Origin of the sequence: Micromonospora chokoriensis, from assembly GCF_000718555.1 — a bacterium.
GTDB classification, from domain to species: domain Bacteria; phylum Actinomycetota; class Actinomycetes; order Mycobacteriales; family Micromonosporaceae; genus Micromonospora; species Micromonospora chokoriensis_B.
In genome coordinates this window covers 54,430-111,252 of record NZ_JOAN01000022.1, presented here as the reverse complement: position 1 = coordinate 111,252, position 56,823 = coordinate 54,430, and the positions used below count along the sequence as shown (strand labels likewise).

49 protein-coding genes and 1 pseudogene (2 of these 50 cut by a window edge) are annotated in these 56,823 nt (G+C 68.6%); 28 read left to right on the top strand and 22 right to left on the bottom strand.

Translation table 11 applies throughout. The annotated features are described in order from the left end of the window. Positions 1–666 carry the end of a sulfatase-like hydrolase/transferase gene (locus IF46_RS0126020; RefSeq protein WP_030491009.1) on the top strand. 1,338 nt of this gene lie to the left of the window's left edge, so only the last 666 of its 2,004 coding nucleotides appear in the window; its start codon lies off the left edge, out of view; the stop codon is at positions 664–666. 162 nt (positions 667–828) lie between these two features. Next, positions 829–2,112 (top strand): citrate synthase, encoded by a 1,284-nt coding sequence (locus IF46_RS0126015; RefSeq protein WP_030491008.1) that lies wholly within the window; start codon positions 829–831, stop codon positions 2,110–2,112. A 483-nt stretch (positions 2,113–2,595) separates the two neighbouring features. Here the strand turns inward: IF46_RS0126015 and IF46_RS0126010 are convergent, their stop codons facing one another. Both IF46_RS0126010 and IF46_RS0126005 read right to left on the bottom strand, forming a co-directional pair. Next, entirely contained in the window at positions 2,596–3,240 is a 645-nt protein-coding gene (locus IF46_RS0126010) for a maleylpyruvate isomerase N-terminal domain-containing protein (RefSeq protein ID WP_030491007.1), read from the bottom strand. 234 nt (positions 3,241–3,474) lie between these two features. Then, positions 3,475–4,854, bottom strand: coding sequence for a glycosyltransferase family 4 protein (locus IF46_RS0126005; RefSeq protein WP_030491006.1), 1,380 nt, complete (start codon positions 4,852–4,854; stop codon positions 3,475–3,477). A gap of 292 nt (positions 4,855–5,146) precedes the next feature. On the opposite strand from IF46_RS0126005, the gene glgX reads away from it, so the two are divergent. The 3 genes from glgX to treZ are packed head-to-tail and all read left to right on the top strand — an operon-like array spanning position 5,147 to position 11,284. Beyond that, entirely contained in the window at positions 5,147–7,264 is a 2,118-nt protein-coding gene (gene glgX / locus IF46_RS0126000; protein ID WP_030491005.1) for a glycogen debranching protein GlgX, read from the top strand. A 1-nt stretch (position 7,265) separates the two neighbouring features. Then, positions 7,266–9,563: a malto-oligosyltrehalose synthase gene (gene treY, locus IF46_RS0125995; protein ID WP_030491004.1), complete on the top strand. Its 2,298-nt coding sequence runs from the start codon at positions 7,266–7,268 to the stop codon at positions 9,561–9,563. Continuing rightward, positions 9,560–11,284 carry a malto-oligosyltrehalose trehalohydrolase gene (gene treZ / locus IF46_RS0125990; RefSeq protein WP_030491003.1) on the top strand — a complete coding sequence of 575 codons (1,725 nt, stop codon included), beginning with the start codon at positions 9,560–9,562 and terminating at the stop codon, positions 11,282–11,284. Before treY ends, treZ begins: the two co-directional genes overlap by 4 nt. A gap of 47 nt (positions 11,285–11,331) precedes the next feature. Here treZ and IF46_RS34545 read toward each other — a convergent pair whose 3' ends face one another. The 5 genes from IF46_RS34545 to IF46_RS35785 all read right to left on the bottom strand — a co-directional run bounded on the left by IF46_RS34545 (position 11,332) and on the right by IF46_RS35785 (position 17,130). Next, on the bottom strand, positions 11,332–12,489 hold the full coding sequence (locus IF46_RS34545) for a hypothetical protein (RefSeq protein ID WP_157563490.1): 1,158 nt from the start codon (positions 12,487–12,489) through the stop codon (positions 11,332–11,334). Beyond that, the gene (locus IF46_RS0125985; RefSeq protein WP_030491002.1) at positions 12,490–12,993 is read right to left on the bottom strand and encodes a DUF4365 domain-containing protein; all 504 of its coding nucleotides are present in this window, start codon (positions 12,991–12,993) and stop codon (positions 12,490–12,492) included. 280 nt (positions 12,994–13,273) lie between these two features. Beyond that, complete coding sequence (locus IF46_RS35790; protein ID WP_420063593.1) at positions 13,274–13,696, bottom strand: pentapeptide repeat-containing protein; 423 nt, start codon at positions 13,694–13,696, stop codon at positions 13,274–13,276. Positions 13,697–14,824: 1,128 nt separating this feature from the next. Further along, the gene (locus IF46_RS34540; protein ID WP_157563487.1) at positions 14,825–16,516 is read right to left on the bottom strand and encodes a hypothetical protein; all 1,692 of its coding nucleotides are present in this window, start codon (positions 16,514–16,516) and stop codon (positions 14,825–14,827) included. Further along, positions 16,513–17,130 carry a HEPN domain-containing protein gene (locus IF46_RS35785; protein ID WP_084598057.1) on the bottom strand — a complete coding sequence of 206 codons (618 nt, stop codon included), beginning with the start codon at positions 17,128–17,130 and terminating at the stop codon, positions 16,513–16,515. Before IF46_RS35785 ends, IF46_RS34540 begins: the two co-directional genes overlap by 4 nt. Here IF46_RS35785 and IF46_RS35665 point away from each other — a divergent pair. After that, positions 17,114–17,446 (top strand): annotated as a pseudogene (locus tag IF46_RS35665) (helix-turn-helix domain-containing protein); the annotation flags it as partial. The gene IF46_RS35785 and the pseudogene IF46_RS35665 overlap by 17 nt on opposite strands. A gap of 630 nt (positions 17,447–18,076) precedes the next feature. On the opposite strand, the gene IF46_RS35310 reads toward IF46_RS35665, so the two are convergent. Continuing rightward, entirely contained in the window at positions 18,077–18,358 is a 282-nt protein-coding gene (locus IF46_RS35310; RefSeq protein WP_232234169.1) for a hypothetical protein, read from the bottom strand. Between the two features lie 141 nt (positions 18,359–18,499). On the opposite strand from IF46_RS35310, the gene IF46_RS34905 reads away from it, so the two are divergent. Next, positions 18,500–18,661, top strand: coding sequence for a hypothetical protein (locus IF46_RS34905; protein ID WP_198041538.1), 162 nt, complete (start codon positions 18,500–18,502; stop codon positions 18,659–18,661). Further along, positions 18,648–19,889, top strand: a complete 1,242-nt coding sequence (locus tag IF46_RS0125970; RefSeq protein ID WP_030491000.1) for a helix-turn-helix domain-containing protein — start codon at positions 18,648–18,650, stop codon at positions 19,887–19,889. Before IF46_RS34905 ends, IF46_RS0125970 begins: the two co-directional genes overlap by 14 nt. Positions 19,890–19,950: 61 nt before the next feature. Here IF46_RS0125970 and IF46_RS0125965 read toward each other — a convergent pair whose 3' ends face one another. After that, positions 19,951–20,283: a CU044_2847 family protein gene (locus IF46_RS0125965; protein ID WP_030490999.1), complete on the bottom strand. Its 333-nt coding sequence runs from the start codon at positions 20,281–20,283 to the stop codon at positions 19,951–19,953. Positions 20,284–20,962: 679 nt separating this feature from the next. On the opposite strand from IF46_RS0125965, the gene IF46_RS33435 reads away from it, so the two are divergent. The 4 genes from IF46_RS33435 to IF46_RS0125945 all read left to right on the top strand — a co-directional run bounded on the left by IF46_RS33435 (position 20,963) and on the right by IF46_RS0125945 (position 28,648). Continuing rightward, positions 20,963–26,242 carry an eIF2A-related protein gene (locus tag IF46_RS33435; protein WP_420063591.1) on the top strand — a complete coding sequence of 1,760 codons (5,280 nt, stop codon included), beginning with the start codon at positions 20,963–20,965 and terminating at the stop codon, positions 26,240–26,242. After that, positions 26,239–26,931 carry a phosphotransferase-like protein gene (locus IF46_RS0125955; protein ID WP_030490997.1) on the top strand — a complete coding sequence of 231 codons (693 nt, stop codon included), beginning with the start codon at positions 26,239–26,241 and terminating at the stop codon, positions 26,929–26,931. Before IF46_RS33435 ends, IF46_RS0125955 begins: the two co-directional genes overlap by 4 nt. A 6-nt stretch (positions 26,932–26,937) precedes the next feature. Next, the gene (locus tag IF46_RS0125950) at positions 26,938–28,062 is read left to right on the top strand and encodes a hypothetical protein (protein WP_157563486.1); all 1,125 of its coding nucleotides are present in this window, start codon (positions 26,938–26,940) and stop codon (positions 28,060–28,062) included. Between the two features lie 241 nt (positions 28,063–28,303). Further along, complete coding sequence (locus IF46_RS0125945) at positions 28,304–28,648, top strand: GlsB/YeaQ/YmgE family stress response membrane protein (protein WP_198041537.1); 345 nt, start codon at positions 28,304–28,306, stop codon at positions 28,646–28,648. Positions 28,649–28,878: 230 nt separating this feature from the next. On the opposite strand, the gene IF46_RS0125940 is transcribed toward IF46_RS0125945, so the two are convergent. From IF46_RS0125940 to IF46_RS0125930, 3 genes are read right to left on the bottom strand one after another with little or no spacing between them, the layout of a single operon-like run. After that, the gene (locus IF46_RS0125940; RefSeq protein ID WP_030490994.1) at positions 28,879–29,301 is read right to left on the bottom strand and encodes an SHOCT-like domain-containing protein; all 423 of its coding nucleotides are present in this window, start codon (positions 29,299–29,301) and stop codon (positions 28,879–28,881) included. An 11-nt stretch (positions 29,302–29,312) separates the two neighbouring features. Then, entirely contained in the window at positions 29,313–29,570 is a 258-nt protein-coding gene (locus IF46_RS0125935; protein ID WP_036393301.1) for a hypothetical protein, read from the bottom strand. 4 nt (positions 29,571–29,574) lie between these two features. Then, a complete protein-coding gene (locus tag IF46_RS0125930; protein ID WP_198041536.1) occupies positions 29,575–29,946 on the bottom strand; it encodes a DUF2089 domain-containing protein in 372 nt (123 codons plus the stop codon). A gap of 468 nt (positions 29,947–30,414) precedes the next feature. Here IF46_RS0125930 and IF46_RS33430 point away from each other — a divergent pair, with 468 nt between their 5' ends. Both IF46_RS33430 and IF46_RS0125920 read left to right on the top strand, forming a co-directional pair. Continuing rightward, positions 30,415–31,071, top strand: a complete 657-nt coding sequence (locus IF46_RS33430) for a hypothetical protein (protein WP_157563484.1) — start codon at positions 30,415–30,417, stop codon at positions 31,069–31,071. Beyond that, entirely contained in the window at positions 31,064–32,773 is a 1,710-nt protein-coding gene (locus IF46_RS0125920) for a hypothetical protein (protein ID WP_030490991.1), read from the top strand. The genes IF46_RS33430 and IF46_RS0125920 overlap by 8 nt, the downstream gene beginning before the upstream one ends. 620 nt (positions 32,774–33,393) lie before the next feature. On the opposite strand, the gene IF46_RS0125910 is transcribed toward IF46_RS0125920, so the two are convergent. Further along, a complete protein-coding gene (locus IF46_RS0125910) occupies positions 33,394–34,326 on the bottom strand; it encodes an NmrA/HSCARG family protein (RefSeq protein ID WP_030490990.1) in 933 nt (310 codons plus the stop codon). Between the two features lie 101 nt (positions 34,327–34,427). Between IF46_RS0125910 and IF46_RS0125905 the strand changes: the two genes are divergently transcribed. After that, positions 34,428–35,012: a TetR/AcrR family transcriptional regulator gene (locus IF46_RS0125905; RefSeq protein WP_030490989.1), complete on the top strand. Its 585-nt coding sequence runs from the start codon at positions 34,428–34,430 to the stop codon at positions 35,010–35,012. Positions 35,013–35,018: 6 nt separating this feature from the next. On the opposite strand, the gene rph is transcribed toward IF46_RS0125905, so the two are convergent. Then, positions 35,019–37,634 (bottom strand): rifamycin-inactivating phosphotransferase, encoded by a 2,616-nt coding sequence (gene rph, locus IF46_RS0125900; RefSeq protein ID WP_030490988.1) that lies wholly within the window; start codon positions 37,632–37,634, stop codon positions 35,019–35,021. 151 nt (positions 37,635–37,785) lie between these two features. Beyond that, positions 37,786–38,064, bottom strand: a complete 279-nt coding sequence (locus IF46_RS35305) for a TetR/AcrR family transcriptional regulator (protein WP_269640042.1) — start codon at positions 38,062–38,064, stop codon at positions 37,786–37,788. Between the two features lie 43 nt (positions 38,065–38,107). Between IF46_RS35305 and IF46_RS0125890 the strand changes: the two genes are divergently transcribed. After that, entirely contained in the window at positions 38,108–38,551 is a 444-nt protein-coding gene (locus IF46_RS0125890; RefSeq protein WP_030490986.1) for a DUF5990 family protein, read from the top strand. A 3-nt stretch (positions 38,552–38,554) separates the two neighbouring features. On the opposite strand, the gene IF46_RS0125885 is transcribed toward IF46_RS0125890, so the two are convergent. Both IF46_RS0125885 and IF46_RS0125880 read right to left on the bottom strand, forming a co-directional pair. Then, positions 38,555–39,646 (bottom strand): winged helix DNA-binding domain-containing protein, encoded by a 1,092-nt coding sequence (locus tag IF46_RS0125885; protein WP_030490985.1) that lies wholly within the window; start codon positions 39,644–39,646, stop codon positions 38,555–38,557. A 53-nt stretch (positions 39,647–39,699) separates the two neighbouring features. Then, positions 39,700–40,419: a carbonic anhydrase gene (locus tag IF46_RS0125880; protein WP_030490984.1), complete on the bottom strand. Its 720-nt coding sequence runs from the start codon at positions 40,417–40,419 to the stop codon at positions 39,700–39,702. A gap of 124 nt (positions 40,420–40,543) precedes the next feature. Between IF46_RS0125880 and IF46_RS0125875 the strand changes: the two genes are divergently transcribed. The 3 genes from IF46_RS0125875 to IF46_RS0125865 all read left to right on the top strand — a co-directional run bounded on the left by IF46_RS0125875 (position 40,544) and on the right by IF46_RS0125865 (position 42,814). After that, a complete protein-coding gene (locus tag IF46_RS0125875) occupies positions 40,544–41,212 on the top strand; it encodes a HEAT repeat domain-containing protein (RefSeq protein WP_030490983.1) in 669 nt (222 codons plus the stop codon). Positions 41,213–41,218: 6 nt separating this feature from the next. Further along, entirely contained in the window at positions 41,219–42,226 is a 1,008-nt protein-coding gene (locus IF46_RS0125870) for a MerR family transcriptional regulator (protein WP_030490982.1), read from the top strand. An 81-nt stretch (positions 42,227–42,307) separates the two neighbouring features. Beyond that, positions 42,308–42,814 carry a hypothetical protein gene (locus IF46_RS0125865; protein WP_030490981.1) on the top strand — a complete coding sequence of 169 codons (507 nt, stop codon included), beginning with the start codon at positions 42,308–42,310 and terminating at the stop codon, positions 42,812–42,814. A 10-nt stretch (positions 42,815–42,824) separates the two neighbouring features. On the opposite strand, the gene IF46_RS32835 is transcribed toward IF46_RS0125865, so the two are convergent. Then, the gene (locus IF46_RS32835; RefSeq protein ID WP_030490980.1) at positions 42,825–43,841 is read right to left on the bottom strand and encodes a carboxypeptidase-like regulatory domain-containing protein; all 1,017 of its coding nucleotides are present in this window, start codon (positions 43,839–43,841) and stop codon (positions 42,825–42,827) included. Positions 43,842–43,933: 92 nt separating this feature from the next. Next, on the bottom strand, positions 43,934–45,391 hold the full coding sequence (gene rox / locus IF46_RS0125855) for a rifampin monooxygenase (protein ID WP_030490979.1): 1,458 nt from the start codon (positions 45,389–45,391) through the stop codon (positions 43,934–43,936). Positions 45,392–45,694: 303 nt separating this feature from the next. Between rox and IF46_RS0125850 the strand changes: the two genes are divergently transcribed. From IF46_RS0125850 to IF46_RS0125835, 4 genes are all read left to right on the top strand, one after another. Beyond that, positions 45,695–46,645 (top strand): SRPBCC family protein, encoded by a 951-nt coding sequence (locus IF46_RS0125850; RefSeq protein ID WP_084598049.1) that lies wholly within the window; start codon positions 45,695–45,697, stop codon positions 46,643–46,645. A gap of 28 nt (positions 46,646–46,673) precedes the next feature. Then, entirely contained in the window at positions 46,674–47,846 is a 1,173-nt protein-coding gene (locus IF46_RS0125845; RefSeq protein ID WP_030490977.1) for a zinc-dependent alcohol dehydrogenase, read from the top strand. A 170-nt stretch (positions 47,847–48,016) separates the two neighbouring features. Further along, the gene (locus IF46_RS0125840; protein ID WP_051724178.1) at positions 48,017–48,475 is read left to right on the top strand and encodes a GNAT family N-acetyltransferase; all 459 of its coding nucleotides are present in this window, start codon (positions 48,017–48,019) and stop codon (positions 48,473–48,475) included. A gap of 42 nt (positions 48,476–48,517) precedes the next feature. Then, on the top strand, positions 48,518–49,093 hold the full coding sequence (locus IF46_RS0125835; RefSeq protein ID WP_051724177.1) for a GNAT family N-acetyltransferase: 576 nt from the start codon (positions 48,518–48,520) through the stop codon (positions 49,091–49,093). On the opposite strand, the gene IF46_RS0125830 is transcribed toward IF46_RS0125835, so the two are convergent. Continuing rightward, a complete protein-coding gene (locus IF46_RS0125830; protein WP_232234164.1) occupies positions 49,090–50,109 on the bottom strand; it encodes a S66 peptidase family protein in 1,020 nt (339 codons plus the stop codon). The genes IF46_RS0125835 and IF46_RS0125830 overlap by 4 nt on opposite strands. A 310-nt stretch (positions 50,110–50,419) precedes the next feature. Between IF46_RS0125830 and IF46_RS0125825 the strand changes: the two genes are divergently transcribed. Further along, positions 50,420–50,806 carry a DUF2267 domain-containing protein gene (locus IF46_RS0125825; RefSeq protein WP_051724176.1) on the top strand — a complete coding sequence of 129 codons (387 nt, stop codon included), beginning with the start codon at positions 50,420–50,422 and terminating at the stop codon, positions 50,804–50,806. Positions 50,807–50,821: 15 nt separating this feature from the next. Here IF46_RS0125825 and IF46_RS0125820 read toward each other — a convergent pair whose 3' ends face one another. After that, the gene (locus tag IF46_RS0125820) at positions 50,822–52,300 is read right to left on the bottom strand and encodes a glutamate--cysteine ligase (protein WP_030490972.1); all 1,479 of its coding nucleotides are present in this window, start codon (positions 52,298–52,300) and stop codon (positions 50,822–50,824) included. Between the two features lie 153 nt (positions 52,301–52,453). On the opposite strand from IF46_RS0125820, the gene IF46_RS0125815 reads away from it, so the two are divergent. After that, on the top strand, positions 52,454–52,792 hold the full coding sequence (locus IF46_RS0125815) for a DUF3817 domain-containing protein (protein ID WP_030490971.1): 339 nt from the start codon (positions 52,454–52,456) through the stop codon (positions 52,790–52,792). Positions 52,793–52,839: 47 nt separating this feature from the next. Here the strand turns inward: IF46_RS0125815 and IF46_RS0125810 are convergent, their stop codons facing one another. Next, positions 52,840–53,388: a hypothetical protein gene (locus tag IF46_RS0125810; protein ID WP_030490970.1), complete on the bottom strand. Its 549-nt coding sequence runs from the start codon at positions 53,386–53,388 to the stop codon at positions 52,840–52,842. Positions 53,389–53,530: 142 nt separating this feature from the next. Here IF46_RS0125810 and IF46_RS0125805 point away from each other — a divergent pair, with 142 nt between their 5' ends. The 3 genes in view from IF46_RS0125805 to IF46_RS0125795 are tightly spaced (at most 49 nt apart) and all read left to right on the top strand, a layout consistent with a single transcriptional unit that may run on beyond the window. Then, positions 53,531–54,655, top strand: coding sequence for a Vms1/Ankzf1 family peptidyl-tRNA hydrolase (locus tag IF46_RS0125805; RefSeq protein ID WP_030490969.1), 1,125 nt, complete (start codon positions 53,531–53,533; stop codon positions 54,653–54,655). Next, positions 54,648–56,402 (top strand): thiamine pyrophosphate-binding protein, encoded by a 1,755-nt coding sequence (locus IF46_RS0125800; RefSeq protein ID WP_030490968.1) that lies wholly within the window; start codon positions 54,648–54,650, stop codon positions 56,400–56,402. The genes IF46_RS0125805 and IF46_RS0125800 overlap by 8 nt, the downstream gene beginning before the upstream one ends. Positions 56,403–56,451: 49 nt before the next feature. Beyond that, positions 56,452–56,823: the 5' end (the start) of an iron-containing redox enzyme family protein gene (locus IF46_RS0125795; RefSeq protein WP_030490967.1), read on the top strand. It continues 726 nt past the right edge of the window; the window shows 372 of its 1,098 coding nt (coding positions 1–372); it begins with the start codon at positions 56,452–56,454; the stop codon falls past the right edge of the window.

Here is a 56,823-nt window from a genome sequence, read left to right as displayed (position 1 = left end):
ACCGCGGACCACGGGGTCAGTTTCCGGGCGGGCGCCCAGGGCCGGGGCATGGACGCCATCAAGGCCGCCGCCGGTGAGGTCGCGTGGGTGCCGACGTTCGTCAAGGAGCCCCGGCAACAGACCGGCCGGGTGGACGACCGCAACTGGGAACACGTCGACCTGCTGCCGACTGTGGCCGACGAGGCCGGCGTCCGGCTGCCCTGGAAGGTCGACGGGCGCTCCGCCCGGCAGGCCCCCCGCACCGACGCGACGAAACACTTCTACGACCGCCCCGGCGAACCGGTCACCTTCCCCGGTGGCGTGCCCACCCCGCCACCCCTGCCGACCCCGCACCCCCTGGTCGGCACGCAGGTGCAGAGCGGCCCGGCCGCAGGCAGCGCCCGGGTGGCCGACCTGGCCGCGTTCACCGCCACCGACCCGGACACCGGCACCCTCCCGGCGCTCGTCTGGGGAGACGTCCCGGACCGGATCCCGGACGGCACCCTCCTCGCCGTCGCCATCAACGGCCGCGTCGGGGCCGTCGTCCCGGTGGTGCCGGCCGACCCCGGCGGACGCCGGTTCGCCGCGCTGCTGACCGACGACAAGCTCTTCCGTGCCGGCACCAACACACTCGACGTCTTTCAAGTTTCGGCGGACGGTACGCTGCGGCGTCTCGCTCTGTCCTGACCCAATCTCGTGCACCGGGACGAGGGTTTCCCGGCGGCGCGGTCGGGAATCGGGTGACGCATACCTCACCGCCGAACCACGGCGGGCGTTGTCCCCCGAGCCGCAATTACGGTAGAAGCGAAGGCAATTCAACGTAGATCTGCCGGCGAAGCGAGGAACCACATGACGGAAGTCAAGCTCGATCACCCCGGTGGGCAGCTGTCGATGCCGGTGCATCCTGCGGTCGAGGGCCCCGCCGGTATCGGGGTGAGCAAGCTGCTGAAAGAAACCGGGATGACAACGTACGACCCCGGTTTCGTCAACACCGCCGCTGCCTCATCCGCGATCACCTACATCGACGGCGACGCGGGGATCCTGCGTTACCGGGGGTACCCGATCGAGCAGTTGGCCGCGAAGTCCTCCTTCCTGGAGGTCTCCTACCTGCTCATCTACGGTGAGCTGCCGACCGAGCAGCAGCTGACCGAGTTCACCGAGTGGATTCGGCGGCACTCGCTGCTGCACGAGGAGATGCGGCGCTTCTTCGACGGCTTCCCCCGGGACGCCCACCCGATGGCGGTGCTCTCGTCCGCGGTGAGCGCCCTGTCCACCTTCTACCAGGACAGCCTGGACCCGTTCGACTCCGAGCACGTGGAGATCTCGACGGTCCGGCTGATGGCGAAGGTCCCCACCATCGCCTCGTACGCGTACAAGAAGTCCATCGGTCAGCCGCTGCTGTACCCGGACAACTCCCTCGGGTACGTGGACAACCTCCTGCGGATGACGTTCGGCGTGCCGGCGGAGCCGTACGAGGTCGACCCGGTGATGTCGAAGGTGCTGGACATGCTCTTCGTCCTGCACGCCGACCACGAGCAGAACTGCTCCACGTCGACCGTGCGCCTGGTCGGCTCCAGCAACGCCAACCTGTTCGCCTCGGTCTCGGCCGGCGTGAACGCGCTGTTCGGCCCGCTGCACGGTGGCGCCAACCAGGCGGTGCTGGAGATGCTCCAGCAGATCCACGCCGGTGACGGCGACGTCCGGTCCTTCGTCCGCAAGGTCAAGGCCAAGGAGGACGGCGTCAAGCTGATGGGCTTCGGCCACCGGGTCTACAAGAACTACGACCCGCGGGCGGCGATCGTCAAGAAGGCCGCGCAGGACGTGCTGGGCCGGATGGCCAAGCCGGACCCGCTGCTGGACATCGCCATGGAGCTGGAGGAGATCGCGCTCGCCGACGACTTCTTCGTCTCCCGTCGGCTCTACCCGAACGTGGACTTCTACACCGGCCTGATCTACAAGGCCATGGGCTTCCCGACGAAGATGTTCACGGTCCTCTTCGCGCTCGGCCGGCTCCCCGGCTGGATCGCCCAGTGGCGCGAGATGATCAACGACCCGGAGACCAAGATCGGCCGTCCGCGGCAGGTCTACGTCGGTGCCGCCGAGCGGGACTACGTCCCCTTCAACGAGCGCTGACCTCTCGTACTGAAACGGCAGGCCGCCAACCCCTCGGGGTCGGCGGCCTGCCGCCCTTCCGCGCCCACCCCGGTACGTGGCCGCCCCGCGCGGGCGTACCGGCGTGACCGCCGCGCGCTTGCGCTGGCGTGACCGCCCTACCTTCCGGCGTGATCGCCGCAGCGCTTGCGCTGGCGTGACCGCCCTACCTTCCGGCGTGATCGCCCCACCTTCCGGCGTGACCGTCCCGCGCCGTCCCGCACCAGCCCCGCCCAGCGCTGCCGGGCCTCCGGGCTTGATCGACTCGGGTTCCTTGAAGGCGTGGTGTCCGTCGCGCTGGGATGCCCCGACTTCCTGAAAGCCGAGTCGATCACGACCCGGGATGGCCCGGTTTTCAGGAAGCCGAGTCGATCAAGCCCGGAGGCGGCACGGCGAGCGCCGGGGTTTGACGGTGGGTGGGCGTTGATGGGGGTCGTGGTGCTCTGGGTGGCGGCGGCCGGGCGCTCAGAAGGCGGAGATGTTCCGGGCTCGCTCGCTGCGGCTCAGTGCGCTGATCAGCGCGGACTGACCACGGCGGCGTACGGCCAGCCGCACCAACAGGTCGCGGACCGGGTCGAAGACGTCCGCAGGGAACTGCGGTGTGGGTACGCCGATGCTCACCGCGAGGTCGTCGGAGTGGACCACGATCTCCAGTTGGCGGGTGAGCAGGAACTCGGCGCGCGGAAGGGCCCAGCCCTGCCACGGGATCGGGACGACGTCGCGGGCTTCTCCTCGGGAGAGCAGGTGACCCACCTCCTGCAGCGCGAGGACGGATCGGGCGCGCAGGCGCGCCAGGCCCTGTGCGGCCTCGGCTTCGTCGGAACCCGCTGCCACCGACTCCTCGTCCGGAGGGCCCTCGGTGACCCAGGCGGCCCGCTCGTAGTGGCCGTCGGCCGACTCCAGCAGAGGTAGGTCGGTCGGCATCGGCAGCAGTTGCGCCGCGCGTACCGTCTGACGGCCCAGATGGCAGGCCAGGGCTCCCACGGACAGGTGCGGCAGCGCGCTCGGCCGTGACCACTGCTCGGACACCTCGGGGCGGCGGATCAGGTCCAGAGCGATCGAGGCGGCGATCGGGAACGTGGCGTCCAGGGCGTCGACAGGGCGAGACATTCCCACATCCTGGCAGGCCCGACCGACAGGCACCGAGCTGCGCGGCCCGCTCGTCACGGCCCGCTCGTCACGGCCCGCTCGTCACGGCCCGCTCGTCACGGCCCGCTCGTCACGGCCCGCTCGTCACGGCCTGATCGACTCGGCTTTCAGGAAGTCGGGGCATCCCCGGCACCGGGACACCCCGAGTTCAAGAAAACCGAGCCGATCACGGCGCGACCGAGGCGGGCCGAACGGTCAGCGCAGGCCGGCGGCGGCGAGCAGGTTGCCCTCGGGGAGCGCCGGGACGACCCGACCCTGCGACATGCGCTGAGCGGTGAACTCGGCGTCGTGGTGGATGGCGGCGGCGTAGCTGGCGGCGGTGCGCTGGGCGATCGCGGACCAGCCGTACTGGTCGTGGACCATCCGACGAGCGCGACGGGCCATGGTGCGGGAGTGGTCGGCGTCGGACAGCAGCGCGTGCACGGCGTCGGTCAGGCCGTCCGGGTCGTGCGGGCGGAAGGTCATCCCGGTGACGCCCGGCTCGACGATCTCGGCGAGGCCACCGGTGGCGGCGACGGCCAGGGGCGCCCCGGCGGCGGCGCCTTCCAGGGCGACCATGCCGAACGGCTCGTAGATGCTCGGCACGGCGAAGCAGTCGGACGCGGCCATCAGCGCCGGCAGGTCGGTGCCGCCCAGGAAGCCCGGCATGCTGACCATGCCGCCCAGGCCGCGGCGGTGCACCTCGGCCTCCAACTCGGCGCGGTACGGGCCGTCGCCGGCGATCACGGCACGCAGGCCGGGGTGGCGCTCACGCAGTCGGGGCAGCGCGGCGATCAGGTGCTGCACGCCCTTCTCGTAGACCAGTCGGCCAGCGAAGGTGATCAGCTTGCCGTCGCCGGCGAAGCGAGCGCGGGCGGCGGCCACGGCACGGGCGGGCACCCGCCAGCGGTGCGGCTCCACGCCGTTGGCGACCACGTCGACCCGCCCGACCGGTACGCCGAAGAGCGCGTTCACCTCGTCGCGCATGTACCCGGAGCAGACGATCACCCGGCCGGACTCGCTGCTGAGCCACTGCTCGACGCCGTGGATGGTGCGGTTCATCTCCTCCGGCAGCCAGCCCTGGTGCCGGCCCGCCTCGGTGGCGTGAATCGTGCTGACCAGCGGGATGTCCAGGTGGTCGCGCAACGTCATCGCGGTGTGCGCGACGAGCCAGTCGTGGGCGTGGATGACGTCGTAGCTGCCGGCCTGGGTGGCGCGCAGGGCGGTGCGGGTGAGGGTGTGGTTGAAGGCCATCGTCCAGGCCAGCAGCGAGTCGGTGGCGAGCGGGAACGTCACCGGGTCTTCGGGGGCCCGCAGGACGACGGTGACCTCGTGGCCGGCGGCGGCGAGGGCGACGGAGAGGGCGTGCACGTGTCGGCCGAGACCGCCGACGAGCACCGGCGGGTACTCCCAGGACAGCATGAGGATGCGGCGGGTCTGCGGGCGCACTCCGGGGCCGGGCTGCGCCGGCCCGACCACGCCGGGCTGCGCGGTGGGACCGGACTGGGTCGGGAGCTGGGGCCGGGAGGTCAGGGTGGGCCGGTGGGTCCGGTCCAGGGTGGCAGCGAGCTGCTCATCGACCCGCAGGGTCGTCACATCTATCTCCGTCCATGCATGGTGGTACGCGCCGGCGTCAGTGGCGGCGGAGCGAGAGGTGTAAGGGGTGGCCGAGGGCCTGGCGGGCACGCGCGAACGCTTGTCCCGCATCAAGGAAAGTCCATCGAACCCCAGATCGCATCTCGAAAAGGGTCATCGTGACGGAGGACACCTGAACGGTCGTAGCGCGCATCAGACAGGTCGTTTCCGGCCACCGCCTGGAAGGATGGATTGGCGTGCCCGGGGGCAGGGCAATACCCGCGTGCACATGACCGTGGTTCGAAGGAGCGACATGCAGGTCTGGCCGGGCGAGCGGTACCCCCTGGGCGCCACCTACGACGGGATGGGCACCAACTTCGCCATCTTCTCCGAGGTGGCCGAACGGATCGAGCTGTGCCTCTTCGACGAGTGGGACACCGGCGCGGAGCGCCGCGTCGAGCTGCGCGAGGTCGACGCGTACGTGTGGCACGCGTACCTGCCGGGCATCGAGCCGGGGCAGCGCTACGGCTACCGGGTGCACGGCCCGTACGACCCCGCGAACGGGCTGCGCTGCAACCCGCACAAGCTGCTGATCGACCCGTACGCCAAGGCCATCGACGGTGACGTGACGTGGGATCCGGCGGTCTACGACTACGACATGACGCAGCCGGAGCGGATGTCGGAGACCGACTCGGCGCCGTTCATGCCCAAGTCGGTGGTGGTCAACCCGTACTTCGACTGGGGCAACGACCGGCCACCGCGCACCCCTTACCACCACTCGGTGATCTACGAGGCGCACGTACGCGGACTGACCATGCGCCACCCGGACATCCCGGAGGAGCTGCGCGGCACGTACGCGGGCATCGCCTCCCCGCCGATGATCGACTATCTGACCCGGCTCGGGGTGACCGCGATCGAGCTGATGCCGGTGCACCAGTTCATCCACGACAACCGGCTCGTCGATCTGGGTCTGAAGAACTACTGGGGTTACAACACCATCGGTTTCTTCGCCCCGCACCACGGCTACTCGGCGCTGGGCCGGACCGGCCAGCAGGTGCAGGAGTTCCGGGGCATGGTCAAGGCGCTGCACGCGGCCGGCATCGAAGTCATCCTCGACGTGGTCTACAACCACACCGCCGAGGGCAACCACCTCGGGCCGACGCTGAGCTTCAAGGGCGTGGACGCCCCGAGCTACTACCGGCTCAGCGAGGAAGATCGCCGCTACTTCGTCGACTACACCGGCACCGGCAACAGCCTCAACGTGCGCAGCCCGCACTCGCTGCAACTGATCATGGATTCGCTGCGCTACTGGGTGACCGAGATGCACGTCGACGGCTTCCGCTTCGACCTGGCCGCCACCCTGGCCCGCGAGTTCTACGAGGTGGACCGGCTCTCCACCTTCTTCGAGGTGGTGCAGCAGGACCCGGTGGTCAGTCAGGTCAAGCTGATTGCCGAACCGTGGGACGTCGGCCCCGGCGGCTACCAGGTGGGCAATTTCCCTCCGCTGTGGACGGAGTGGAACGGCAAATACCGCGACACCGTGCGGGACTTCTGGCGCGGTGAGCCGGCCACCCTCGCCGAGTTCGCATCCCGGATCTCCGGCTCGGCCGACCTCTACCAGGACGACGGCCGGCGACCGTTCCACAGCATCAACTTCGTCACCGTGCACGACGGGTTCACCCTCAACGACCTGGTGTCGTACAACGACAAGCACAACGAGGCCAACGGCGAGGAGAACCGGGACGGCGAGAGCCACAACCGCTCCTGGAACTGCGGCGTCGAGGGCGACACCGACGACGAGGCGGTGCTCGCCCTGCGGGCCAAGCAGCGGCGCAACTTCCTGGCCACCCTGATGCTGTCGCAGGGCGTGCCGATGATCGGCCACGGCGACGAGCTGGGCCGCACCCAGCACGGCAACAACAACGTCTACTGCCAGGACAGCGAGCTGGCCTGGGTCGACTGGGACAACGTCGACGAGCAGCTGTTGGAGTTCGTCCAGACGCTCACCGCGTTCCGCAAACGGCACCAGGTGTTCCGCCGCCGCCGGTTCTTCACCGGCCTACCGGTGGGCGGACGCGGCATCGACGAGCCGCTGCCCGACCTGGCCTGGCACACCCCGGACGGGCGGGAGATGACCGGCGACGACTGGGGCAACGACTTCGGCCGCTCGGTGGCGCTCTTCGTCAACGGCGAGGGCATCCCCGAGCGCGGCCAGTACGGCCAGCGCCACCACGACGCCTCGTTCCTGCTCTGCTTCAACGCCCACGACGCGCCGCTGGACTTCACCATCCCCGGCAGCGAGTACGGCCAGAAGTGGGAACGGGTGATCAGCACGGCCGAACCCGAGCCGGGCGACGCCACGGTGATCAGCGCGGGCGGCACCATCCGGGTGCCGGACCGTTCCCTGGTGGTGCTGGAGAGGACGATCTGACATGGCCGTGCAGTCCACGTACCGAATCCAGGTCCGCCCCGGCTTCGACCTGGACGCCACCGCCGCGATCGTCGACTACCTCGCCCACCTCGGCGTCAGCCACCTCTACAGCGCCCCGCTGCTGACCGCCACCCCCGGCTCCCAGCACGGCTACGACGTGGTCGACCACCGGGCCGTCAACCCGGAGCTGGGCGGGGAGGCCGCCCGGCAGCGGCTGCTGCGCGCGCTGCGCGACCAGCAGCTCGGCCTCGTCGTCGACATCGTGCCCAACCACGCCGGGGTCGCCGTCCCGGCCGCGAACCCGCCCTGGTGGGACGTGCTGCGCCGAGGCCGCGACTCCACGTACGCCGACTGGTTCGACATCGACTGGGACCGGGGCCGGCTGCTGCTGCCGGTGCTTGCCGACGACCCGGCCGCCCTGGACGACCTCAAGGTCGTCGACGGCGAGCTGCGCTACCACGAGCACCGCTTCCCGATCGCCGACGGCACCGGCGACGGCAGCGCCGCCGAGGTGCACGACCGGCAGCACTACGAGCTGATCTCCTGGCGTCGCGGTGACGCCGAGCTGACGTACCGCCGATTCTTCGCCATCGCGGGCCTGGCCGGTCTGCGCGTGGAGGACCCGGCGGTCTTCGCCGCCACCCACGACCTCGTCCTGCGCTGGGCCGCCGCCGGGGAGGTCGACGGCATTCGCGTCGACCACCCGGACGGCCTACGCGACCCGGCCGGCTACCTGACCCGGTTGCGGGCCGCCGCGCCAGACGCCTGGCTCGTGGTGGAGAAGATCCTGGAGTACGGCGAGGAGCTGCCGGACTGGCCGGTCGACGGCACCACCGGCTACGACGCCCTGGCCGCCGTCAACGGTCTCTTCGTCGACACCGACGCCGAGGGCGACTTCACCGCGCTGGACACCCGACTGACCGGGCAGCACACCTCCTGGGAGGACCTGACCCACGCCACCAAGCTCGCCGCCGCCACCGGGCTGCTCGCCGCCGAGCTGACCCGACTCGCCGCCCTGGCCCCCGAGGTGCCCACCGAGCAGGCCCGCGCGGCGCTCGCCGAGCTGGCCGCCGCGTTCGCCGTCTACCGCGGCTACCCGCCGCACGGCGCCCGGCACCTCGCCGCCGCCCGCTCCGAGGCCGGCCGCCGCCGCCCCGACCTGGTCCTCGCCCTGGACGCGGTCACCCGCCGGCTGCGCGACCCCGCCGACGAGCTGGGCATGCGTTTCCCGCAGCTCACCGGCGCGGTGATGGCCAAGGGCGTGGAGGACACCGCCTTCTACCGCTGGACCCGCTTCGTGGCGCTCAACGAGGTCGGCGGCAGCCCCGCCCACTTCGGGGTGCCGCCCGCGGAGTTCCACCGCTTCGCCGCCGCCCACCAGGTCCGCTGGCCCGCCAGCATGACCACCGTCTCCACCCACGACACCAAACGCAGCGAGGACGTCCGTGCCCGCCTCGCCGTGCTCAGCGAACTGCCGGGCCGCTGGGCCGAGCAGGTCAAGACCTGGATGGAGTACGCCCCACTGCCTGACCCGGCGTTCGCCCACCTGCTCTGGCAGACCGCCGTCGGCGCGTGGCCGATCGAGCGCGAGCGGCTGCACGCCTACGTCGAGAAGGCGGCCCGGGAGGCCGCGGCCTCGACCAGTTGGGCCAACCCCGACCCGGCCTTCGAACAGGCCCTGCACGCCGTGGTCGACCGGATGTACGACGACCCGAGCCTGCACGACGAGCTGACCGAACTCGCCGCCGCCATCACCCCGGCCGGCTGGTGCAACTCGCTCGGGCAGAAGCTCGTGCAGCTCACCATGCCCGGCGTGCCGGACACCTACCAGGGCACCGAGCTGTGGGACAACTCCCTCGTCGACCCGGACAATCGCCGCCCGGTCGACTTCGACGTACGCCGAGAGCTGCTGGCCCGCATCGACGGCGGCTGGCGTCCCCCGATCGACACCGACGGAGCGGCGAAGCTGCTCGTCGTGTCGCGGACCCTGCGGTTGCGGCGGGCGCACCCGGAGCTGTTCACTACCTACCGGCCGGTGCCCGCGCACGGGCCGGTGGGCCGGCACGTGGTGGCCTTCGACCGGGGCGGCGCGATCACCGTGGCGACCCGCCTGCCGCTCGGCCTGGCCCGCGCCGGTGGGTGGTGTGACACAGCCTTGTCACTTCCCGTTCACGAGGTGAAGGACCTGTTCACCGGTCGGGTCTACAGTGGCGGAGAGGTCCCGCTGGACAATCTTCTGGCCGACTATCCCGTCGCTCTGCTGGCTCCTCCCACCACCTCCGTGGAGGCTGCTTCATGACCGAATTCTCCGTCTGGGCACCCGACGCCACCCGCGTACGGCTACGCCTGACCGGCGACACCGACCACGAGATGCGCGTCGCCGCCGACGGCTGGTGGCGGGTCGACGTGCCCGACGCCGGCCTCGACTACTCCTTTCTGCTGAACGACGACGAAACCCCACTGCCCGACCCCCGCTCACCGTGGCAACCTGCGGGGGTGCACGGGCCGAGCCGCCGCTACGACCACGCCGACTTCGCGTGGTCCGACAGCGCGTGGACCGGCCGGCAACTGCCCGGCAGCATCCTCTACGAGCTGCACATCGGCACCTTTACCCCGGAAGGCACCTTCGACGCGGCCATCGACCGCCTCGACCACCTGGTCTCGCTGGGCATCGACCTGATCGAGCTGCTCCCGGTCAACGCCTTCAACGGCGAACACAACTGGGGGTACGACGGCGTCTGCTGGTACGCCCCACACGAGCCCTACGGCGGCCCCGACGGCCTGAAACGGTTCGTCGACGCCGCCCACGCTCGCGGGTTGGGGGTGATCCTCGACGTCGTCTACAACCATTTCGGGCCCTCCGGGGCCTACGCGCCGCAGTTCGGGCCCTACCTCGCCGAGCAGAGCAACAGTTGGGGCCGCTCGATCAACCTGGACGGCCCGCACTCCGACGAGGTACGCCGCTACATCATCGACAGCGTCCTCATGTGGCTACGCGACTACCACGTCGACGGGCTGCGGTTGGACGCTGTGCACGCCCTGCCCGACTCGCGGGCGGTGCCGCTGCTCGAAGAGCTGGCTATCGAGGTCGAGTCGCTGTCGACGCACCTGGGGCGGCCGTTGTCGCTGATCGCCGAATCGGACCTCAACGACCCGCGGCTCATCACGCCTCGGGAGGCGGGTGGGTTCGGGCTGCACGCGCAGTGGAACGACGACGCGCACCACGCGCTGCACACGTTGCTGACGGGGGAGCGGCAGGGGTACTACGGGGACTTCGGGTCCCTGGAGACGCTGTCTGATGTGCTGACCGGCGGGTTCTTCCACGCGGGGACCTGGTCTAGCTTCCGCAACCGGCACCATGGGCGGCCTGTTGATCCTCGTGTGCCGGGGCACCGGTTCGTGGCGTACCTGCAGAACCATGATCAGATCGGGAACCGGGCTACCGGGGATCGGATCTCGGCTTCTCTGTCGCCGTCGCTGCTGCGGGTTGGGGCGACGTTGCTGCTGACCGCGCCGTTTACTCCGATGCTGTTCATGGGGGAGGAGTGGGCTGCCTCTACGCCGTGGCAGTTCTTCACCTCGCATCCGGAGCCTGAGCTGGCTACCGCCGTCGCTTTGGGGAGGCGGCGGGAGTTTGCGTCACACGGGTGGGCTGAGGGGGACGTTCCTGACCCGCAGGATCCGGAGACGTTCGTGCGGTCGCGGTTGGACTGGGCTGAGCTGGACAAGCCTGAGCATGCTTCGATGCTGTCGTTTTATCAGCGGTTGATCGCGCTGCGTCGGTCGTCGCCGGACCTGTCTGATCCTCGGTTGAACGCTGTCTCTGTGCAGCACGGGGACCAGTTCCTGCTGATGCGACGGGGGGACACGCTTGTGGTGGCGAACCTGGCTGGGCGGGGGCAGGGGGTGTCGCTGCCTGGGGTGGCTCGACGGGTGCTGTTGGCTACGGGGGAGGGCGTCACCGTGATGCGGGACCGGATCCAGTTGCCAGCGGAGACTGCGGCGATCGTGGCGCTCTGAGCCAACAGAACCGGCAGGGTATCGGTCAATGTCGTGGTTGGCGAGGTTTATATGTTGGGTAGCCGTTGTTCAAGTTCGAACAAGTGCACGTTCATGACTGGTTGCTTTCCCTCTTCTATGTGAAGGTCGCCGCGCACCATGACAGAGCACCTTTTGTGGCTCTCGACGGCCTTCTGATAGTCCTCTCTTTCCAAGGTCATTCGAATTACTCGGCGTTTCCCGCCGACTATCGCATGGACTCGCACTGATCCACCGACGTCCTCCGCCTTGCTAGATAGGACTTCAACCCAGCCGTATATTACCTGCTCTCTATCCTCAATGTCTTTGCGAAGGCCGCGTGCGATACGTCGTAATCGAGGAACGGACTCGGAAGGAAACACAACACTTCTCCGAACTCCTAGCGGTAGCGATACGGCGGGAGCCCATTTGAACCCTACCTCGAAATTTTGAACCGTGGGATCGCGGAGCGAACGAAGTACGCCATCGCACAGTTCGTATGAGATGCCCTCTCTGACCCCGTCATAAACGTCACGGTTGGTTGGCTCCGTTCCGCTTCCTACGCCTAATTCGTGCAGGGCTGTTAGCCCTTTCGCGAGCGTAACGACCATGCGGCGGTCGTAGGACAATTCTTCGACCTCTTCGACAAGGCGTGGTCGATCATCGTCCCATGAGGCGTCAGGAACGCGGGCCTTTGTAATTACTGGGACAACGTACGATCCAGGACGGGTGTGTCCCACCAGGACGTTCCGTGCCTGTTCCCTGGCTCTCTTGGGTACCGAATGGCCGAAGTAGCCTCGGCGTTTCAGGGTGGCAGCGGCGGCAGCAATGACCATTTTCTTGGCCGAATAGAAGAGCTTGTGTCCTGCGTCCAGGGGAAAGACTGAGTTGTCTAATTTGTGCCCAGCGGAAACATCCGTCACGTCCACAAATTGCCGGCTCATCTCGTCGCGAATATCTTCGCCGGGGCGTTGCTCATAAGATTGGAGGTCCTGTAGCAAGATGTTGCGTCTGATCTCGAAATCCGCGGCAGAAACGATCCTAGGAACGAGCAGTTCGGAGTCGCTGCTATCTGCACGGTTTGACGTCCAGATCTCTGCGACTCGGCTCGACGCTGACACGTTCCATCCCGAACGCGCCAGGTAGCTTGATATCTCGTCTGGCCCAATGAACAGCGAGACTGCTGTCACTGCATCAGTAGTACCCATTTACGCGACCATCCCATCGCGGACACCCAGAGCGTGGCGGCGGGAATGCTCGAACATGCGCTCCAGCGCGTCACGATTTAGGCGATGAGCGAAGGGGAGATGGATAACGGTCGTGGTTGACGTGTTGACCGAGGGCTTGTCTTGAATGCACGCATAAAAAGCGGCGCATCTCAAGAGTAGGTATTCATCGCCGTGAAGGTGAATCCAATCCTTGATATCCCTCGGAACAATCATGACGAACAGATACCCGGGTGCGGAACGATCTGTCCCGCGTAGCTTGTCGTACGTCTTTACGTCCAGGTCGAACGCGTATGAGTCACCCAGTCTTCGCAGCTCTTGTGTGCACTTGAGCTGGATGTCGACCATCCGACCGCGTCTACGTAATGTCGTATCTACACCATCCTTGTCCACTGCCCACTCGCCCAACGTGCAGCCCTCGCGCGCTGCGACCGCGTGAAGGAAGGCACGGCTGATTTGCTCCTTTTGCCACGTCTCGGCGTCCAACTGTGACCTCCCTGCGGTTGCTACTGAATGGAATGTAGCGTTTACGTTCAGCGATTGGGAAGGTGTGAAGCTTGGCAATTCGGCTCGTCGGTGATGGTCGTTTAGTCATGTATCTTGACTACGTGGACCTTGACCCTGTGTAATCTTGCTGGGCAGCTCGCACTGGCGAGCAAAGAGCTTCCGCCATTGGGGTCAGATTCGTTGGTGGAGAGAACTTAGGGTCCACTCAATCTGCGGGAACCTGGCACTTAGACGGCAGCACGAGTTCTGGCGTGTGGAGCTAAGACGCAGTCCCGCTGGACGCCGGTGCAGTCGCTTCGGGCCGCAAAGTCTGCGGCGGGCAAGCCCATGGTTCTCGTTCATGGGCCTCTCGCCAAGCCTCGCAATCTATGACTCGTGCAAGGACCCATGGGTCGTCTCGAAGAGCCTCGGGCAATTTCGTTGTGCTGTCTATGAACGCAACAGAAAGTTGCTCGGCGGTGAGACCTTGCGCGCCACGTAAGTCCGAGCCATCGAAATGCACACGTTCGAGTTGTGCACCGTCCAAAAGCGCATGGCGCAGGTTTGCGCCTGATATCGCAGACGACCGCAAGTCCGATTCTCCAAGCCAAGCCCACCGCAAATCTGCCCCGTTTGCAATTGTCCGCTGAAGGCTTGCTCCGCGAAGATCAGCTCTTCGGAGGTCAGCGCCCGTCAAGAACATTCCGGTAAGGCGGGGAGTTTGGCGGAAGTCATAAGCTCGTATGCAGAGGTTCGGCAGGCTTACTCCACGTAGGTCTGGGCGATTTGGTTCGTCCCGTTTAGGGCGCCGAGCGATGACGGCCATGGCGGCATCGAGGTCGTATGACGGCTCATCACCGAACTCCGGGTGCTCAAATGGATCCCGCGAAGGGGCGACGATCCCGGAAAGCCCCGGGGGCGTGTCTCGTCTGGGAGTGCGGGCTCGAATGAAGGCGCAAAGGATGGCGAGTACAGTCGCGTGCTCCTGCTCGGACTCCGACATTACATGTTCAAGAGTGAATAAACCGCCGAGTCGCTCCTCAAGTTTGTCGGATGACAGTAGGGCAACACCGTTCTTGAAGCGTTCGGTTACTTGTCCTCGCCGCGACAAGTAGAACGTCCGAATGGTAAACCCTAATCCGATAACGGCGGCCAATCCGCCAAGAGCGGTGAGTACGGTCTGGCGCACGGCATTCAGTGCGGCTACTTCATCTTTTGTGTCTAGGCTTCGAACTGGTGTTCCGGCAATCCAAGATGACAGTGGCCCAAGTATCACGGCCGTCAGCAACAGGGCGCAGGCTAGGCAGAGCAAGACGAGAAGGATTAGTCTCAACTCCGACCGCCGCTGAAACAGCCGAGCTAAGCTGCCGATGGCTCGCCTGACCAAAGGTAGGGGCATGCCTCACAGCTCACAGCATCGGCTACAGATGACGCTACTGCTTGGAGGCGCTTGCCTCCGTTGTGTCCGGCATTTGACAGGGCGACGTGTAGATCTGCCCGCATAGTCCCCAACCTGGACTGCATTAGCGGGTTACTAGTTCAGACCGACGCTTGTCCTCGGCCCTCCCAACTCTCCGCTGAATCTCTTGGGGCGGATCGTCGTAGTAGTGGAAAGACCCGACAGGCATGCAGTGCAGCTTGGCGACCTGTGGGCTCTCGCCCGTCAATGAACAGCAGGTAGGCGATGTCGGCAGAGGGCTTGACCGGGACGGCCCCTCGGGTAACTCGCATCTTCCAGAGGGGCAGTAGGCAACCGAGGAGTCGATGACTAATCGCGACTTGGACGTGACCGTAGCGTTCGGACATCGGGTGTCAGGCAGGCTGACGGCGTTCAGTAGCTAGGCTCGTCAGCCAGGTCGGACAGGCGGTGGAGCGGAAAAGTCGGTGCGCCTCGAAGGATCGCAATGACTCTCAACGGAGTGTTCCCTGTACGATCAGATCCAGGAACATTCGCGCCACGTGTCTTGCGCGACACAATTCGGCCACCCACAAAATCTAGCACTCTGATGCCCTGCTTAAGCCTCGATCCAGAGAATTGGCTGAGGTCGAGCATGAAGGCTTCCGAACGATGTCCGGCCGCATGAGGATCGGAAACTCCGCCGTCGACCAGATGAATGAGCCGCTGATCTAGAAGGTCAGTCAGGATGTTGTAGCGATGCGGCCAGTCTTCTTTCTCTCGGTATCCCACCAAGAAGTACGTGTAGCTGGAGTCCTCCAAGCAGAAATTTCGCACTCGTTTCAGGGCTTCAACGGTTCGAGTGGCAGAAGCGACATTAGCCGCCATGTCTTCTTCCAGTTCCTGCACCTTGACCTGCGCAGCGTCGCCCGCAGCTTGATTCACGTCCTGAACACCCACGAGCTTGGCATTAGGTCTGCGTTGGGCTTTGCTGATGGAACTGCCGGCCAAAATAAGATAGTCACGTGGAACCGCCCCCGAAGCAAGGACAAGGCGGTCCAAGGCGGCTCCGTGGAAGAGTCTCGTTAGAGTTGGCACGCCAACACGGCGGGCATACTGAAAGAGGATATTTTCCAGGAAAGACTTAGCCCGAGCGGGATCCTGCAACGTCACGTCCAAGTCAAGGAGTTCTGCATCATGACCTGTCTGCAGCCCAAGCGGTGGTGACGACTGGAACCACCGGGTCAAGTGTCTAATGGAGGCGATCTTCAACCAAGCGTCGCAGTCGCGAACGCAGCCGTGCAACATGTCGAGAAGGCTGGGTTGAACGATGCGAGGCAGGTAGTAGAAGTCATCGATGAAAATAAAGATCCTGAGGCCGCTGGCTTCCAGAAATCGCTTGAGTAGTCGCTGAACCTCCGGAACAAGTCGATCAGCTTCTTCTCGTGCTAGTGGGGCCTGCCGCGCGAGCAGGCTACGTGTTTGTTCGTATAGTTCTGCGCCTAGGACGGCAATTGCGGATGCGGAACGAATTTGCTGCTGCTTAGCTAGAACGGTTGAAACAATTTCGTCAACTACGTAGACGAAAACACGCTCGATTTGCTGGCTGCGTAAAGTTTGCATGTTAATCCAGCACGATATCGCACTCTCGGGTTTCAGGGTGCTCCGGGCCTCTACCAATAGGGCCGACTTGCCCGCTCCTCGACGTCCGAAGATTAGGTGATGGCGCGGTGCCGTAACGGCTGGAAGGTTGAGGTGTGCGTCGCGTACATAGGAAAGGCTGGGCTGGGCTTCGGAGACCCGAGATCTTGCACTAATGAGCCGCATTAGATCGAGAGCGCGGTCATCTTGCACCCCTAGTACCAGCGGTGATGAGTTGTCTTCGACCAACTTGCGGGGAGCTTTGCGTACAATGACGAACGCTCGGCTCGACGGCGAGGAGATCTCATCGTCAAGATCATTTCCGATTTGAGCCGCGACTGGCAGATCGGATTCCTCGACCAGGACGATGTAGTTGGTCTCGTCTGGGTATGCCTTGACTGAAACATCGATCACCCGAACGTTGCCGCGTGAGCTAAATTCCTGCCGAATGAAGGCTGGGATTTCAGATACAGGAACGGCGTTCATAGGTGATTGCAACCCTTCGCTGCCAGATATTGCCGCACTAAGGCGAGTAAAGTCGGTGCTTCGACGGCTAACCCCTGGGCGACGCCGCGCCAATATTGTACGTCAGTAGGGTACGGGTCATAGTCGGCGGCGTTTCGATGAGCGCGAGCATCCTTTAGGGTGTTCGTCCACTGAGCAGCATCGGGGAAGTCCTTAGGTATCTGACCCGGCAGTGCCTGATGGGACTCGTGGTCGTCGCCGCCGTACCTGTAGAAGACTACTGCTCGCGTTGCGTGATACATGCCGTAGTAGTTTCGGCTTATGGCGTCGCGATACTGAGCGGGCCGGGCGCGTAGAAGCCTGCGGCCTGAACTTACGAACTGCTCCGCGAGTCGCAGCCTGTCTGCGCAGGCCCGGTGCCGAAGATCTTCCAGTCCTCCCGCTGACGTGCCTGCAAGGTAGACCCCTTCCAGAAAGAGGTCAACCGTCTTCTTTGTCCCTTTGCTGACGCGTAGCAACGCTGCCTCGGGGACAGCCGCGAGTTGCTGCTTCTTCTGGCGGCGAGGAGGAGGCACCGCTGGATCATAGTTGAGGTCAAAGCGAGTCGACCGACGCCGGATGCCGGCCACCAACATTGTGACTTTCGGCACCCGGACCGCGTCCCGTCCGGAGAGTACCGTCGATGGCTGCAGGATTGCTGGCTGCGGTAGGGATCGTCAGCGGTCAACTCGATGTAGGAGTGCTGCCATGCCCCCACGTGCAACCACCATCGTCGACCCCTGTTTCGCCGCTGAGCTGCGGCGATTTCGGGCGGCGCGGGGTTGGTCGCTGCGGCAACTCGCCGCCGCTGTCAACCATGGCAAGAGCCTCATTCACCAGCTAGAGGCCGGACAGACTAGACCGACTGCAGAAGTGGCCGTCCGGCTCGATGACGCTCTTGAGGCAGAGGGTGCATTAGCAGCACTAGTCATCGAAGCGCCCGATGGCGGTGATCGGTTAGCCTACGCGGCAGCGCACCCTCGCCGAGTCGATCCTGCGGCCGCAGACGCCCTCGCCGGCCTTCTCGCTGGCTATCGCCGGCTCGAGGATGCCATCGGGTCGGGCCCCATCATGGGGCCAGTTCGTGCCCACCTTGATACTGTGACCGTTCTCTTGCGGGAAGCTCCGCACGACGTAAGGCCCGACATTGTCGAAGTGGCTGGGCAGTGGGCGCAGTTCGCAGGCTGGTTGTCTATCGCGCGGGGTGACGACCGTGCCGCCGCACGATGGAACGCGAGGGCGTTGCAGTGGGCTATCGAGGCGGCCAATACGAACCTCGTTGCCACTGTACGGTCCTTTCAGGGGCACCAGGCCGAGTTGCGGCACGATCTTCCAACTATGATTGAGCTGTCGCGGGAGTCGCGAAGTAACCAGGCGGTGAACTCGGGTCTGCGCGCCTACTGCGCAGGCCAGGAGGCCAGGGGCCTCGCTATGGCCCGCGGAGCCACTGCCGATGTGCTCGCGTGTCTTTCGGAGGCGTCAGACCTGTCGGCTCAGGCGGCAGAGGAACCTGTGTCCCCGTGGGGCTACTGGTACACAGCCTCATTCTTCGCCGTCCAGCGTGGGATCGTCTGGCGGTACCTCGGTGCGGCGGACGGTCGTGCGAACGATCGAGCGCTCGAGCTGCTCACAGCCGGAGTCGCCGGCGTGAGCGAGGAAGCCAGCGGTGCTGAGTGGCAGGGCCGCAACTTGGTGCATCTTGCCGTCGCTCAGGCGCAGGGCGGGGACGCGGCGACGGCCCGCGAAACCCTGGCGGCGGCAGACACCATTGCGCTTGCCACGGCATCCCGAGAACTCGCCCGCCAGGTGACCGATGCTGTCCACCACCTCCGACTGTCCGCTATGCCGTAACGGACGCGTTTCGCCTGGTCCACCACCGATCGTCGCATTGAGGATGACGGTGGGTGACGCCGCTGGTGGGAGTTCCGAAACCGACGTCGCACCCACGGCCCGGTGGAGGTGGGCATGCAGGGCGACGAGTCAGCAAACAGAGGTGAGCAGTCCGAGGCGGCCGAGCGGGAGGCTGCCAAGCAGCGCCTCATCGCCCAGGCCGAGGCGGAGCGCGTACCCGTGGAGGACACGACCCGCGCGGTCCCGGACCGGCGGTGGCGGCGTGACCAACGATGACATCCCGATCGGCCGACGTGTCGCCCGCTGGCGGGTGCGGCGGTCGATGACGCAGCAGATGCTTGCCGACCGGCTGCGCAGGTCGAAGAGCTGGGTGGACAAGGTGGAGCGCGGCGTGCGCGCCCTGGACCGGTACTCAGTCATCCAGGAGCTGGCTCACGTTCTGCGGGTCGATCCGGAGGTGCTGCTCGGACAGCAGCGGCCGACGCCTGCCGGCCCGCCGGACGGGGTGGACGACATCCGGGCCGCCCTCGCCCGCTACGACACCCCGCAGGCCCCGGAGCAGACGGAAGAGCTGAGGAGACAGGTCGGGCACGCCTGGCTGACCTACCAGCACGCGCACTACGGGCAGTTGGTGCGGATCCTGCCGGGTCTGCTCGACACCGCCCAGGCCGCGCGGTCACCGGAGCTGTTGGTGCAGACGTACCGGATCACCTCGTCGCTGCTGGTCAAGCTCGGGGAGGCCGACCTCGGATGGCTGGCCGCCGACCGGGCGATGTCCGCCGCCGGCGATGACCCGATCCTGGCGGCAACGGCAGCCATCTCGGTAGCCCAAGCGCTCCGCGCCTCCCACCGCGACCACCTGGCCCTAACCGCAACCCTGACTGCGGCCAACCGCATCACCCCCACCCCAGCCCGCCCCTGTGATCATGAGATTGACGGGCCGGTTGGAGATCAAACCGATCGTCAACCTCATGATCGACGAAGCGGGAGCGGGAGCGGGAGCCGGAGCGCGGGGGAGTGGGCTGTGGGCGGGACGTTGCTGGTGCAGGCCGCCCTGGCTGCCGCCGGCTGCGGCGAGCACCGCCGCGCCGACGAGCTGACCGACCGGGCCGCCGGCATCGCCGCCCGCCTGAGGGGGTACGACGATCAGCACCGCACCAGCTTCGGACCGATCGCTGTCGAGTTGGCATGGGTGCTGGTGGCGACGCAACGGGGTGATGCCGTCGATGCGCTGCAAAGACACTCGACTGTCGTGCGGCGGAAGGCATGGCAGCGGTTGCCGGCCGAGTATCGGGGTGCCTACCTGGTGGACGCCGCGCGGGCGTACCTGCAGGTGGGTGACGTGCGCGGGGCGGCACGGGCGCTTGTCGACGCGGACAGTGTCGCGCCGGCTGAGGTTCGGTGCCGGCCGTTAGCGCGTACCGTGATCGCCGATGTTGCCCGCGCGCAGCCGGCGCCGGCCGGCGTGGCGCGGCTGGCGACGCTCGTCGGCCTGACCCGATGAGGCCCGTGCCGGTGCTGAGCGCGTGCCGGCAGATGCCCGGTCAGCTTGAGTAGTCGGTGCATTACGCCGGTCTTCTCCACGCCATGGTCATCACGAAATTGGCCTCGGCGGTGCCCTTGGTAAAGATGATGCCGGTTTCGCCACCAATGGTCAGGCCGAGTTCCATGGAGACCTCGTCGGGAGCATGCTCGGCATTCCGGACGGTGGCCAGCATCGTGCTGATCGCCGGCAATACCCGGCCGAGCGACGCCGCGAGTGAGAACGCCGCAGTATCGGGACCGTCGGTTCTCTCGGAAGCCAGCTCGACGCCTTCGAGGTTGTGGACGTCGACCTCGACCTCGATCACGTCGTCGGTCCCGTTGCCAATCGGAACCCTGAGCAGCTTCTTACCCATGTTTCTCCTCGGCGAGTAGCTCGTCGGATCGGACGGATTCGGGGTCTGTCAGCACGACGATTGTGGGTGCGGGTCGCCCTCGGTGGCAGTCTGTCGCCTTGTTGACTCAACTATGTGTCGCCAACATGCCTCGGTGACAATGTGGTCCCTGTTGATCTAAATGGTTTGATGACAGGCGGGCTCTGTGGCAGGCGGGGTGCACCGGAGGCGCAGGCCGGAGCGAGGCATAGCGCAGATCGTCGATGCCGACGGCCGTCAGGCCGGGTTGGCTTTCGCGGTGGCCGAAGGCCGCATGGTCACCTGTGCGCACGTGATCAATTCGGTGCTCGGGCGACCGCTTCGCGACGCGTCGAAGCCGGACGGGCCACCACTGATTCTGCTCTTCCCCTTCGGCCAGACGAGTGACGCCTCGGTGCCGCGACGTGCTGCCACTGTGGAGAGTTGGCAGCCGACCAGTGGTGCGTTCGACGGCGCTGACCTGGCCATTCTGCGAGTCATGGGTGACCTGCCGCCGGGCGTGGAGATCCTGACCCTGGCCGACCAGCCTCCGGTGGGGGCGGTGCAGATGTGGGGTCCGGTGGCCGGTCGTGCCAACCCTGGGCACGTGACAGGCACCGCGCGCGGCGAGGTCCAACCCGGTCGGATCCAGGTCGACCAGAGCACGCAGGGCGCCTTCCGGGTGAAGGCCGGGTTCAGCGGCGGCCCCGTCTGGTTGGCGGACACCGGCGAGATCGTCGGCATCCTGCAGGCATCCGCCACCGATGGCGGTAGTGACGCCTACATCCTGGATGTTTCGCTGATCAGGGGCAGTGTTCGGTCTCCACCTGCCGCTGCGACGGCACAGCTGTCCGTCCTGCAACTTCCCGACCTGCGCTTCATCGCCGACGACGGGCGCCATCACCAACATCTGGTCAACACAAATCTGCGCCACGAGACGGCGGTCGCGCGGCTCCTCGCCGACCTGCACGGGGGATGGCGGTCGGAGGTCCCGTCACCGGATCTGATCGTCGCTACGGGTGACCTCGCGGATCGTGCCATGCCCGCCGAGTACGAGGCGGTGTACACGTTCCTCGTCGAGTTGGCCGCAGGGCTCGGCCTTGGCCCGGACCGACTGGTCCTCGTCCCTGGTGATCACGACGTGAACCGGCTGAAGAGTCAGGCGTACTTCTTGGACCGGGAATCGGAGGGGTTGCCGGCGTTGGCGCCCTACTGGCCCAAGTGGGAACCCTACGCCGCCGTCTACCGGAGCATCCGCCAGACGGGATTCACGCGGGAAGAGCCGTGGAGCCTCTTCGAGTACCCCGAACTGCGTACCGTCGTCGCCGGAATGAATTCGACGATGGCCGACAGCCATCAGAGCGGCGACCGCGTCGGCTGGCTCGGCGACGAGCAGCTCCGCACGTTCAAAGCGCACCTGGAGAGGGCGGGTAGGGCGGGCTGGACCCGAGTCGGCGTCCTGCACCACGACCCAATGCCGGGCCCGGACGCAGAGGGGACGGGCCTGCGCGACGCCGACCGTTTCGCCGATCTGATCGCCGGCGACGTTGACCTGGTTCTGCACGGTCACCACCGCGACCATCGGGTTCGTCTGCTCGGTGCCGAGACAGTGCCGGTGGTGGGCACCGCGGCGGTTGCCGCCGACCGGGCGGGACGCGGAGCCGACGGGTACCAGTTGGTGCGGGTGGAGAGCGACCGGATCAGGGTGTGGGCCCGCCGCCAGGACCCCGAAAGCGGTCGCTGGGAAGCGGACTACAGCGTCAGCAGCACCGGACGGCAGTGGCAGCGGGACATCCCGCGTACCACGGCGCGGACGAGCGCTTCCCGTCCTCCGCGTTCAACTCAAGGCACACGCGAGCCGGGCCCCTCCGGAAAACCCATCCTGAGCCTTCTCGGGACGGACACCTTCCTGGACCGGGTGGCGGAAGTCTGCCGACTGCGCGAACCCGCCGCGACGGTGACACCCATGAACGGCTATCTGCGGGTGTCGGTCAATCGGGCCTCCACCCCGGACGCGCCGCCCATCATCGAGCAATACCCGGTCCTTGCGCTGGACGCCACCCCGACGCAGGCTGACGTCGAAGCCTTCGTGCAGGGCGTCGCAAGTCGGTACCGCGCGGTGGTGAGCGCGGGAAACGCCAAATTCGTGTACGGGGGCGACGCGGCCCCCGACAGCCTACGAACCTGGGCGGCGCGGCGCGGCGTCGAACTGCTCAGCTTCGCCGAGCACCAGATGGGGTTCGACCCGCGTCCGTACGCCCAGCGGCAGACGACGTCCCTCACGACCGACCCGACCTATCCGCCCGGTCTGTACGTCCCGCAGCGTTACGCGGAGATCGACTCCTTGGGCGGGACCGGGACCGACCAAGACGATGCTCTCGCACGTATCAGAGGGTGGCTCGCCGAACCGGCCGGGCACCTCGTGCTGGTCCTTGCGCCATCAGGGCACGGCAAGACGTTCCTGCTTCGGGAACTGGCGCGTCGCATGCACACCGAGGGCGACCCGGCAGTGCCGGTGATCGTGCACCTGCGCGACATGGAGAAGGCGCACGACCTGGACGAACTCGCCGCCGCGCAACTCATCCGTGGCGGCGAGCGCCGCGTTGATCTGGAGATCTTCCGTTACCTGCTCCGGGAAGGCCGCATCGCTCTGCTCTTCGACGGCTTCGACGAGCTTGCGGTCCGGATGACGTACGAACGCGCCGCAGATCATCTTGCGACAATCGTGCAGTCGGCCGCCGGTCGAGCGAAGGTCGTACTCACCAGCCGCGGGGAACACTTCCTGACCGACACCCAGGTCCTGTCCGCGCTCGGGGAGCAACTGACCGGCATCACCGGGCGACGGCTCGTGAAGATCCGCTCATTCGACGACGTCCAGATCAGGAGGTTTCTGTACAACCGGCTCAACGACGACAAGGCGGCGCAGCAGCGACTCGACCTGCTTCGCGACGTGCGTGACCTGCTGGGCCTGTCCCGCAATCCGCGGATGCTCGACTTCATCGCCAGGATCGACAACGAACGCCTCGTGGCAGCCCGAGACGCCACCGGCGGCATCACCGCGGCCCGGCTCTACCAGGAGTTGCTCACCCAGTGGCTGGAGTTCGAGCAACGCCGCCTCGACCGACCGGGCGGCGCTCCGCCGCTGACGGTGGATCAACTCTGGCATGGCGTGACTGTCCTCGCGTCCGCCTTATGGAACTCGGCCGAATCCGGACTGGGAGTGGACGAACTCGGCGACGCGGCCGACGCCATCAACGCCCTTACCGGGCCAGGCTCCGGGCCACGTAGGGACCGCGAGCACGCGGTGCACCTCCTGGGATCGGGCACGCTGCTGGTCCGCACCGGTGAACGCAGGTTCTCGTTCGTGCACCGCTCCGTCCTGGAGTGGTTGGTCGCCCGGCAGATGGCCGTGCAACTCGGCGACGGCGAGGCTCCGGACCATCTCAACCGACCGATGTCCGAACTCATGGTGGAGTTCCTCGCCGGGCTCGCCGACGTGGAGGTGGCCCGCCGGTGGGCACGGTCAGCCCTTGACGACGTTACCGCCTCCGCCACCGTCAAGGAGAACGCGATGCTGCTGCTCAAGCGTCTGGGCACCGAATCCGCGTTACGCCTGGCGGGCAACGATCTCCGAGGTCATGACCTGTCAGGTCGAGACCTACGCGACGCGGACTTCCGCTCCGCCGATCTCACCGACGCCCGCCTCAACGAGGCCGACCTGACCGGCGCCACATTCGTCGACGCCCTGCTCATGCGAGCCAGGTTCGATCGGGCGAACCTCACCCGGTCCGACCTGAGCGGCTCGGACCTCACCGGCACCAGCCTCCTCGGCGCGGATCTGACCGACGCAGTCTTCGACGGCAGCAAGCTTGTCCGCGCCAAACTCGTGGGCACAGCGGTCACCGACGCCATGCTCTCGTCGGCGACGACCACCGTCGGCGCCGCGCTCCCGGGGCTGATGCCCGAGCATCAACTTCCCCTTGCCCGCGCCTCGCTGCAGGAGCTTGCGTTCTCCCCGGAGGGCAGCATGATCGCCGCCGCCGGCGGCGACGGGGTGGTGCGCGTCTGGGACACGAGCACGGGGCGTCTGGTGCGCGGGTTGCCCGGCAAGGGAGGCACAGTCTGGTCGGTGCGTTGGTCGCCGGATGGGAGGCACCTCGCATCCGCGGGCGGTGACGGTGTGGTCCGGATCTGGGATGCGGGTAGTGGCAAGCTCGCCGGGACTCTCGATCACCACGAGCGACGCGTCCTATCAGTCGCGTGGTCGCCCGACGGCCGCTACCTGGCAACGGGCGACGGTGACGGCGTGCTCCGGGTCTGGGACGCAGCTGACCATAGTCTCGCCTCGCTGTTGGAGGCGCATACGGGAGCGGTGGTATCGGTCGACTGGTCGCCCGACTCGCAGTTCCTGTCGTCTGCCGCCAACGTCGTACGGATCTGGCACGCCAGTAGCGGCAGACAGGTGCGGGAACTTGCTGGTTACGTGGATCGGGTCTGGTCGGCGGTGTGGGCGCCGGAGGGGCATCTGATCGCCTCCGCCAGTCTGGACGGCGCGATCCGCGTGTTCGACAGCCGGACAGGCATCGAGCTACACGTACTGGCCGCCCATTCGGGTGCCGCGCTGTCGGTAGCCTGGTCTCCCGACGGATCCCGACTCGCCTCCGCTGGCGGAGACGGGATCGCGCGGATCTGGGACGCGCAGACCGGCCAGATCGTGAGCACGATGACTGGCCATGATGGTGCGGTGTTGGCCGTGGCTTGGTCTTCGGACGGTCGATACCTCGCCTCAGCCGGGGAAGAAGGCTTGGCGTGGCTGTGGAGCGTCGACACCGCCGCATCCTTGCGTCAATTGACCGGCCACTCGCGCTCTGCCCTGTCGGTGAGATGGTCACCCGATGGGCGCCAAGTAGCCTCGGCCTACGCCGAGGGCACCGTGCGTGTCTGGCAGGCCGACACGGGAATTCCTACCCGGGAGTTGCGTGGCCGGGCACGCTCCGTCTGGGCTGTCGACTGGTCGCCGAGCGGTGGCCAGATCGTCTCCGCAAGTGTGGACGGCATGATTCGGATCTGGGACGTCGGAACCGGCGCGTTGTCGCGTGAATTCGCCGCGCACGTCGGCGAGGCATGGTCCGTGAAATGGTCGCCGAAAGGCAATTGCATTGCCTCGGCCGGTGACGACGGCGCGATTCGCATCTGGAGCACCGAAGACGGCGCACTGGTACACGATCTGACCGGTCACGTTGACCGAGTCTGGTCACTGAATTGGTCCCCTACCGGAGATCTGTTGGCTTCCGCCGGTGTCGATGGGACTGTTCGGATCTGGAACACGCAAACGGGAAAGGTGGTCAGACGGCTGACCGGACAGTCCGGAGAGGTATGGTCGGTCACCTGGTCTCCAGATGGTCGTCGGTTCGCTTCGTCAGGTGGCGACGGAGTGCTACGGATCTACGAGGTCCAGCAGACCGCGATCGTCCTGGTCTTGACCAGCCCGGGTGCCGGGGTGTGGTCGGTTGCCTGGTCACCGACCGGTCGGCACCTCGCCTGCGCAGGGGTGGACGGAGCGATCCAGGTCCGGGACGCTGGCAGCGGCGACGTGGTGCAGCGTCTTGCGGGTCATGTTGGTCGAGTGTGGTCACTGAGTTGGTCGCCGGACGGCTCACACCTCGCGTCGGCCGGCGGTGACGGGGCGGTTCGCGTGTGGGAGGCAGCGACCGGCGCACGTCGTTACGCCTGGGTGCCGCTGGGTGATGGCGGCTGGGCCATCCTGCTCGACGATCTTCGTTACAAAGTTGAGGGATCTGTCGCCGACGAATTCTGGTATACCGTCAACATGTGCCGGTTTGAGCCCGGGGAACTCGACCCGTATCTGCCCATGTTGCGGCGTCTACCTGCCGATGCGCCTGTTCTCTCGGTTGCGAATGACCACGCAACGGGCGGCGATGACCTGGGCAACACCGAATGACCGGCGTACCGGGTGCGGGACCACGACGGACCACGTGGGCGACGCTCATCATTACCGGTCCGCCGGCGGCGGGGAAGACGACCATACGCCGCGCGATCCGCCCCCTGTTCGACGCTCTCTTCGACACGTATCTCGACATCGGCGTCGACGAGGTGCTGCGCGGGATGCACCGAGATGGACGACTCGGCACCGACGGCACAATCGGTCAGGACGGGTCACTCCTTCTCGGCGGTGACTGGCGGAGGCACGTACGCCTTGCTCTCGTCGAACTGATCAGGACCCGCCAGGAGTACGACGGGCCCGCTCTCATCGAAGCGCCCACCGAGGCGGCATGGGTTGTGCCCTTCGTGCAAGATCGAGTCTTGGCGATGAGTTCGGCGATCCTGTACGTCAAGGCACCCCTCGAGGTGCGGGCCGAGCGCAATCTGCACCGGGCGTCCGGCCGAATCTCGCAGGCCAATCTGCTCGCCATGCCGAGTTCACTGGCACCGGACAACCTTGCGGAGGTGTTGCAGGCGTCGCGCCACGTTCTCTTCGCCGACGCCACCCTGGACGTCGTCTCGACGCTTGCGATCACCGAGCCTTTCGTGCGGTCGTACCTGGACTCGCTTGAAGCGCCGCTGGAGCAGACCGCACACCGTGACAGGCGGGCCAGGGGATTACCCGGGATGCAGGTTGGGGAGGTGTGAGCACCCATGATCGGTCTCGACGTCGGCGAACAGTTGAGGCGTCACGGATGGTGCCGGATCGGTCTTGAGCCCGACGACAGCACGTTGCGAGAGCTCCACCTTCTGCGGGAACAATTCGCGCGAGGTTTCGCGGGAACCATGGAGGCGTCCGTGCCGCGCAGCGAGGAGGTGGCCTCTGGTCAGTACGGCTACACCGAGGACGGCGACGAAGGAGACGGCGAGCTGCGCGAGGTCCGTAGCCACCTGGTGTTCAACCAGTCCGTTCCGCCCACCCACCCGCTTGCGCCACTCTCACCGCTCTTCTACGGCAAGGACTTCGACCTCGGAGAGTTCGCCCACCTGGGACCGCTGGCTCGTCGCCTCCACGAGATTCTCGATCTCTTGACCATGGAGATGGCCGAGCTTATCGAAGAAGATCTGCACCTCGACTTCGGCGAGATTGCCGGCCAGCTGGCGATGGGTGAACGACTCCTGAGACTGCAGTGGTATCCCGCCCTACCAACCGGGCACGTCAGGGAGTATCCGATCGAAGGAGGTGCGAAAGCCGCCAGGGTGCTGGGGATCGCTGAACCCGGCGTCGCGTCACCCCTGGTGCGGGTCAGCCCTCACAAGGACATCGGACACTGGACCTGGCAGGTCTACGCCACCGATTCGCAGCTCCGATTCCAGGACCCCACCTCCGGTGACACCGTCGCCGCCCCGACCGGGCAATGGATGTACGGCAACGTCTGCGAGTTCCTTGAGGACGACCATCCTCGCCTGCGTGCACCCACCCACTGGGTCGACCTGGGTGGCGACAGCGAGTTGCGTAATCGGGTGTCGGTCTCGTATTTCGCCCACGTCCGCCCCACCGTCGTGGCGGGGGAGGTAACGGCCGGCTCGAAGCTCTACGCCCGCTTGGTGAGCCTCGGGTACGTCTCAGCAGACGAGCAGGGCATCGTCGAACGGCTTCTCGCTGACGACAACCACGCCGATGCGCGCCTGGTCGAGCAGGTCGTTGACTGGGAAGGGGTGAACGGCGGTCCGCCGCCAGGTTTCGCGGTCAGTCTGTCGCGATATTTCCAGCGCACACGCAACGGCGAGGTTCATCGAAAGACCAAGGAGCAGGCCGGCCTTCTCAGGGATCGGTGAGCGCTGGTGGACGCGGACAGTGTCGCGCCGGCTGAGGTTCCGTGCCGGCCGTTGGCGCGTACCGTGATCGCCGATGTTGCCCGCGCGCAGCCGGCACTGGCCGGCGTGGCGCGACTGGCGACGCTCGTCGGCCTCACCCGATGTAAGGACGCCACCCTCCACACCCCCCCACGGCCGGGGCGGGTTTCCGGGAACGTGAGTTTCGGGCATGTACCTGGGCACTGCTGGAGGGGAGACGGCAATGCTGGTAACTGGTTATCTCGGCGCGGTGCTCATCGGTGCTCTCGTCGGCCTGCTCGGCCGACTCATCCTGCCGGGGAGGCAGCGGATCGGCTTCTTCGCCACGTTCGTCATCGGCGTCGGCTCGGCGGTGCTGGGCACCGTGGTCGCCAGGGCGCTTGATATCGACGACGGGGCCGGCGTGGAGGTGTGGGTGCTGCGCTGGGACTGGGTGGTCCTCGCGATCCAGGTCGGCGTCGCGATCATCGCCGTGGCGCTGGCGAACATGCTCACCTTCACCCGGCTTGCGGGCGGTGACGACGATGCCCCCCGTCGACGGACCCGTCGCAGCCGGGCCAAGAGCTGAAATGGGCGAGCCACCCAGGTGGCCGCAGTGCGCGCCGCCTGTCGTTGGCTGTCCCAGCTGACCTGCGCGGGACGGCGCGGAGGGACCACCCGTCCGAGTGGTCCCTCCGCTGGTTTGCTGGTGAGTGGCTAAACTTCAGGTTGGCAGTTCACCTGTGCTCTGCTGCGGCGGGCGCAGCCTCGGGAGGGTGTTCCAGCACCCTCTCGAGGGGCCGTCCCATCAGACGGCGCCTACTCGCAGAAGACCCGCACTGTGGCATCGGGCGAATCCACCTCCACGGTCACCTCGTCGAGGTGCTCCACGAGCGCCTCCAACTGCTCGGGCTTGAGCTGCGTCAGGTCGATCGGCACGCCCGAGTCGCTGAGTGAGGCATTGGCCTTGACCAGGGCCTGCGGCGGGATCAGCGCCGCCAGCCGGACACCAGCCCGCAGCAGTTGCAGTGGCACCCGCACGTTGACCCGCGATGGCTCGCCGTTGTCGTTGGCGTCCACCACGACCCGCAGGTACTTCACCTTGCCCTTCGGCCGGGCGTCGTGACCTGCCACCGCCGGTGCCTGGTCCCGTTCGAGGGCGGCGATGAGCTGCTCCGCCTCCTCTGCGGTGACCTTGCCGGCGGCAAGCATGTCGAGGATGTCCTTGCGTTGTTCGGTCATTCGAACCTCTCCTATCGGATAGCCACGAGCACGGCCGAGCGGCCCTGCTCGATGTCGAAGCGCGCGCCGGGCAGCGCCGAGATGACACGCCAAGCGGCGCCGAGCGCCCGCACCACACCGATGCGGAACACGACGCAGGCCACGATCGCCGCCAGCACGACCAGGACCACGACCGGGAAGAGCACGAGCACCACGGGGAGCACCGGAACCCAGACGCGGATGGGCCGACGGTCCGGGCGGTTGACCTTGACGGTCACCAACTGGGGCATCACGTCAGCCGCCCAACTCGGTTAGCGCCTGCTGTGCGGTGATCTCACCGCGGCGCAACCGGTCGATGATGTCGGCTCGCGAGGGCGCCGGGTCGGTCTCGACGAAGTCGAGCATCTGCGTGATCCGGTTGAGTCGTGACTTGATCGTCGGGTAGCTCACCCCGAAGATGCGTTCCATCTCCTTGATCGAACCGTGGCAGCGCACGAACGCCGTGACGAAGACCTGATCTTCGATGTTGAGCTGAGCCAGTTGCGGTGGCTCGAACTCGCCCTCGATCGCGACGCCGTTGCTCGCCAGGCGCACCCGCTCGACGACGAAAGGCTGCCCTCGCGTCAGGCTGGTGAGCTCCTGCCAGTCCATCGCCTGCTCTGTCATACCTGAATTTGTAACTCAGGAATCTTCAACTTGCAAGAAGTTGACCTTAATTTTCTTAAGATCACACTCGTGCTGGCGGTTGAGGTGCGCGACGACGGTTCGCGCTCGTAGCCCGGAGCGCGGGATCATGATCACGGCTCGGTGGCCGAGCGAGTCGCCGCCACGATGCGGGGATGGGCAGGTTCCTTGCGCTCTTCCGCGGCGCGGCTGCCAGCGCGCGGCGGTGTCCCGTCACCCGGCTCGAAGACCAGCATGGGCAGCTCGCTGCCATCGGCGGCCTGACAAAGAGCCGGGGACTCGCGACGGCCCCTCATTATGACGGCATCCGATCATCGACACAGACGTCCGCAAGGGCATGGCTGCATCGATCAACCTGGCTGGACGGGGCGGCTAGAACTGGCCAATCGTCCTCGCAATGACCCGCATGGCCCGTCGCCCCGCCCTGGCCTGCCAGGGAGGATGTTGCACATGCGCTTACGGTCCCGTCGCAAATCCCTCGCCGTTCCGCTGCTGACCGCGACCGCCGTGTGTGCCGCCGGCTTCGGTGCCCTCGCCACGATGTGGGCGACCGGTCGATGGCGTGACCGGCCAGGCCTCTTCGACTACGAGAGTGCCACCTGGGGCGACGCCCTGCTGCTGCCTATCGGGACCGCGCTGCTCACCGGCGCGGTGCGGGCTCTGCCGGGCTCCGGCTCGGATCGCCGGTGGTTCTGGCTGGCTTTCACCGCTGGGGCGGCAGCCGGCACCGCGGTCCAGGCGAGCTGGCTACGCGACCCGAACCCGGCGACCAACTGGACCCTGCCGCAGCCGCACACGTTCAACCTGCCCGGGTGGTACCACGCGGCGTTCTTCGTCCTCCTTGGCGGGGCCACCTGCGGGCTGTGGGTGCTCCTTGTGCGGAGGCTGTCGGCAGACGCGGCCAGCGCTGTGCAGCGCCGGCGCGCGTTCGCTGCCGCCGTCGCAGCGGCGGCGAGCTTCGCGGCGTTCGCGGTCCTGGTCGTAAGGGACAACGCCACCACGTCCGCAACGAGTGCCGGCCGGGCAACTCTTGTTGGTCTGGCGGTGGCCGCAGTGGCCGTGCTCGGGCCGGCGATCGTCATGACAGTCCGGCACCGCGATGCTTGACGGTTACGCCGGTCCGGGTCTCGCCCGGCGGACAGTCGCCCTGGTCCTGCTGTACGGCTGCGCCGCCGCGCTGTACCTTCCGTGGATTCTGGCGGGGGAGTGGTCGCAGCCTGAGGACCCGCAGCGGTGGTGGAGCGGCGGCGTGGCGCTTGTGGTGACCACGCTGTGCTCGGTCGCCGTAGCGATAGACCTCGCGGTCGGCGCGACGCTGAGGTTCTTGGAATTCGTTGGATATGCCGTGCTGTTCGGGCTCACCGCTGTGCGCATCAGCATCGGTGCGGCAAGTGAGTGGCGCACCCTGCTCGTGGCGGCCGTCGTCGCGACAGTAGTGATGATTGTGGCGCGCACGATCGTCCTCGGCTTGACTACCGTCTGGCGCACCGCGAGGCTGATCGCCCTGATCGTCGCGTTCACCGGCCTCGCCGTCTACAGCGCATGGTTTGGCGCCGCCTCCGATGCCGCACCGCCCTTGGCTCTCTGTGGGGGTTTCCTGGGCGCGGTGTTCAGCGGCAACCTGCTGGCCAGCTTCGTCAGCGAGGACTTCGAGCGGTCGATTGAGCTGGAAGAACGGCGCACAGCGGGTGGTCCGATGCCACCGGCTCTGGAGGCCGAGGCGGCGCTGGGTGGGGCACGAATCTCCATGCTGGGCGCAGCGGGTTTCGTCTCCGTCATCTGGTTCACCATTCGCTCGGGCCAGGTTGCGGGATTCCAAGACGGGACGGGAACTGCTTCGGTCGGCCCACTCGGGATCGTGGTCGCCGTCAGCTGTGCGGCGGCCGCGCTGCTCGCGGCGAGTTCACGAGGGCCGAGCCGGTTGCGGCCCGTCGCCGGTTACGCGGCGGCGGGAGCTTGGTCGGCGTTCTGCGCCGGGCAGATCGCCGATCGGGTCGAGTGGACTGGCCGCACCGTCTGGCTCGCCGTCGCGGCAGCGGCGTTGGCGCTCTGGTCCTGGGACAGCGTGGTGAGCAACGTGCTGCTGCTGCGCGGTCGCGCCGTGCCCGCTCGGGCGCTGGTCGGGTGCGCCCTGTACGCAGTCGCGATGTTCTTGACCTTCATCTGGGCGGCGGCGGCTGGGCTACAGGGTGCCGACGGCGTCGTCACGCACTATGGCTGGTCTCTGCTCGCGCTGTTGCTCGCACTCGGCGTCGGCTACTGCCTGCTGCGGGCATCGGCTGAGCTGCTCGACTCCGCGTCCGCCGGTCGCCCCGCCAGCTCCGTTGCCGGCCCGCAGTATTCGCACGCCCGCAACACCAGACAGGACTATCTGCTGATGACGGCGCTGTTCCTGGTGCTGATCTGGCTACCGCTGCTGCTGCTCGAACACATTCCGCCCCTCTCGCGGGCGAACTGGTGGCAGGCCGGTAATCTCCTCATCACCATCTCCACGTTCCTCGCGCCGGTGTTCATCTGGGTGCTGCGCAACAACACCCGGCATGCGGCGTTCGAGGGGCACCTGCGGCTCGGCACGGCACCTGCGGCTGCCCCGTACCGGCTGTGGAACCGCCCGGCCGGGCGCGGTCTGCGCCGGCTCGTGCGTGGCACCGCGAACGTGTCCCGAAGCCCCGCCATCACGCAGCGGGAGTGGGTGGAGTTGCTGGAGGGCCACACCAACGTGCAGAACGGCGTCGCTTTGACTCTGCTGGCGATGACACCGCCGTGCTGGGTCGGCTTCGTGGTCGGGTGGCAGCGAAACCGGCGCTAGTCGGTGTGGTGATGCGGATCGCGGCGGAACCCGGTGGAGTTCCGCCGCGGCCGTGGATGGCCGGGCAAGAGTAGCGATCTTGCTCGATGCGCGCTACCCGGCTGGGTGCCGGCGGTGTCGTCTTGCCGTCTGGTCGACGGCTTGCGGTCGGGCGGCGGTCATCGGGAGGAACGTGGGCGACCTGCGCTGGCTCCGGCGTGTCGAGACCGGTACGGGTTCGCGTTTCTTGAGCACGTCATTGATCCAAAGCCCTAGATCAATTGTTGCCAACCGCATAATGATCTATTTCGCCCGCCCGCTGACTGCCGATTTTCTTTAGAGTGATTGACATGAATACTTTTACGGTTGTGCGAAGAGTGTCGATTGCGGCCGCCGTTGTGGCGGCCGTAATCGGCGGGGCGGCCGCAGATCCGATGCCGTCCGAGCGGGGCAGCGACGTTCAGGCCATCTGCCGCATGGTGGGTAGCGTCTGGGTGTGCAACTAGCTGCACGGGAGGGTGCTGGCAAGAGCTTCGCTATCAGAGGAGGTTGGTCCCTGGAGAGCTGATGTCGCAGACGATTCAGCTCCACCGGGGCCGACCGACACAGTGCCCGCCAGTCCGCAGGCACGTCCGGTCCGCTCAATCGCGCAGATGTTGGCGCGTCCACTCTTCGAACGTGGTGAGGGGAATTCCGAGGGCTCGCGCAAACTCCGGTCGGGCGGGTTGCCCGATCGCGTTCATCTGTTCATGGGAGACGCCGGCCCATTCCGGCATTCCGGCCGCGACCGCCTCCTCCTCGGTCATATCCGGCGCGGTCAGCTCGGTGCCCAGGGCCTCGGAAAGAACCTTCGCGATCTCCGTCATCGTCAGGTAGTCGCTCGCCAGCTCCAGCTCGACCCCGTGAAATCGGTCGGGTTCGGCGATCGCGGCGGCGGCCACCGTGCCGATGTCGTCGACCGCGACGAGGGAGAGCGAGGTCTGCGGCTTGAGGACTGTCGCCAGGCCGCCCGCGACGCCACGGGGAATCAGGTATGCCACCGAGGGCAGGAAGTTGTCCATGAAGAAGGCCGGCTTGATGAGCGTCCAGTGCGGGAAACCCGCCTCGCGTACGCGGTCCTGGATGCCGGCCTTGGTGGTGTAGTAGGGCGCCATGGCCGCCCAGCGTCCCTCCGCCCAGCCGGCGGTCTCGGTGTGCTGACCGGCGCCGCTGACGGACGTGTGCACGAACTGTGGGACCTGCGCGGCCCGCGCGGCCTCGATCAGGTTGACGGCCTGGGCCAGCTCCCCGTCGAAGTCGATGGAGTTCCCGGTCATCGCGGGCATCTGCACCGAGAAGACGGCTCGTGCTCCCCGCGCGGCCCGGATCAGCGAGTCGCGATCGTCGAGGTCGCCGGTGACCAGCTCGGCGCCCAGCGCCTCGACTGCCTTCGCGCGGTCGGTTGCGGGGTCACGGACCAGTGCCCGCACGGGAACGCCGGCCGCGAGCAGGGCCCGCGCGGTGGCGCCACCCTGCCTGCCGGTGGCGCCGGTGACCAGGGCGGGTGCGGGTTCGGGTTCGGGTTCGGTGGACATGAGACGTCTCCTGTCGCGGCACAACACGAAACGGCGGGGCCCGCCGTTTCTGCTCCGGCTAAGATACGGCGGACCCCGCCACTTAGCAACCATGAGGTGACATGCCCACCCAGCGAGCGGACGCCCGGCGCAACTACGCGCGCCTGCTTGCCGTGGCCGAGCAGGAGATCGCCGCGCACGGCGCCGACGCGTCCCTGGAACAGATCGCCCGCATCGCGGGCGTCGGCTCCGCCACCGTGCGCCGGCACTTCCCCAGCCGCCACGCACTGCTGGACGCGGTCTTTCACGAAGTGATCGAGGGCCTCAGCGCCCGTGCGGGCGACCTGTCCGACGCCGCCGACGCGCGAGCCGCGCTGCTGGAGTGGCTGAAGGCCGTCAACGGGCATGTCGCCACCATCCGAGGGCTGGCCATCGCGCTGACCCGCGACTGCACGGCCAACCCCACCGAGGCGCACGAGCACTGCGCCTCGGCGCAGCTCACCGAGGCGGGCGCACCACTGGTACGCCGCGCCGCGAAGGACGGCACCCTGGCACCCGGCGTGACCATCACCGATCTGCTCGCGCTTATCACCGGCATCGCCCTGGCCACCGAGCACCACCAGGACCCCGTCGCCGACGCGAACCGCCTGCTCGACCTGGCCGTAGCCGGAATCAGCCCCGCGCCGAGAAGGACCGTGTCGGAGTGACGTGGGTCAGGGCAGGATCTCCACGTACCCGTCGCTGCCGTGCACGCGGATCCGCTGCCCGTCGCGAATCAGCCGGGTGGCGTCGAGCACGCTGACGACCGCCGGCAGGCCATACTCCCGCGCGATCACCGCGCCGTGCGTCATCAACCCGCCGACCTCGGTCACCAGGCCGGCGATACCGACGAACAGGGGAGTCCAGCTCGGGTCCGTGTGGGCCGTGACGAGGATGTCGCCCGCTTCGAGATCGGCCTGCGCCATGTCCAGGATGACCCGGGCACGGCCCTCGACCGTCCCGGCAGAGACCGGCATCCCGGCCAGGGCACCGGCCGGCACGTCGTCGCGCCGGTACGCCCCGGTGATGACCTCACCGTCCGAGGTCAGCACCCGGGGCGGGGTGAGCGCCTGGTTCGCCCGGAACACCTCCCGGCGCTGCCGGATCAGCGCCTCGTCCACCCGGTGCGAGCGCACCACCTCGTGGAACTCCTGGAAAATCAGGTAGAAGACGTCTTCGGTCTCGGCGAGCACACCGGCCCGCACCAGGCGTTCGGCCTCGTCCAGCAGGGCCGACTTGTAGACGAAGTAGCGGCTGATGATGCCGTACTTCGGGTACTCCCGATAGCCGATGAAGGTCCGCACCCGGTCGATCATCCGCGCGGTCTCGTCGGCCTTCTGCTCCCCGTCCGGCAGCGCCCGCAGCCGCGTCAACACCTCCTGCGCCTTCTGCTGCGCCTGCTGGCGTCCCTGCGCGAAGCGCCGCTCGGCGGCGCCCGGCTCGAAGAGCCTGACGTTGTCGAGGAGCACCGGCACGAGCGTGCTGGGGCGTTCGCTCCACCGTGGCCTGGTGATGTCGATCTCGCCGACGCAACGCATGCCGTACCGGTCGAGGTATTCCTCGATGGCCGCACGCGCCTCGGCCCCGCCCGCGAGCTTCGGCAGCTCGTCGAGGAAGCCGTCGTGCGCGACGCCCCGCAGGAACGCCACCACCTCCGGATGCGGCCGGATCACGTCGGCGACGTCGAGCAGCGCCAACCCCATCTCCGAGGTGACGTTGCCGGGGGCGGACAGGGTGAGGGTGTCCGCGGCGTTCTTCTCGCCCAGCCACTCGTACAACCGGTCGTTGAGCCACCAGGTGGCCTCCATGCCGGCCATGATCGCCTGGATGCTCAGCGGATCGGCGAGGACCCGCTTGTGCTCCTGAAACGCCTCCAGCAGGAAGTCGAAGAGCGCCGTACCGGTGACCGTCGCGATGTCGCGCCGCAGGTCGGCGATGGACGCCTCGCTGCGCGCGATCAGCTCGGTCACGACGGCCGGGTCGGTCTCGATCGGCGCGGACGCGCCGCCGGTCGTCGGACTGCCCGGAGCGCCAGTGTCCGGGCGCGTCGGCACGAAGTCCCCGCGGTCGAGGAGGGTCTCCAGCGCGTCCCGCATCAGCGGATCGTCGCGTCCCGCCATCGTGAGGAAGCCGGCGCGGCTCGCGGGGGAGGCCAGCAGCCGGGTGGCGTCGACGAACAACCTCCCACCGGCCTCCCGCATCGGGGCCATGGCCGTCAACTGCCACATGGAGTACCCCAACGGCCGCATCGCGTCGGTCATCATCTGCTGGTGACCGACCGAGAGGTAGACGTGGTTCTCCTGGTCAGCGGCGACCGGGATGGGGAAGAGCGTGGTGATCGGCCGACTCTGCACGATCTGGAAGTCGTCGTCGACCAGACACCATTCGATGTCCTGCGGGCGGCCGAAGTGCGCCTCGATCCGTCGCCCGAGCCGCACGAGCCGCACCACCTGCGCCTGCGTCAGCGCGGGCTGCTCCTGCCGCTGCGGGTCGATCGCCACGTCCCGCGTACCGCCGCCCGGCAGGGCGACGACGACCCGCTGTTTGGCGGCGACCGTCCCGGCGACGACATCCCCGTCGCGCACCGTGAAGACATCCGGGTTCACCAGGCCGGACACCAGGGCCTCGCCGAGACCAAAGCTGGCGTCCACGGTCGCGACCTTCCGGTTGCCGGTGACCGGGTCCGCCGTGAACAGGATGCCGGCGGCATCCGGAAAAACCATTCGCTGTACGACGACAGCCATCTGGACCGTGCGGTGGTCGATGCCGTTGCGCAGGCGGTAGATGACGGCCCGCTCAGTGAACAGCGACGCCCAGCACCGGCTGACGTGCCGCAGGATCGCCTCCGGCCCCACCACGTTCAGGTACGTGTCCTGCTGGCCCGCGAAGGACGCCGTGGGCATGTCCTCCGCCGTCGCGCTGGACCGCACCGCGTAGGCGGCCTGCTCGCCGAACCGGACGAGCGCGCCGGTGATCGCGGCTGCCAGCTCGGCCGGGACCGTGGTCTCCTCGATGCTGCGACGGATCTCCGCGCTGAGCGTGCCAATCGCCTCCCGGTCATCCGGCGTCAGGCGCGACAGCTGATCGAGCCGATCGTCGATCGCCGGGATTCCCGCGATGACCTGCGCGAAGGCGGTCGTCGTCACGCAGAACCCGGCCGGCACCCGGATGCCGTCGATTCGGGACAGCGCGCCCAGGTGTGCGGCCTTGCCGCCGACGACCGACACCTGCGTCTCGTCGACCTCTCGAAGATCCAACAGCGGTGCCAGGTCGCCGCGGCCCCCGTCCATCGACAACACACCCACGTCACGCCCCCGTTTACCTCGTTTGTGCTGGTCCGGCCGCTGATTCTGCGCCACGACCGGGGCCTTGCCACAAGCCCCCCGGTGCGATATACGTTAGAAGTGGCAGGGAGAGCGATCTCCTTGCCATTTGCGTTTGTCAGGGCGGCCTGGCCGACAATCGGGCCCGGTCGGGCAGCCGTACCGAGTCGGCGACGGCTCCGGCGGCCTGCGCCACCAGGTGCCTGAAGAACGCGAAGAGGTCCTGTTTTCCCGCCTCCTCGACGAGCTGCGCGAGCAGTCGCTTCATGCTTGCGGCGAGCAGGTCGTCCTTGGTCGGGAAGTGACGAAAGACCGTGCCGATGGCCACGCCGGCTCTGCGGGCCACCTCCTCGGCGGAGGCGCGAATATCAGCACACCCTCGCCATCGCCCAGGCATAGCACCCGACCGGCAGAGCGCCCGGGAAACTAGAGTCGGTGCCATGCGGATCCGGATCGACGGCAGCGACTTCCCAGGTCAGCGTGCCGGTGCGGAGGCCGACGCGTTGCGGCGTGGCAACGTACATGTCGGGGTGCAGCGCAAGGCCGAGGTGGTCGATCAGGTGCCGGCCGACGCGGCCCAGGCCACCTGGTCCTTCGAAGTGGTCAGCCGCGAGATCGACGGGATGCTCGATGTCGGCGGCCCGTGGGTGCACGGCCGCCCCGGGGCACGATTTCTGTATCTGAGCTGGGGAGCGGTGACCGACGACGGCTTCGCGATGTTCCGCCGCGCGAAGTTGATGTTCACCGACGTCCCGACCGAGTTGCTGCGCGCCGCCCATGAGGGCAGCGGGACGCTTGTCGGCCGGGTCGGGTTGACCGATGCTGCCGGTGAGCCGCTCTGCGCTCGGGTACGCCCTCCCGCCATCGCCTGGGCACTGGAGTGACAGTTAGCTGGCGAAGTCGACGCCGCCGAGGGAGACCGAGCGGTGCGCGGCGAGGCGTTCGGCCTGTGCGGTGATGGCGGTGCGGGTGGCGGCCGACAGCCGGCGCCACGGCCCGACGGCGACCGTCAACGTCTTGCCGGACTTGCGGGGCCGCCAGGTGCCGACCAGCTCGCCGTCGACCAGGACGGCACCGGGGCGACCCAGCACCGGCCACAACTCCTTGGCGTGGGCGGCGTCCGGCACCACCGTCGCCCGGTCCTTGGCCTGCAGGAACAGGTCGTACGGGCCGAGCAGGCGGGTGCCCGTGGCCTCGGCCGACTCGAACGCCTCATCGTCGGCGGCGAGCAGTGAGCGCACCTCGCGGTCGACCATCACCTCGATCACGTCGTCGGGCCAGAGCGCCTTCACCTCCTTCACCGGGGCGTCGAGATAGTCGGCCACGTGTTTCGGGGTGGCCGGGCCGAGTAGGCGAAGGTATGCGCGGATGAGGTCGAACCGCTCACCCGCGGCGGCTGCCTTCCTGAACCCGGTGATGCGCCGCAGGACCGGAGGTGAGGTGTCGAGCTGCAACTCCAGCCCGGCCCGCACGGCGGCGAGTCGGAACGGCATCTCGTAGAGGTGAGTGGCGTCGCACGGCCGGCAGAACCGCAGGTACGGCTCGGGCAACACAGTGGCCAGGCGGCCCGAGACGTCGCCCTTGACCGTCGGCGTGGTGACGGTGGCCCGCATCCGTTCCGCGATCTCGTCGAGGGCGGCGAGGTTGGCGATGCCCGCCGCCTTCAACGGCTTGGCGGCGTCGTAGATGCGCTTGCCCGCGTCGGCATCGGAGAAGGGTGCGACCGCAGCCGCCACCTCCCCGACGTCGGCCCGGCGGTAGAGGTGCGGGGCGCCGCGCACGGTCCACAGCAGGACCACGTCCGTGCCGGACATCGCCGTCACGTCGACCCCGCGTACCGCCAGCGCCCACCGGGCGCCGTCCGGCCCGGTGTTCTGCACACCGAGGTCCAGGACGGCGGTGTCGGCGAGCGTGCCCTGACCCCGGTCGAGTTGCTGGGCCCGTACCCGGAAGTTCATCACCTGGCGTCGATCGACCATGCCTGCACCCTAGTGTGACGAAAAGGCGCGGTCCCCGGATCGGGCGACGGCCGTCAGGCCACCAGAACGACCCGCCCGTTGTCCAGGTCGTAGCGGGCGCCCACGACGCGCAGCGCGCCCTGGTGCACCCTCTCGGCGATGATCGTGCTGCGCTCGCTGAGCGACCGCACCTGGGCGGCGATGTTGGCCCGGACCGCGTTCTCCACCGGATCGCCGGGCTGCTCCAGCACCGGCTCGACGACCGGGCGCAGGGCGTCCACGATGGTGCCGATGTGCCCGGGCGCCGTGCCGCCGCTGTGGATGGCGTCGATGGTGGCGGTGATCGCGCCGCAGCGTTCGTGGCCGAGGACGACGATCAGCAGGCTGCCGAACTCCTCCACGGCGAACTCGACGCTGCCCAGCAGCAGGTCGTCGACGATGTTGCCGGCCACCCGGTTGTCGAACAGGTCACCGAGGCCCTGGTCGAAGAGCACCTCGGGAGCGACCCGGGAATCCGCGCAGCCGACGGTGATGGCGAACGGGTGCTGGCCGGCGGCGAGCCGGTGCAGGTCGGCCAGGCCCTGGTGCGGGTGCCGGCCGTGGCCGGAGGTGAACCGCCGGTTGCCGGCCTGCAGCCGCCGCAGCGCCTCCGCCGGCGTATCGACCGAGTCCTCGACCGGTGTGGCGGCGACGGCGGCGGACGGGCTGACTGCGGCCGCGCCGAGCGCCACGGCGGCGGCGCCACCGGCGCTGAGTAGCGTTCGGCGGGACAGGTGGGAACGCGTCACGATCATCTCCCTGAGGCGAGGCAACTCGTCACTTCCTACCACCCCCCGGTGACGCTGTGAACAGCAGCGAAGACGGCTTGACCTTGACACAGTGACAAGGTCTTCACTGGCGTCGAAGGGGTGATAGCCGATGACCAGGCCGGACCAGGACACGTTCGCGATGAGGGCTCAACAGGGGCTCAAGCACGACAGCTCGTCGGTACGGCTGCGCGCAGCCCTCGCCGTCGGCACGACCCCGGATCCTCGATACGTCGACCTGCTCATCGAGCGGTGCGCGGTCGAGCCCGACTTCTCCGTACGCGAAATGCTCACCTGGGCCCTGACCCGCCACCCCTGCGCGCTGACCGTCGCGAAGCTCGTCGACGAGCTCCGCTCGGCGGGTGCACAGGCCCGGAGTCAGGCGTTGCACACGCTGTCCAAGATCGGCGACCGGCGAGCCTGGCCGGCGATCACCCGGGCGCTGCTGACCGACGCCGACGACGAGGTGGCGCGCAGCGCCTGGCGAGCGGCGGTCGTCCTCGTGCCCGAGGGTGAGGCGGCCGAGCTGGCGAGCGTGTTGGCGACGCAGCTCGGGCGCGGCAACCGGGAGACGCAGTTGAGCCTGAGCCGCGCGCTGATCGCGCTCGGTGAGGTGATCATGCCAGCGTTGCAGGCCGCGATGGCAGATCTCGACCCCCGGGTGCGCGCCCACGCGAACGCCACGCAACAGTTGTCGCAGGACCCGGACGCCGGCTTCGCGCTCGCGATCGAGGAGGCCAAGCGTGTGGTTGCTCTCGGCACGACGGGGGAGAGCGGGTGATCCGCGGTGCTGATCGGTGAGGTGGCGCGACGGTCCGGCGTCAGCGCGCGGATGCTTCGGCATTACGACTCGCTGGGCCTGGTCCGGCCTACCGGTCGCAGCGGCGCTGGCTATCGCGAGTATTCCAGCGAGGACATCCGGCTGATCTTCCAGATCGAGAGCCTGCGGTCACTGGGGCTGTCGCTGCGCGACGTCCGGCGCGCGCTCGACGACCCCGGCTTCGCGCCGTCGGCGCTCGTCGACGACCTCATCCGCCAGACCCGAGAACGCATCGCGGGTGAGACGGAGCTGCTCACCCGGCTGCGTCGGATCGGCGCTGCGGAACCCGCCGACTGGGAGGATGTCCTGCAGACCATCGCGCTGCTGCGGGGATTGGGGTCGGAGAGCGCGGGCCGGCGTCAGCGCGCGGCCCTGGCCTCGGTCGGCGAGGTGCCGGTTGAGGCGCTTGTCGAGGCGGTGTTGAGCGAGTCGGACCCGATCGTTGCCGGAGCCCTGCGCTGGGCGCTGGCGCAGTCCGGCGACGGCGGGTTGGCGCTGCTGGCCGAGGGGATCGGTTCGCCAACAGCCGAGGTACGCAGGCGCGCTGTCGAGTCCGTCGCCGAGATCCCGCACGCTGCGGCGACCGACGTGCTGCGGGACGCCCTCGCGAACTCCGACATCGTGGTCCGCAGGTACGCGGCTCTGGCGCTCGGGCCGCGCGGGGTGGCGGACGCGGTGCCGACGTTGATCGACATGATCGTCGAGGAGACCAAGGACGTCGACGCGGCCGATGCGTTGACTCTGCTGGCCGCCGATCCCGCGCTGGCAGACCAGATCGCGACGAGGCTCGTCGCCTGCCTCGCACAGGACAGCGTCGCGCCTACCGCGCGGCGACGGCTGACCGAGGCGTTGGCGGACATCCCGGGGAGCATCGCCGTACGGGCACTCAGGGACCTGTCGCACGACGACGACCGCCCCGTCGCACTGACCGCGACCTCCATCCTCGCGCTGCGCGACGCGGCTCCTGCACCGTGACCAGCCCTTGCGGAGGGACGCGGAGCAGGCCGGTGCCGAGCGAATTGATCATCGTTGAGACATCAGCTAGCGTGCGCGTCCGTGAAAACTTCGCGCCTTGCTTCTGCCCTGTTGATCCTTGCCGCTACGACCGCCCTCGCCGCCTGCGGCGACAGTGACAAGGCGACGACCGCCGGATCCACGACGCCCACCCCCACGTCCGCAGCCCCGTCCTCGGTGGCCACCTCCGCTGCCGCCCCGCCGGCGTCGTCGCCTGCGGCGGGCGCCGCGAGCGACAAGCAGCTCTGCGAGGCGGCGAAGAAGGCCAGCGACGAGATGAGGGTGGAGTTGGTGAAGGTCGCCACGACCGGCGAGGCGTCCGCGGCGGATTACCAGAAGATCCTCAGTGGGCTGGACAAGAAGGTGGCCGAGGTCGCCGCGACCGGCGACGGCAAGCTGGCCGCTGCGCTGCGGAAGTTCGGCGCCGAGGCGGCCAAGGCCGCAGCCGCTGCGGACCCGGCGACCGCCGCCGACAACCCGGCCTTCGAGAAGGCCGGCAAGGAGATCTCCACCGCGTGCAAGGCGGTCGGGGTCAACCTGGTTCTCTGACCAGCACGGGTCACCTGAGGTCGAAGTCCACCACGGCCGGCGTCCGCCGGACCCGCACGGGAGTCGCGGCGTCGAAGCCGGCGGAGTCGCGGTGCCACACCGGCGGGGTGTACGCGCAGTCGCACCGCAGCTTGACCCGCTGCCCCGCAAGCAGGCGCAGGACGTAACCGCTGCCCACGTCCGCCACGCCGGCCAGGTCCCCGGTGGCCGCGTCGAACGCGATCACCTGGGCGTAGGTGAGCAGCTCGTCGACCCGTACCGTGCCGCTGAGCGACGTCCCGGCGGGCAGTGCCTGGTCGAGGGTGACCGTCCGGTCGGCGCGGACCCGCACCGGCCGCGCCGACAGTCGGCTGCCCGCGCCGCCGGACCACACGGTGGCCAGCCCGGCGGCGGCGAACTGCACCGGCCAGTGGTACGGGCCGAGACCGGTGATCGTGTAACGGCCGTACTCGTCGGTGGTCGGGCCGTGATCGCCGTACTTCGGATCCGGCACGTAGGGCACCACCATGACCCGGGCCCGGGGGACCGGCGCGCCCGTCGCCGCGTCGGTCACCACCCCGACGACGGTGCCGGGCCGGTCGAGCCGGACGGCCGGCACACCGGTCACCGCGCCGGCGCGGACCTGGACCACCCGGGCCCGCTCCCGCTCACCGGTGCCGCCGTGCCGGCCGACCCACTGCCAGCCGTGTGCTGTCGTGTCGTAGGGGCGTACCAGCAGCCGGTACCTCCCCGGGGCGACGTCGCCGGTCACCAGGACGCCCTGCTCGTCGGCGCACCCCCCGTACCGCCCGAGCTGGTCCTCGCCAAGCGTGACCGCCGCCAACGCCGCAGCGTCCACCGGGACGAGCGCGGCGCAGGCCCGTGCGACCGGTGCGCCGGTCGCCGCGTCGCGCACCACGGTGCGGACGCCACCAGGTGCGGGCGACACCGACCCGGGGGTACGCGCGGCAGCCGGCGCGGCGGCCCCCACGACGAGCAGCGCGACGGTGACGGTGGCGGTCAGCTGGCGCAGGATCGCGCGGCTCATGAGGGCGTCCTTCCGGCGGCGCGGCGGGTTGGGCCGACGGTAACCGCTGGCAGGTGATCCAAATCGGTCAATGTCGCGATGTCGACGGTTGGCTAGTCCGAGGGCTCACCGAACCAGCGGGACAGGTGCCCGTCCAGGTCCCGCTGATCGTCGCCGATCCAGGCGACGTGACCGTCGGGGCGCAGCAGGACGGCTGCGACATCCAGGTCGGCGGTCGGGTCCGCGAGGTGATCGACCCGGTCCGACCAGCCGCCGACAGTGAGGCGTTCGGTGCGGTCCAGCAGCAGGCCGCGACCACGATGCAGCAGGTCGTAGAGGTGGCCCGCCTTCACGTCGATGTCGCGCAGCCGGCGGCCGAGCAGGTCCGGGCCGGCGCCGAAGTCGTAGCGGATCCCGATCGCGGTGATCTTCTCGATCAGGTGGCGGTTCACCTCGTCGAAGTCCATCAACTCGGTGAGCAGCCTGCGCACGGCCTGTGGGCCCGGTTCGGGGGACGACAGCTCCACTTGTGCGCGGGTGTTGTCCAGCACCTCCGCGGCGACCGGCTGACGTTCGGCCTGGTAGGTGTCGAGCAGGGCCTCCGGCGCCCAGCCACGGATCTGCGCGGCCAGTTTCCAGCCGAGGTTGAACGCGTCCTGAACGCCCAGGTTGAGGCCCTGTCCGCCGATGGGGGGATGAATGTGCGCCGCGTCGCCAGCCAGCAGCACCCGGCCGACCCGAAACCGTTCGGCCAGCCGGGTGGCATCCCCGAAACGGGACAACCAGCGTGGGGAGTGCGCCCCGAAATCGGTCCCCGCGATGGCGCGCAACTGGTGGGTGAAGTCGTCGAGAATCGGCGGCTCCGCGCGATCACTCACGCCGTCGGCGGGGACCACCACGCTGTAGACCCCACCGCCGAAGGGTCGCAGCCAGAATCGCGGATGGGTCTGCCGCAGGCTGGCCATCGCGGCGGCGATCTCCTCCGGCGGCGCAGCCAACGTCATCTCGCCCATCAGCGTCTCGCTCCGCGAGGGCTCGCTGGGGAAGCCGACACCGAGCAGTTTGCGCACCGTGCTGCGCGCGCCGTCACAGCCGACCAGATAGCGCGTACGCAGCTTCTCCCCGTCGGCCAGCTCGACGGTCACGCCGTCGTCGTCCGTTGCGACACCGGCCACCGCGCGACCGCGCCGGACCTGCGCACCCAGGTCGGTCGCGTGCTCTTCGAGCAGGCGGACGATGACCGGCTGCGGGATGCCCAGCAGATAGGCGTACGCGGAGTCCAGGCCCGTGGGTGCGGGTTTGTCGATGGCGGCGAAGAAGCCACCGGCCGGACGCCGCCGTCCGTGTTCGAGGATGCGCTCCAGCAGCCCGCGCATCGCCATCAGCTCGAGACTGCGAATGTGCAGACCGACGATGCGGACGAACGACGTCGGCTCGGTCTCCTTCTCCAGAACGAGAACCCGTACGTCGTGCAGCCGTAGCTCGGCGGCCAGCATCGCCCCGGTCGGCCCGCAACCGACGATGATCACGTCGAACGGCCGGGGCGCTTTGGTGAACTGTGCTGAGTGCATAGGTGTTGCCTTTCGGGAGTGCCCAGGTGGCGGCGCTCCCGGCGACACCTACGTCAGTCGCCCGGCCGTGACGGCAAGGGGGAGCACCCACATCGATACAGCGTTCATGGGTCTCACCTCCTCGGGCGGTGTCACGGTCGAGTGCAAGCTACAAGGCCGAGTAAATCCCCGTCCAGTTCTTTTCCCCGGGGGTTCTGCCTCGAACCGGGCGCACACGTCACGCGTACCGCATAGCGTCACGGGGGCGGAACCACCGCCGCTCGCCGGCGGACCGGCGGCGACGCCCACCGGAAGGGACCGGAGATGAGTCGTGTCGACACTGTCCTCCTGCCGGAGCTGGACGGGCCGGTGCCAGCGACGCTGCCGAGCACGCTCGGCCTGCTGAGCCTGGCCCTGGGCGTAGGCGCCCTGGTCGCTCCCGGACCCGTCGCGCGGATGACGGGGGTGGACGACTCCCCGGCCGCGCGGGCCGTGCTCCCCGCCGTCGGCCTGCGCGAGTTGGGCAGCGCCGCCGGCCTGCTCAGCGGCGCTCGCCCGGCCGGCTGGGCCTGGAGCCGGGTGGCCGGCGACGCCATCGACCTGACCCTGCTCGGGCGAGCCCTCGCCGACCGCAGCGGCGCACGACGCCGCCGGGTCGCGCTGACCACCCTCGCCGTCGCCGGCATCACCGCCATCGACGTGCTCGCCGCCGTACGCATCGGGCGGGCTGGACGGGCCCGCGCTCGGGTGATCCGGATGGAGATCGCGGTGACGGTCAACCGTTCGCCCGCCGAGGCGTACCGGTTCTGGCGGGACATGGAGAACCTGCCCCGGTTCATGGCCCACCTGGAGTCCGTACGCGCCGATGACCTGCGCCGCTCGCACTGGATCGCCCGCGGTCCCGCCGGACGCCGCGTCGAGTGGGACGCCGAGATCATCGACGACAAGCCGAACAAGTCGATCACCTGGCGTTCGCTGCCGGGGGCCGGGGTGCCCAACGCCGGCCGGGTCCGGTTCGTGCCCGCACCCGGCGACCGGGGCACCGAGGTACGGGTGGAGCTGCGCTACGCACCGCCGGCCGGCGCGCTCGGCCGGGCGGTGGCGAAGCTCTTCGGCGAGGAACCCGAGCAGCAGGTCCGTGACGACCTGCGCCGGTTCAAGCAGGTGCTGGAGGCCGGCGAGGTCGTCCGCTCCGAGGGCAGCCCCAACGGCATCTCCCTGCGCCAACAGGCCATGCAACGTCCCGCCCAGCCACTGCCGGCCTCGCGCCGCTGACCGCGCGGCTCTTTCGAAGGGACCGAGAATGAAGGCCACCGCCTGGATGGGCGCCGACAGCGTCAAGGTCATCGACGTGCCCGACCCGAAGATCATGAACGCCCGGGACGCGATCGTCCGGATCAGCACCACCGCGATCTGCGGCTCCGACCTGCACCTCTACCACGGCTACATCCCCGAGATGCGCAAGGGCGACATCCTCGGCCACGAGTTCATGGGCGAGGTGGTGGAGGTGGGCCCGCAGGTCCGCAACCTCAAACCCGGCGACCGGGTGGTGGTGCCCTTCCCGATCGCCTGCGGGCACTGCTCGTCCTGCCAACGCGGCCTCTACTCGGTCTGCGAGAACTCCAACCCCAACGCCGGCATCGCCGAGAAGATCATGGGGCACTCGCCGGCCGGCATCTTCGGCTACTCCCACCTGCTCGGCGGCTACGCCGGAGGCCAGGCCGAGTACGCCCGGGTGCCGTTCGCCGACATCGGCCCGGTCAAGGTGCCCGACGAGATCACCGACGACCAGGCGGTCATGCTGGCCGACGTGTTCCCCACCGGCTACATGGGCGCCGAGATGTGCGACATCAAACCCGGGCAGGTGATCGCCGTCTGGGGTGCCGGCCCGGTCGGGCTACTCGCCGCGGCCAGCGCCCGGCTGCTCGGCGCGGAGCGAGTGATCGTCATCGACCGGTTCCCGTACCGGCTGCGGCTGGCCGAGGAGCACATCGACGCCGAGACGATCAACTACGAAGAGACAGACGTGCTGGACACGCTCAACGAGATGACCGCCGGCCGGGGGCCCGACGCGTGCATCGACGCGGTCGGTCTGGAGGGCCACCACGGCAACGCCGCCATGTACGCCTACGACCGGGCCAAGCAGGTCGCGCGAGTCGAGACGGAACGGCCGTTCGCCCTGCGCCAGGCCATCCTCGCCTGCCGCTCCGGGGGAGTGGTCTCGGTCGTCGGCGCGTACGGCGGCTTCGTCGACAAGTTCCCGATGGGCGCGTTCATGAACCGATCGCTGGTCATGCGCAGCGGTCAGTGTCACGTCCAGCGCTACACCCGACCGCTGCTGGAGCGCATCCAGCGTGGCGAGATCGACCCGAGCTTCATCGTCAGCCACCGGATGCCGCTGCGCGACGCCCCGAAGGGCTACAAGATCTTTCAGAAGAAGCAGGACGACTGTACGAAGGTGCTGCTCAAGGTCTGACCGGCCCACAGCTCCGCCGACGGGCAGCCTCCCGCGCAGCCTTTGGAGCTGATGTCGCAAACGATTCAGCTCCAAAGGAACCGACCACGACCTCCACCCGTCGTCGCCCTGTCGCTCCACCTGCAACGCACCGCTGATAGCTTCGGGCGCACGATTTCCTGGGAGGCGTCATGCGGGTTGACGTACGTGCGGCGACGGCCGCCGACGCGGCGGCCTTGGCGGGCCTGAGGTGGCGGCGGCTGACCGAGGAGCGCGGCTACACCGGCACCGACCACGCCGACTTCGTGGAGGCGTTCGTCGGGTGGGTCACCGAGCATCTGCCGACCCACCTGCCGTTCCTCGCCGAGGTCGACGGTGACGTGGTCGGGATGGCGTGGCTGATGGTCGCCGACCGAGTGCCCACCCCGGTGCACCGCAGCCGCCAGAGCGGGGACGTCCAAGCGGTGTACGTGGTGCCGGAGCGTCGGGGAAACGGGATCGGCGCGGCCCTGCTGGAGGAAGTCCTGGCCGAGGCGCGCAGGCGTGACCTGGAGCATGTGACCGTCCACTCCAGCAGACGCGCCGTACCCCTCTATCAGCGAGTGGGCTTCCAGCATGACCCGACCTGGCTGCGGTGGCAGTCGGAGTGAGACGAGACCGCCTCCCGGTGCCCGCCGGCTAGCCTGTCCGCCATGGATAGTGGTGGCACATCGGTGCGCGTGACGGCCGATCTCACCGTCCGGCTGCGGCCGGTTGCCGAGCCAGACCTGGCGATGTTCCAGCGGTTCTGCACCGAGCCGGGCCTGATCGGGTTGGACTGGGCCGGCTTCCAGGACGCGGCGGCGCCAGCACGGCGGTTCGCCGTCGATGGCTACCTCGGCGAGGACGACGGACGGCTCGTCGTCGAGGTCGAACAGGAACGGGCTGCCGCCGGCCTGGTCAGCTACCGCTCAGGGCGTTACGCCGGACGGGCGTCGTACTGGGAGATCGGCATCGTCCTGCTGCCGCCGTGGCGTGGGCGAGGCATCGGCTGGCGAGCGCAGGCATTGCTCTGCGACTACCTGTTTCAGCACAGCCCGGCGCAGCGCATCCAGGCGGGCACCCACCCGGAGAACGTGGCCGAGCAGCGGGCGTTGGAGAAGGCCGGCTTCCAGTTGGAGGGAATCGTGCGGGCCAGCGAGTTTCGGGCTGGTCAGTGGCGCGACGGATACCTCTACAGCCGATTGCGCGACGACCCGTCTCCCTGGGACCGGCCGACGGAAGGCTAGCGCGGGCGGACTCCAGGCTCCACCGTCAAGGTCCCCGCCTCGGCGTCGATGGTGGCCCGCGCGCCGAGCGGCACGGTGAGCTGCCCGTTGCCGTGCCCCAGTCGGAGCCCGCCGAGGACCGGCACACCGAGGTCGTACAGGCGGTCCTTGAGCACCGCCGCCGCGTCCCACTGACCCGGGCTGCCGACGCTGTTGGTGATCTGGCCGATGACCACCCCGGCGACCCGGGACAGCACGCCCACCCGGCGCAGCTCGGTCACCATCCGGTCGATGCTGTACGGAGCCTCGTCGACGTCCTCGAAGAACAGGATGGCGTCGTCGAACCTCGGGGCGTCTCCCGCGCCGAGCGAGGTGGAGATCATGGTGAGGCAGCCGCCGAGCAGCGGCCCCGATGCCCGGCCCGGCACCAGGACGGGGGCGGCTGTCTCGGCCGGATCCCTGACGATCGTGACGGGCGCAGTGGTCATCACCGCCGCGCGAAGCGACTCGGCCGACTCCGGGCCGGTGCGGGAGTCGCTCCAGTTGACCATGGGGCCGTAGAAGGTGACCAGGCCGGTCTCGCGCCAGAGCTTGCCCTGGATGCTGGTGATGTCGCTGAAGCCGACGACCACCCGGGGGTCGCGGCGCAGAGCGGAGACGTCAATCTGATCGACGATCCGTTGCGTGCCGTAACCGCCGCGCGCGGCGAAGACCGCACGGATCCCCGGGTCGTTGAGCGCGGCGTTCAGGTCGGCGAGCCGCTGTGCGTCGGTGCCGGCCAGGTAGCCGTAGCTGGCGAAGACGTGCTCGCCCAGCTCGACCTCCAGGCCCCAGCTGCGCAGGATCTCGATGCCGCGGGCCATGTTTGTGGGGTTGGGGGTGCCGCCGGGTGACACGACCCGAACCCGGTCACCGGGTGCCAGTGCCGGCGCCCGCAGGACGCGCTTCGCACCAACCGGCGCGGCCTGCGCGGACGCGGCCTGCGCCGAGCCGACGAGCACCGTGCCACCGGCAGCCGCCGCTCCCATCTGCAGCATGTGCCGACGGGACAGAGGCACCCGTGTGGGTCCCTGGATCGTGGCTGGGTCTGTTCCAGAAGTGGCCACCGGCGTCCCCTCATCGTGATCAGACGATGTGCGAGCCGCCACAGCCTACGACACTCATCGATGTTAGGTGGGGTCCACAAGGGGCAGCGCCCGGTTCGCGCCGGTTCGTGATGCCTCGCCCGCCGACGGCGGGAACGTCCGGTCCGCGCGTGACCCGTTTGTCGCCGCAGAGCGTGGGAACTCGCCCCGTTCGCCCGCAGGCAGGCCCGACGGCATGCCAACGAGACCGAAGGAGCGGGGCATGGAGTACGAGCAGATGATCGCCACGGTACGACAGCGCGCTGGCCTCGGTGAGAACGAGGCCGTGCGGTCGGTACAGGCCGTCCTGTCGGTGCTCGGTGAACGGCTCGCCGGACAGGAGGCCGACAACCTGGCGACACAGCTACCGGAGCGGTTGAACGGGTCCGTTACTCGCAATCCGGGGGGCCGCCGGTGGGATGTTGGCGAGTTCCTGAAGAAGGTCGGGGACCGCGAGCAGGTCGCGAACGCGGACGAGGTGCGTCAGCACGCCCAGGCGGTGTTGCGTACCGTCGCTGAGGCGCTCGATGACGACGAGCGACACGATCTGCTCGCCCAGCTTCCCGGCGGCATCACCGATCTGTTCGGCGTTCCCACCCCGCGGGGCTGAGCCCCGCGGGCGTGCTCACGGGATGGGCCACTCGTGCACCGGTCGGTTGCTGTGCATCAGGTCCACGTAGTGCCGGACAACCTCGCGCAGCGCCTCCGGCCGGTCCAGGTGGTCGGCGGATTCCATCCGGTGCAGCGTCTCCACCTGCCAGGTCGCGCCGTTGCGGTTGGTCAGGCAGCGCTGCTCGATGATGCCGAGCAGCCGGTCACGCTCGGCCGGGTCGAGCCCCCACCGGTCCAGGCCGTGATGCGCCATCGGCAGCAACCGGCGCAACACCAACTCGGTGACGGGCAGGTAGCCGAGACCGGGCCAGAAGACCTGGGCGTCGATGCCGTGCCGGGCGCAGCTGGTGAAGTTTTCCTCGGCGGCGCTGAACGACATCTGCGACCACAGTGGTCGATCCGATTCGGCGAGGGCGCGGACCAGCCCGAAATAGAAGGCGCCGTTGGCGATGGTGTCCAGCACGGTCGGGCCGGCGGGCAGCACCCGGTTCTCCACCCGCAGGTGCGGCCGGCCCCGCGACACGTCGTACACCGGGCGGTTCCACCGGTAGACGGTGCCGTTGTGCAGGCGCAGCTCGGCGAGGTTGGGCACCTCACCGGCGGCGAGGGCCTGCGCCGGGTCCTCCGGGTCGCAGACCGGCAACAGCGCCGGGAAGTAGCGCACGTTCTCCTCGAACAGGTCGAACACGCTGGTGATCCAACGCTCGCCGAACCAGACGCGGGGGCGTACCCCCTGGGCCTTGATCTCTTCCGACCGGGTGTCGGTGGCCTGCTGGAACAGCGGGATGCGGGTCTCGCGCCACAGCTCCCGGCCGAAGAACAGCGGTGAGTTCGCGCCGACCGCGACCTGGATGCCGGCGACCGCCTGGGCGGCGTTCCAGTAGTCGGCGAACTGGGCCGGGCTGACCTGGAGGTGGAACTGGGTGCTGGTGCAGGCCGCCTCCGGGGTGATCGTGTCGGCGGTGACCGCCAACCGTTCCACCCCGCTGATGGCGATCGGCAGATCCTCGCCACGCGCCGCGAAGATCTGCTCGTTGAGCAGCTTGTAGCGGGGGTTCGCCGAGAGCGTCTCGGCGGTCAGGTGCTCGGGGCGCAGCGTCGGCAGAATGCCGATCATCACCATGTGCGCGCCGATCTCCCGGGCCTTCACCTCGGCGGCGTTGAGGCTGGCCCGCACGTACTCCTCGAAGTCGGCCGTGCCGGTGCCGGTCAGCCGGCGCGGCGGCACGTTGATCTCGACGTTGAACTGGCCCAGCTCGGTCTGGAAACTCTCATCCGAGATCGCCGCCAGCACGTCGGCGTTGCGCATCGCCGGGTTCGACGCCTCGTCGACCAGGTTCAGCTCGATCTCCACACCGGTCATCGGCCGGTCCACGTCGAAGCGGGACTCGCGCAGCATCTCGGCGAAGACATCCAGGCAGCGCCGGACCTTGTCGCGATAGCGGGCCCGATCCTCTCGACTGAAGGTTCGCACGCCGACGTCCTCGCCCATGGTCACCACCCTGTCACCGCTGGTCCCCCTAACCTCGCACGCCCTCGGCAGGCGGGGGAAGACCCGATGGGCCTTTCCTACCCAGCTGCCGGCCCCGTCACCCCGGCCAGAGCGCACCGATAGCATTACGGCCCGAGAGGTGGTGGCGTGCGGATGCGCGAGAAGGTGACCCGGCTGTTCGTCGCGGCGGCAATCGCCGAGGCCTGCTCCTGGCTGGCCCTGCTGGTCGGCATGCTGGTCAAGTACGGCCCGCCGGAGAACGAGCTGGGCGTCAAGATCTTCGGGCCGATCCACGGTGGCCTCTTCGTCGCGTACGTCCTGCTGGTGCTGGCCGTGGCCCGGCTGCACCGGTGGAGCCTGCTGGCCACGGCGGTGGCCCTGGCCAGCGCGGTGCCGCCGTTCGCCACCCTGGCCTTCGAGCGCTGGGCCCGCCGCCGGGGGATGCTCGGCGTCGACCGGCAACCGGCCCGCGAGCCCGCCCCGGTCGGCTGAGCCGCCAACCGACGCACCCCGCCCGCCCCTGATCGGGCCGGGTCGGATCAGGTCAGCGCGGAGCAGGCCACGATGCCGGCCAGCAGCAGCGTGCCCAGGAACGCCTGCAACAGCAGCGGCGGCCCGAGATGCGACCAGAGCGTCGCGGTACGCGGAGTCAGCAGCTGCCCGGTGGTGAGGTTGACGATCCGCTCGATCCGGGGCGGCAGCTCCGGGTCGCGTTGGGCACGCAGGGTGAGTTGCACCTGGTCGGCCGGGTGCAGGGCGCTCTGCGGGAGGTGACCGTGCAGCTCCACCTCGCAGAGCTGACCGGCGGTGTTGCGCAGCCGCACCGGCGTGACCAGGTACTCCGGGCCCTGCTTCAGCTCCTTCCACCGACGACGGGTGCCGCCACCGCCGAAGGAGAAGAGCGAGCGCAGAAGTAGGGCGGGTAGCCGGGCGATGGCCGCCGCCGCGAGCACCGCCACCAGCACCGGCTGACCGATGCGTACCTCACGGGTGTAGCCGTCGAGCAGGCGAATCAGCCGCCCGGTGACGATTCGCTCGCTCGGGTGCACGATCCGTCGGGTATCGAGTCCGCTGTCCATCTCCACCACCGAGAGTCCGCTTGTGTTCACAGATCGTATCGACGTCCTCAGTTGAACGACGTGAATGAAACCTGGTCACGGGCTCACGGCCGTGAGGTGACATCCCCGTCGACCCGGGTAAGCGGGGGGCCGAGCTGGAAAGGGGTCGAGCATGCAGCTGTCCTTCCTGCGCCCGCTCTACGACCGTCCCGGGCCGTGGTGCTCGGTGTATCTGGATGCCTCCGCGGATACGGAGGATGCCAAACCCGCACTGGACCTGCGCTGGCGTGCCCTGGAGAGTCGGCTTGCCGAACAGGGGGCCGACGAGGCGAGCATCGCCGCGCTGGACCGGGTGATCCGTGGGCACGACCCGATGGTCGGTGACTACGGTCTGGCGGTCTTCGCCAGTCACGGGCGGGTGGTGCTCTCCGAGTACCTGTCCGCGCCACCACTGCGCGATCTGGCCAGCTACGGGCCACTCCCGCACGTGATGCCGCTGCTCGCCCAGCGGGGCGAACAGGTGGCCTGGGTACGCGTGGTGGCCGACCGGGTCGGCGCCGACGCCATGGCGGTAAGCGCCGGCGGAGTGCCCCGGCGAGCGCACATCGCTGGCCGGGACGAGTACCCGCTGCGGCGAACGAAGCCCGGCGGCTGGTCCCAGTCGCGCTACCAACGGGCGGCCATGGAGGCGTGGCACCAGAACGCCGGTGACGTCACCGCGGCGACCGTGGACCTGGCCGACCGGGTCGGCGCGGACGTGGTGGTGGTCGCGGGTGACGTCCGGGCCACCGGAATGATCGCCGCCCAGATGCCGGAGCGCTGGCAGGACCTGGTGGTCCGTACCGACGCCGGGTCCAGGGCCGGCGGCGCCGACCAGACGTTGCTGGACGACCTCACCGTGCAGACCATCGCGGAGATCGCCGACCAGCGGATCAGCGCCGCCCTGGACCGGTTCGGCGTGCAGGAGGACGTCGGCGGCGGTCTCGCCGCGGTCGTCTCGGCCCTGCAACGCAACCAGGTGGACACGATGCTCATCGTGGACGACCCGTCGGCAAACGGTGAGCTGTGGATCGGCGCGGAACCCACCGAGATCGCCGTCGACCCGGGGCAGCTGGCCGCCATGTCGGTGACCGACCCGCAACGGGTACGCGCCGACGCGGCGCTGGTCCGGGCGCTGGTCGGCACCGACGCGGCACTGACCGTGCTCGGCCCCGAGGAGGCGCCCGACCTCACCGACGGCGTCGGCGCGGTGCTGCGCTACGTCGACCCGGGCACACCGGGGCGCGGCAATGGCTGAGCGTTCGGTTGCGGACGTCGTGGTGGAGCGGCTTCTGGCCTGGCGGGTGCCCCGCGTCTTCGGGTACCCGGGCGAGGCGATCGCCCCGCTGGTGGCCGCGCTGCTCCGCACCGGCGGCGAGCCGGCGTTCATTCCGGCCCGGCACGAGGAGACCGCCTCGTTCATGGCCACCGGGCACGCCAAGTTCACCGGCGGCATCGGGGTCTGCCTCGCCACCCAGGGGCCCAGCGCCGTCCAGCTGCTCAACGGCCTCTACGACGCCAAGCTGGACAGTAAGCCGGTGGTGGCGATCGTCGGGGAGGACATCTCCGGGCCGCTCGGCGGCGCACACCAGGAGATCGGCCTGAGCCGGCTCTTCGGGGACGTGTGCAACCAGTTCGTCCGGTACGGCCGCAGCCCCGAGGACGTGGGTGCGCTGCTGGACCAGGCGTTCCGGACGGCGGCGGCGACCCGTAGCCCGACCTGCGTCGTATTGCCCCGGCAGTTGCAGGAGGCCCTGGTGCCCGACCTGCAGACGTACGCCAACGGGGTGCTCTCGGCGACCCCCGGCGAGCCGCTGGCCCGGGTCCTGCCGCACGAGGCGGACCTCGACGCCGCCGCGCAGCTGCTCGGCGGCGGCCAGCGCACCGCGATCCTGGTGGGCCAGGGCGGTCGGGACGCGGCCGCCGAGATCATCGAGATGGCCGACCGGCTCGGCGCCGGGGTGGCCACCTCGCTGCTGGGCAAGCCGGTGCTCGACGAGCGGCTGCCGTTCCACACCGGGGTGCTCGGGGAGGTCGGCACCCCGGCGGCAGCCGAGTTGATGGGCGGCTGCGACACGCTGCTGATGGTCGGCACCAACGATCCGTGGACCGACTACTTCCCGATGCCCGACCAGGCGCGCACGGTGCAGATCGACATCGACGGCCGCCGGATCGGCACCCGCTACCCGGCCGACGTGCCGCTGGTCGGTGACGCCGCCGAGACGCTGCGGGCGCTGCTGACCCGGGTACGCGGTCGGCCCGAGCAGCGGTGGCGCGCCACCGTCGAGAGTTCGGTGGACCGGTGGCGGGAGGAGGCCGCCGACCGGGCCGCCGCTGCCGCCGACCCGGTCAACCCGCAGCTAGTCCTTCAGGAGCTGTCCGCTCGGATGCCGGGCACCGGGGCGGTCGCGGTCGACGTCGGCTCGGTCCTCTACTGGTACGCCCGACACCTCGTCCTGCCACCCGGGGTGAACGCGCAACTGTGCGGCACCCTCGGCTCGATGGGCTGCGCGCTGCCGTACGCGGTGGCCGCCAAGCTGGCCAACCCCGACCAGCCGGTGATCGCGTTGGTCGGGGACGGGGCGATGCAGCTCAACGGGCTCGCGGAGCTGATCACCGTGTCGCACCACTGGCAGCGGTGGAGCGACCCCCGGCTGGTGGTGCTGGTGCTCAACAACCGGGACCAGAACGGCATGGGTGGCGGGCGCGAGCCGTCCTCCGACCCGACCCAGCGCCGCCCCGACGTGCCGTACGCCGGGTGGGCCCGGCTGCTGGGGCTGCACGGGGTGCGGGTGGACCGCCCGGAGTTGGTCGGCGCGGCCTGGGACGAGGCCCTCGCCGCGGACCGTCCCTGCGTACTGGAGGCGGTCGTCGACCCGGCGGTGTCGCTGGCGCCGCCGGAGCCCGCGTTCGCCGACCTGCGCGGCCTCTATGCCGACGGCGCCCCGGCCCGCAAGGTCCGGGAGCAGGTGGAGGTCACCACGAACGCCGAGGATCTCGTTTAGCCGCCTTGGGCCAGGGCATCAGTAGCGGCCCGAAGACGCTGGAGGTGCCATGTCCGAGCCCGCTGACCGCCGCTACGGTCCCGCGACCCTACCGAGGGCTCGTGGCCCCCTCTCCGCGGCGATCGTCGAGGCTCTGCGGCGCCCACCGCACGACCTGCCCGCCGATCTCGGCGTCGACCTCCACCCGGCGGCTCCGATCCTCGACGAAGACCTTCAGCTGACGCTTTTCCTCTGTTACGAGCTGCACTACCGGGGCTGGCTCGGGGTGGACGAGTCGTGGGAGTGGCAGCCCACACTGCTGGCGCTGCGCGCCCGCTGCGAACAGGTCTTCGAGGCGGCGCTGCGTCGCCTGGTCGGCTCGCCGCCGGTGCCCGTGGCCGGGGTGGCGGTCGGCCTCGCGGAGCTGGTCGCGGCCGACGAC

What these genes read in the sequence shown, in the direction of transcription:
- IF46_RS0126015 (WP_030491008.1), top strand. Translation starts at nt 829, where the DNA reads ATGACGGAAGTCAAGCTCGATCACCCCGGTGGGCAGCTGTCGATGCCG.
- IF46_RS0126010 (WP_030491007.1), bottom strand. Translation starts at nt 3,240, where the DNA reads ATGTCTCGCCCTGTCGACGCCCTGGACGCCACGTTCCCGATCGCCGCC.
- glgX (WP_030491005.1), top strand. Translation starts at nt 5,147, where the DNA reads ATGCAGGTCTGGCCGGGCGAGCGGTACCCCCTGGGCGCCACCTACGAC.
- treY (WP_030491004.1), top strand. Translation starts at nt 7,266, where the DNA reads ATGGCCGTGCAGTCCACGTACCGAATCCAGGTCCGCCCCGGCTTCGAC.
- treZ (WP_030491003.1), top strand. Translation starts at nt 9,560, where the DNA reads ATGACCGAATTCTCCGTCTGGGCACCCGACGCCACCCGCGTACGGCTA.
- IF46_RS34545 (WP_157563490.1), bottom strand. Translation starts at nt 12,489, where the DNA reads ATGGGTACTACTGATGCAGTGACAGCAGTCTCGCTGTTCATTGGGCCA.
- IF46_RS35790 (WP_420063593.1), bottom strand. Translation starts at nt 13,696, where the DNA reads ATGTTCTTGACGGGCGCTGACCTCCGAAGAGCTGATCTTCGCGGAGCA.
- IF46_RS34540 (WP_157563487.1), bottom strand. Translation starts at nt 16,516, where the DNA reads ATGAACGCCGTTCCTGTATCTGAAATCCCAGCCTTCATTCGGCAGGAA.
- IF46_RS35785 (WP_084598057.1), bottom strand. Translation starts at nt 17,130, where the DNA reads ATGTTGGTGGCCGGCATCCGGCGTCGGTCGACTCGCTTTGACCTCAAC.
- IF46_RS34905 (WP_198041538.1), top strand. Translation starts at nt 18,500, where the DNA reads ATGCAGGGCGACGAGTCAGCAAACAGAGGTGAGCAGTCCGAGGCGGCC.
- IF46_RS0125965 (WP_030490999.1), bottom strand. Translation starts at nt 20,283, where the DNA reads ATGGGTAAGAAGCTGCTCAGGGTTCCGATTGGCAACGGGACCGACGAC.
- IF46_RS0125955 (WP_030490997.1), top strand. Translation starts at nt 26,239, where the DNA reads ATGACCGGCGTACCGGGTGCGGGACCACGACGGACCACGTGGGCGACG.
- IF46_RS0125950 (WP_157563486.1), top strand. Translation starts at nt 26,938, where the DNA reads ATGATCGGTCTCGACGTCGGCGAACAGTTGAGGCGTCACGGATGGTGC.
- IF46_RS0125945 (WP_198041537.1), top strand. Translation starts at nt 28,304, where the DNA reads ATGCTGGTAACTGGTTATCTCGGCGCGGTGCTCATCGGTGCTCTCGTC.
- IF46_RS0125940 (WP_030490994.1), bottom strand. Translation starts at nt 29,301, where the DNA reads ATGACCGAACAACGCAAGGACATCCTCGACATGCTTGCCGCCGGCAAG.
- IF46_RS0125935 (WP_036393301.1), bottom strand. Translation starts at nt 29,570, where the DNA reads ATGCCCCAGTTGGTGACCGTCAAGGTCAACCGCCCGGACCGTCGGCCC.
- IF46_RS0125930 (WP_198041536.1), bottom strand. Translation starts at nt 29,946, where the DNA reads ATGACAGAGCAGGCGATGGACTGGCAGGAGCTCACCAGCCTGACGCGA.
- IF46_RS33430 (WP_157563484.1), top strand. Translation starts at nt 30,415, where the DNA reads ATGCGCTTACGGTCCCGTCGCAAATCCCTCGCCGTTCCGCTGCTGACC.
- IF46_RS0125920 (WP_030490991.1), top strand. Translation starts at nt 31,064, where the DNA reads ATGCTTGACGGTTACGCCGGTCCGGGTCTCGCCCGGCGGACAGTCGCC.
- IF46_RS0125910 (WP_030490990.1), bottom strand. Translation starts at nt 34,326, where the DNA reads ATGTCCACCGAACCCGAACCCGAACCCGCACCCGCCCTGGTCACCGGC.
- IF46_RS0125905 (WP_030490989.1), top strand. Translation starts at nt 34,428, where the DNA reads ATGCCCACCCAGCGAGCGGACGCCCGGCGCAACTACGCGCGCCTGCTT.
- rph (WP_030490988.1), bottom strand. Translation starts at nt 37,634, where the DNA reads ATGGACGGGGGCCGCGGCGACCTGGCACCGCTGTTGGATCTTCGAGAG.
- IF46_RS35305 (WP_269640042.1), bottom strand. Translation starts at nt 38,064, where the DNA reads ATGCCTGGGCGATGGCGAGGGTGTGCTGATATTCGCGCCTCCGCCGAG.
- IF46_RS0125890 (WP_030490986.1), top strand. Translation starts at nt 38,108, where the DNA reads ATGCGGATCCGGATCGACGGCAGCGACTTCCCAGGTCAGCGTGCCGGT.
- IF46_RS0125885 (WP_030490985.1), bottom strand. Translation starts at nt 39,646, where the DNA reads ATGGTCGATCGACGCCAGGTGATGAACTTCCGGGTACGGGCCCAGCAA.
- IF46_RS0125880 (WP_030490984.1), bottom strand. Translation starts at nt 40,419, where the DNA reads ATGATCGTGACGCGTTCCCACCTGTCCCGCCGAACGCTACTCAGCGCC.
- IF46_RS0125875 (WP_030490983.1), top strand. Translation starts at nt 40,544, where the DNA reads ATGACCAGGCCGGACCAGGACACGTTCGCGATGAGGGCTCAACAGGGG.
- IF46_RS32835 (WP_030490980.1), bottom strand. Translation starts at nt 43,841, where the DNA reads ATGAGCCGCGCGATCCTGCGCCAGCTGACCGCCACCGTCACCGTCGCG.
- rox (WP_030490979.1), bottom strand. Translation starts at nt 45,391, where the DNA reads ATGCACTCAGCACAGTTCACCAAAGCGCCCCGGCCGTTCGACGTGATC.
- IF46_RS0125850 (WP_084598049.1), top strand. Translation starts at nt 45,695, where the DNA reads ATGAGTCGTGTCGACACTGTCCTCCTGCCGGAGCTGGACGGGCCGGTG.
- IF46_RS0125845 (WP_030490977.1), top strand. Translation starts at nt 46,674, where the DNA reads ATGAAGGCCACCGCCTGGATGGGCGCCGACAGCGTCAAGGTCATCGAC.
- IF46_RS0125840 (WP_051724178.1), top strand. Translation starts at nt 48,017, where the DNA reads ATGCGGGTTGACGTACGTGCGGCGACGGCCGCCGACGCGGCGGCCTTG.
- IF46_RS0125835 (WP_051724177.1), top strand. Translation starts at nt 48,518, where the DNA reads ATGGATAGTGGTGGCACATCGGTGCGCGTGACGGCCGATCTCACCGTC.
- IF46_RS0125830 (WP_232234164.1), bottom strand. Translation starts at nt 50,109, where the DNA reads ATGCTGCAGATGGGAGCGGCGGCTGCCGGTGGCACGGTGCTCGTCGGC.
- IF46_RS0125825 (WP_051724176.1), top strand. Translation starts at nt 50,420, where the DNA reads ATGGAGTACGAGCAGATGATCGCCACGGTACGACAGCGCGCTGGCCTC.
- IF46_RS0125820 (WP_030490972.1), bottom strand. Translation starts at nt 52,300, where the DNA reads ATGGGCGAGGACGTCGGCGTGCGAACCTTCAGTCGAGAGGATCGGGCC.
- IF46_RS0125815 (WP_030490971.1), top strand. Translation starts at nt 52,454, where the DNA reads ATGCGCGAGAAGGTGACCCGGCTGTTCGTCGCGGCGGCAATCGCCGAG.
- IF46_RS0125805 (WP_030490969.1), top strand. Translation starts at nt 53,531, where the DNA reads ATGCAGCTGTCCTTCCTGCGCCCGCTCTACGACCGTCCCGGGCCGTGG.
- IF46_RS0125800 (WP_030490968.1), top strand. Translation starts at nt 54,648, where the DNA reads ATGGCTGAGCGTTCGGTTGCGGACGTCGTGGTGGAGCGGCTTCTGGCC.